This is a genomic window from Flavobacterium fragile (assembly GCF_023634865.1).
In the GTDB taxonomy this organism is placed as follows: domain Bacteria; phylum Bacteroidota; class Bacteroidia; order Flavobacteriales; family Flavobacteriaceae; genus Flavobacterium; species Flavobacterium fragile.
On record NZ_JAMLJN010000004.1, the window covers coordinates 57,672 to 115,342 of the forward strand.

A 57,671-nucleotide genomic window follows, 5' to 3' on the forward strand; every position below is an offset into this window, starting at 1 on the left:
TTACCGATTTTGTTTTTGCAAGAATGAAAATAAATTTTTCCAATCTGCAAGAACATCATTATGAAGAACTGACAAAATATATTTTAATAACTTTTGCTCAAGCACTATTTGATATTGGTAAGAATAATTTGGGTAATGATGTTATTTTTGAGAATGGTTTACTCGCAATAATAAAACAAAAAAAAGATTTTATAATAAATATTTTACATCATTTAATTGAAGGTAATTATTTTGAAGAAACATTAAAAGAACTTTCACAATTTTTTAAAGTTAGTGATGATGATAATTTAATTGAAATTATAATGAGTGTAATTTTAATTTCAATTAAAAAGGATTTTAATGAAGATAAGCTATTAATTTACGAAGATTTTTTAGTAGAACAACTAGAAACTGCAAAAATAAAAAAAGATAAGTTAAGTATATCTACTGCTCTTTATAACCTAGGAAATCATTTTAGGAGTTCAAAAAAATATGAAATATCTTTAAAATATTATTTAGAAGCAAGAAAATATAATCCAGAATATAAAAACCAAGCTTATTACTATTATGAAATGGCTGGTGTTTTATTTCTTTTAAAAAAATTTTATTTTGCTAGTAAATTCTATTCAAAATCTATTGAATTACAAACGGACTGTTTTTTGGCTAAAGCTTTATTAGCTGACTCTGTTATGTTTTTAGGAGATTATTCATCTGCGGTAAACATAATTGATGAATTCCTTACTGAGAACGTTAATAATATACATATTGATGAATGGGTATTAAAATATTCATGTTTAAAGTCTCTTTTAGACAGTGGTTACCCATCTTTACAAAAACGTGATGAAGAAAATGCAATTAAATTCACTAAAAAAGGTGAATTTGAAAAGGCTCTTGAATATGATTTTTTATATGATTTAGCTTGGTTCAATCTAGGTGTTCAAGAATCAAAAAAAGACAATGTCGAAAATGCATTTATTGCTTTTTCATTTTCGGCTTTACTTCGCAATGGTGATCTTGAAGCATGGAAAAATGCTACATTATGTGGTCTGAATGAGAAAATAGGTTTAAATCTTTTGGTTACGGTCATAAGAACCGCTTATTTTTATAACGGCCAAAATTATATTACCTCTGTATTTAATGATTTAAAAATATATTATCCTAATAGTTTGGATTTTATTATGGAGTTAATTGATAATACAATTGAAGATAATACAGAAGAAACAACTACTATTAGATATTTTGAGAATGAAAATAAGTACACAAAAATTGATTTAAAACCCAATTCTTAAAAATCTTGACCAATAAAAATATAAATCAAAAGCCTAGTCTACAACTAGGCTTTCATTTTGTTTAACCCAAAGGTCACCACAACTAGGGCTAAACTTATTTTTTGTGCTTCTTATTTAGGCTTTTAAGCAGTAACGAAATCGTAAAACTGACAACAGCTCCAACAGTTGCTAAGATAACCGTTTTGGCAATATCATCAGAAGAAAGATTAGGTACAATACTTAAAAATGTGCCTCCAGCAGTTCCCATCAAAGTGGGATTATTTGCTGTCATCAGTTGTAGTAAGCTGACTTGCAGCTGACAAAACTCCACCAGCTACTGCAACATAACCACCAATGGTAGTTACAATCGCGGGTAAAGCAATTGGAGCTGCTAAAATAGTTCCTCCAACGGCAGCTAATGCCAACCCAACAGTTCGAAGCACTTTGAAAAACTTTGGTGTGGGAGCTTTTGCTCTATTAATGATTTTTTTCATAATCTATTTTTAAGATTGGATAATTAATTCAACACTTTCTTTATTGTCCAAAGCTTTGTAAACAAAGTCTTTTAGCTTCGTAAAAGCTTTTCTCGATATTAAACCTAAACCAGGTCCAGAAAGTTTAGTAACAGGAGCAATACAACCTTGCAATTCTTTTTGAGCATTATTAGCAGGATGAAAAAGAATAAACTTTCTATTCGGCACATCCACTAATTCTAAATGCCATTTGTATTTTGCACTGTATCGCTTTCTAATAAAATATTTCCCTTCTGGAACACAGGAAACCTTCGTTTCGTTCATCTTCCACGGCAATTCGATTGTATTGCAAATCAATTTGCCTTCGCATTCGAGTTTACCATTCGTTCCTTCAGGGAAATAAGTTCTAGTTAACCAAATAACCATTACACACCACTATCAACTTTAGCAATCGATAATGGGTTAAAAGCACCATTTTTCAATGGATACATTTGCCCATTAATCTCTTGGTAGAACTCAACACCTAAAGCCAAAAACAATGGCTTAGTTGAGTTAGCTGTAACCGCATTCACTTGGTTAATTGGAGCAGTAGCAGTTCCATCCCAAGGCAAAATTGCCGTTTCAGAAGTAGCTACCACATACGTTTCAGCTTCAAAATCAATTTCAGCTCCACCAGAAATGATTTTGTAGTGAGTAGTTCCACTTGGAGCAGCAATCATATTCGCAGGAATAAATGATGCCAAATCCACAGTAATTTCACCAGCCACACGGTCAATAGTTGCCACAAACGGAGCAAACAAAGTGGTTCCTAGCTTACCACGAATATTAAATTCAAAACCAAATAACAATTCAGCTTCTCCATCAATAACGTTACGCAAACCTCTATCACTAGTTGTATCTGCTTGGATAACTTTAACCATTGCTTGTGTCAAACGACTAACCATTCTACCATCAGCAGAATTTAAAAGCAATGGTCTTAAAGCTGTTCTAAGCATTTTTCCTGCTTTTCCAGCTCTACCAAACTCGGAACCATTCTCACGAGTTCTTTGAAACGCAGGATCACTCGCAATTCTACTCGCGTCAATTCCACCTTTTTCTCTTGCTAAGTGTCCATCTTGCGTTTTGTAAAAAGTAATATCTCCGATAGTACCTTTCAATTTAATTATGCCTTTCTGTCTAGCCATAACTTCAAAATTTTGTTAAACATTCATCTAAAATCTCCTTCATTCTTTCAATCAGTTGCAACCACATTTTGAATGATTAAAGCAAAGTTTACAAAGCATTTCACTAAAGAAAAAGCAACATGTGTACCATATGTCCAAAATTGACATAAGTGTCTTAAATGAACAAAAAAAACGAATTAATTAGTATGAAAAATTATAATTAAATTGCAAAAGAATTTCTGCACGTCAGAAGTAAGTCAAAGCCTAATCAAAGGTATAGATAAAGTATGAAATTGAATAATCAGAGGGTATGCATCTATCCAAAGGACATACAACGAATAACAGGCAAGAGTTATCGTCAAAGTACTAGATTAATGCAAAAGATAAAAAAAGACCTCAACAAGCTCGAAAATGAGTTTCTAACGATTGAAGAGTTCTGTACATATAGTGGCATAAAATATGAACAAGTAACTCACTTGATTTTTGGTTAAAATAGAAGAAATGCTAAAACAAATTTTAATCAAGAAAAGCACCTATAAACACTTAAATAACCAGTTCATTTTTTAGTATCATTTAGTAATGAATTAATTTGCAGAAGATTATAAAAATTATTAAATTTACAGTATTAAGATTTAGTGATGTTTGTTTCTATATGAAGGAGCAAAATCGAGACCTTTGATTTTTAGACTTATATAATTTATTATATATGAGCGTATTATGAGGAAAGTTCGAACCCCTCATCGCCCACCAAATTTAAATCCTACTTTTAGTAGGATTTTTTATTTTATATAATTCCCAAAAGTTTTCAAACAAAGCACATCAATAGAACTTCTCCATTTCTTATATTTGTGTAAAATTTAAAAATCATGCAACACATTATAGACCGCTTCATTAGCTACGTTGTTATAGACACCGAATCTGATCCAAATTCAGATACTACTCCAAGCACAAAAAAACAATTCGATTTAGCTAATCTTCTTGTTGAAGAACTAAAAACGATGGGAATGACCGATGTAACTATCGATGAAAATGGTTACGTAATGGCTACTTTAGAAAGTAATATGGAACACGAAGTTCCAACTATTGGCTTTGTATCACATTATGATACTACTCCTGATTTCACAGGTGCTAATGTTAAACCTCAAATCATTGAAAATTATGATGGTAGTGATATTATTTTAAATAAAGAACAGAACATTGTACTGTCTCCTAGTTATTTTAAAGATTTACTTTTATATAAAGGTCAAACTTTAATTACTACAGATGGAACTACCTTACTTGGTGCTGATGACAAAGCTGGAATTACTGAAATCATGTCGGCAATGGAATACTTAATTCAACATCCTGAAATTAAGCATGGGAAAATTCGTGTAGGTTTTACGCCTGATGAAGAAATTGGTCGTGGCGCCCATAAGTTTGATGTAGAAAAATTCGGATGCGATTGGGCTTATACGATGGATGGAAGTCAAATTGGAGAATTAGAATACGAAAATTTCAATGCGGCTGGAGCTAAAATTACGTTCAAAGGAAAAAGTGTTCACCCAGGATATGCTAAAGGAAAAATGATCAACTCGATGCTTTTAGCTTCAAAATTCATTTCAAAATTACCTAAGAAAGAAATTCCAGAAAAAACAAAAGGGTACGAAGGCTTCTTTCACGTAGTGGGAATTAACGGAAGTATTGAAGAAACTGTGGTGGAATTAATCATCAGAGATCATTCCGCTAAAAAATTTATGAAAAGAAAAGAATTCATACACAAATTGGCGAATAAATTCAACAAAAAATGGAAAGACCAATTTGGTGATGAAATTGTAATTGCTGAGGTTAAAGACCAATACTATAACATGAAAGAAAAGGTAGAACCTGTTTTCCATATTGTGGAAATTGCCGAAAAAGCCATGAAAGAATTAGGTATAAAACCAATCATTAAACCCATACGTGGTGGAACGGATGGTTGTCAATTATCTTATAAAGGTCTACCTTGTCCAAATATATTCGCCGGCGGTCATAACTTCCATGGAAAATACGAATATGTTCCGGTTGAAAGTATGGTAAAAGCCACTGAAGTAATTGTAAAAATTGCTGAAATTACAGCTACAAGAAAAAATTAAATCTATTCCTACATAGAAAACTATTATAAAGACAAGCGTTTTTAAGCTTGTCTTTTTTTGTATATTCGTAATTGTTTTAACAAAATTTGATAAAAAACTATGATTCCAAAAATAAATCTTAAGAAAGGAATAGTTACTATAATTATTTCTTCATTTTCGTTATTTTCTTTAGCACAAGAGAAACATCTTAAAAATATCAAACAATTGACTTTCGGTGGTGACAATGCAGAGGCCTATTTTAGTCCGAAAGGCGATAAATTAACGCTTCAAGTTACCAATAAAGCCTTTGGTGTTTCTTGTGACCAAATCTTCATGTTAGATTTACAAGCAGAAGAATTCAATGAAAAAAGTTTACAATTAGTTTCAACCGGAAAAGGAAGAACCACTTGTTCGTTTTATATGCCTGATGGTAAACATATAATCTATGCTTCCACTCACGCTGCTGATCATGCTTGTCCAGCTCCACCAAAACCGATTGATGGAAAATATTTATGGGCCATTTATCCAGAATTTGACATTTACATTGCTGATTTAAACGGAAAAATTGTAAAACAAGTTACAGATACCCCGGGTTATGATGCCGAAGCAGTTGTTTCTCCTGACGGAATGAAAATTGCTTTTACGAGTATTAGAAGTGGTGATTTAGAAATCTATGTAATGGATATCGATGGAAGCAATTTAAAACAAATCACGTCCGGATTAGGATATGACGGTGGTTGTTTCTTTTCGCATGATAGTAAAAAAATCGTATTTCGTTCGTCTCGTCCAAAAACTCCTGAAGCTATAAAAGAATACAAAGATTTATTAGCGCAAAACTTGGTAGCTCCATCGGAAATGGAAATCTACACTTGCAACATCGATGGTTCTGATTTAAAACAAATTACAAATCTTGGAAAAGCCAATTGGGCACCTTACTTCCACCCTTCTGATAAAAAAATCATTTTCTCTTCGAATCATCATTCGACTCGAGGTTACGATTTCCAATTATACATGATTGATACCAATGGTGAGAACTTACAACAAATTACATGGGAAAGCGAATTTAATGCGTTTCCAATGTTTTCTCCAGATGGAAAAAAATTGGTTTTCTCAAGTAACAGAATGCAAAGCAAGCCAAGAGAAACCAATGTTTTCATCGCGGATTGGGTTGAAGGTGATGCTGCCGAAATTGCACAACCAAAATCACTAAAAAAACACATAACTTATTTAGCTTCAGACGAATTACAAGGACGTTTAACAGGTTCTGTAGGAGAGAAAAAAGCAGCAGACTACATTGCAAAAGAATTTAAAGCATTGGGATTAAAACCTTATGCTAATAATAGTTACTTTCAAAAATTCAATTACAAAGTAAAATTAAATCCACATGCTAAGGATGGTTCGGGTGATAAAACTAATCATGGCACTAATGTTATTGCCTTTTTAGACAACCAAGCTTCTAAAACTATTGTGATTGGTGCACATTATGATCATTTAGGTTTAAACGAACATAATCAATCTACAAAACCAAATTCTCATGGTGAAATTCATAACGGAGCAGATGATAATTCTTCAGGTGTAGCAGGAGTTTTAGAATTAGCTCATATGTTATCGAAAAATAAAACGAAAGAAAATGCGAATTATATTTTTGCCTTATTCTCAGGTGAAGAAGATGGATTAATTGGTTCTAAACACATGACGGAAACTCTTAAATCTTTGTATCCAAATGTAGTGACAATGATCAACATGGATATGATAGGTCGTTTAGATAAAGACAAAAGTTTAACAGTTGGAGGTGTAGGAACTTCTCCAGAATTTTCAAAAATTGTAACTAAAAATAAACCAGCAGGTTTCAACGTCACTTTAGATAATTCAGGACACGGTCCTTCTGATCATACTTCATTTTATTTGAAAGATATTCCAGTGTTGTTTTTCTTTACAGGAACTCATATGGATTATCACAAACCAAGTGATGACGAAGATAAAATCAATTATTACGGAGTAAGAAATATTACGGATTATGTATTCCGAGTATGCTCAGAAATTGAAAAATTAGACAAAATTGAGTTCACTAAAACAGCTATGAATTCAGAAAAAGTGGTTCCAAAATACAAAGTAACTTTAGGAATCATGCCAGATTATACAGACCATGGTGATGGTTTACATATTGATGGTGTTACTGATAATCGTCCAGCTCATGCAGCAGGAATTTTGGCAGGTGATATTTTGGTAAAAATTGGAGATTGCGAAATTAAAGAAGTATATACTTATATGGATTGTTTAGCCAAGTTAAATGTAGGCGATGAAAAAGATGTAACTGTAATGCGAAACGGTAAACCAATTACAGTAAAAGTAAAATTCTAAAATAAAATTAAAGAGGACATTGTTCCTCTTTTTTTATGAAGATTTTTTATATTTGATAAACACAAAAACCAATATTTTGGAAAAAGAAAACAAATGGAATAAAACCAATCAATGGGAATACGAAATAGAGCAATTACATGCTATCATTCGAAAAACACCTTTAATTGAAACTACTAAATGGGGCGGCCCTGTTTATACTTATAAAAACAAGAATGTATTGGGAATTGGTGGTTTTAAATCCTATTTTGGAATTTGGTTTTACAACGGTGTTTTTCTGAAAGATGAAAAGAAATTGCTCATAAATGCGAATGAAGAAAATACAAAATCATTACGTCAAATGCGATTTAATTCAGCAAATGAAATTGATGAAAAATTAATTTTAGCCTATATTAAAGAAGCTATTGAAATTGAAGAAAAAGGAGTGGCTATTCCAAAAGAAAAAAAGGAAACCATAATTCCAGAAATTTTACAAAACGAATTGGATAAAAATTCGGAACTTAAAAACAAATTCAATGCATTTTCTCCTTATAAACAAAGAGAATTTATTGAACACATAACTTCTGCAAAACAAGAAAAAACACAATTGGTTCGTTTAGAAAAAATTATTCTAATGATATTAGAAGAAAAAGGTTTAAACGATAAATACAGATAAAAAAAGCCGAATTTCTGAATTGAAATTCGGCTTTAATATTTATTGAAAAATCTATTTAGATGCTAATTTAGCACTTAATTCCATTGAAATAGCAGATTTTTCCATTTTAATTTTACCTGCCATAGTTTCAACTACGATAGTGTCATCATTCATTTCAGCAATTTTACCGTGAATACCTGCTTTAGTGATAATTCTATCTCCTACTTTTAATCCGCCTTCAAAGGCTTTTTCTTTTTTTACTCTTTGTTGTTGCGGTCTTATTAGTAAGAAATAAAAAACTGCAATCATTAATACTAGTTGAATTCCTAATTCTGGAGTCATAATTTATGTATTTAAATAATAATTTATTTTTTTGATGGGGTTACATTAGCTTTAATTTTGAACATTTCGTGTCCATTAGCTGTATTGGTTACAATAGTAACAGACTTTTCTTGAAGTCCTGGCTTGCCTTTTGAATCAAAGGAAACTTTAATAGGTGCTGAATCACCCGGCTTAATTGGTTCTTTAGGTGGAAGCGGAACAGTACATCCACAACTACCTTTTGCGTCATGAATTAATAAATCTGAATCTCCAACATTCTTAACAATAAATTCAGTTTCAACAATATCACCCTCATTAATAGTTCCAAAATCATGAACTTCTTTATCTAATTCAACCTTTGCTAATTTTCCGGCGATGGCATTTTGCTCTTGAAGAGCTTTCATATCCGAATCTGTAATCTTATCTGCTGCGCTCTCTTTTTTACAAGAAGCTACTACAAAAACAAATGAAATAGCTAATAAACTAAGTGATTTTCTTATCATAATATATAATTTTATAATAAACCTCTACCTGACTTTTTTAATTTTCCGTTTTGTGTAAATTCTTTAACTAAATTGTCTAGAATTCCGTTTATAAAAATACTACTTTTTGGTGTAGAATACTCTTTTGCAATCTCTAAATATTCGTTAATTGTTACTTTTGTTGGAATAGATGGAAATTTCAATAACTCACAAATCGCCATTTTTAGAATTATAGTATCAATTTCAGCTATTCGTTCTACATCCCAATTTGGGGTTTTATCGATATATTCTTTTGATAATTCCAATTCATTTAAAACGGTTTTTCTGAATAAATTTTTGACGAATTCTTTATCATCTTCGTCCTTATAAACTCTCGGAATTATCAATGTATCATTTGCATTTTTAAGTTGCTTGATTTGCTTCACAATTAAAGTATTTATTGAAGGTAAATCATCTAACCAGGTTAATTTATGATCTTCTAAATAATCATATAAACGTTCACTTGGAGCAATTACTTCTGTATATAAATCAACAATAAAGTTTTTATCTTCTTCAAAACTTGAACTTGATTTTTCCATGTATTGATGATACAATTTGCTTTCTTTAATAGTATCAATCAAAGACAAAATTATATCATCATTTAATTTCCAATTATTGATGTTGTTTTCATCTAAAGCTGTGTCTAACGCATCAGATTCTGCCAACAAGACCAATACTTTATTGTTAACAAATTTTAAGTTAGGATTGCGTTCTTCTTTAGTTGCTAAATATTTCTTTGAAGCTAATTCCAAATAATTTTCTTCTTTCTTTTTGATTTCTATGAGAGCTGAAAGCAATAAAAGATATAAGTTTTGGGTATTTTCTATACTTTGAAAAAGGAATTTTTCTTCTTTATCCAAATTATCAGATTGGTGTTGGTGCATCGCATAAATACTTTGCATTACTTTTACTCGGATATGTCTTCTGTTTAACATACTAATTAAGAACTTTATAAAATTAAGAGAGCGAAAAAGTTTCCTCTTTCGCTCTGCAAAAATACAATTTTATTTAAAACGAATTACTTGTTTTGTTCGTTTTTTGCATCATCAATTCGTTTTTGAGCCATAGAAAAGGCTGCTTGATGCGTTGTAATATTGTTATCGTCTGCATATTTGAATATTTCCAACGCAGTATTATAGATGTTTTCTGTTTTTTCCATCACCTGAGCATTCGTCCATTTTACTAATTCAGAATACACATTGATTACGCCACCTGCATTGATTAAAAAATCAGGAGCATATAAAACACCTTTATCTTTTAGGATTTTTCCATGAACCGCTTCGTTCGCTAATTGGTTATTAGCTGCACCTGCAATTACAGAAGCCTTAATTTTATTGATAGTTTCATCATTAATAGTAGCTCCTAATGCACATGGTGCGTAAATATCAACATCAGCGCTGTATAAATCAGCACCAGTGAAAATTTTAGCTCCATACTTCGCTCCTACCTGATTCACTCTTTCTTCATTAATATCTGTAATAGTTACTAATGCACCACTTTCTGTTAAGTGTTTCACTAGTGATTCTCCAACATGACCAATACCTTGAACTAAAACACTTTTTCCTTCTAAATTATCAGAACCAAATTTGTATTTAGCAGCCGCTTTCATTCCCATAAAAACTCCGTAAGCTGTAACAGGAGAAGGATTTCCAGAACCACCTCTTTCAACAGAAATACCAGCTACGTGTTTCGTAACTTCGTTTACTGTATCCATATCTTTAGTTTCCATTCCTACGTCTTCAGCCGTAATATATTTTCCTGATAATGAATCTACAAATTGTCCAAAACGACGCATTAATTCAGGAGTTTTCTGAGTTTTAGCATCGCCAATAATTACTGCTTTTCCTCCACCTAAATTTAATCCGGAAATTGAGTTTTTGAAAGTCATTCCACGAGATAAACGTAAAACGTCGTTCAACGCTTCCCATTCGTTTGTATAATTCCACATTCTAGTACCACCTAATGCAGGACCTAAAACTGTGTTATGAATTCCAATAATTGCTTTTAAACCTGTATCTTTGTCGTGACAAAATACAACTTGTTCATGACCATCAAAAGAAACCTGACCGAAAACTGGGTCTACTTTATGAAGCTCATTTGCTTTTAATAATTCTGCTGTCATGTAAATTGAGTTGATTTGAAAATTATTCAATATTTAATTACAATATTACGAATTATTTTAAATTGATTCAAAAAATTATATTTATTTTAATAATTTAGCAATGAAATGCTAAAAAAACAGATAATCATTAATTATCAATTCACTAACTTTTTAATGAAATTGATAAATTAATGGTGTCAAACTAAAAAGAATTATGAAAGAATTACAATATTTAAACAAATACTTTGTAAAATATAAATATCGATTCTTGCTTGGAATCGTCATAACAGTTGTAGCGCAAATCTTCTCTTTATTTACTCCTGAATTGATTGGAAACTCAATAAAGGTTATTGAAGATTACGTAAAAAACTCTAATGGAGATGTTTTGAGTTTTCAAAAGTCGTTATTTCACAATATTTTATTAATATTAGGTACAACCATAATAGCAGGTTTCTTTACTTTTTTGATGAGACAAACCTTAATTGTTATGTCTCGCCATGTAGAATTTGATTTGAAAAATGAAATTTTTAATCATTATCAAGCACTTAGTCAAAGTTTTTACAAACGAAATCGTACAGGTGATTTAATGAACCGAATTAGTGAAGATGTAGGTAAAGTAAGAATGTATGTTGGTCCAGCTGTTATGTACACGCTCAACACGATAATGCGATTCACAATTGTGGTAATTTACATGTACAATATTTCACCTAAACTTACTATTTACTCGTTACTTCCTCTACCACTTTTATCGTATAGCATATTCAAAATCAGTTCAATGATACATAAAAAAAGTGGTGATTTTCAACAAAATTTATCTACTCTTTCCTCATTTACACAAGAAATTTTTTCTGGAATTCGTGTCATAAAAGCATATGCCATTGAAGGTAAAAAACAAGAAGATTTTACAAAATTAAGTGATGAAAGTAAAACAAAAGCTTTGGATTTAGCACGAGTAAACTCGCTATTTGGTCCTTTAATGATTTTGCTTATTGGATTAAGTAACTTGGTTGTGGTTTATGTGGGTGGTTCAATGTACATTAATAATGATCCAGAGATTGAAAGTATTGGAGTTATTGCCCAATTCATTTTATATATCAACATGTTGACTTGGCCTGTTGCGTCTTTAGGTTGGGTTTCTTCATTGGTTCAAGAAGCAGAAGCTTCCCAAAAACGTATTAATGAATTTCTGAAAGAGGAACCTGAGATTAAAAATACAGTTAGTGGACCTACAAAAATTGAAGGTTCAATCAAATTTGACAATGTTTCGTTTGAGTACGAGGACACAAAAATTAAAGCTCTTAACCAAATTACATTTGAAGTTAAAAAAGGAAAAACTTTAGCCATTTTGGGGAAAACAGGTTCGGGAAAATCTACACTTTTAACTTTAATTAGTCGTTTGTACGATACTACTTCCGGAACTGTTTTCATAGACAATAAAAACATCAAAGACTTAAATTTGTTTGATTTACGTAATCAGATTAGTGTGGTACCGCAAGATGCTTTCTTATTTTCAGATAGTATTAAAAATAATATCAAATTTGGTAATGAAAATGCTACTGATGAAGAAGTTATGGAAGCTGCAAAAAAAGCAGTTGTTCATGATAATATCATGAATTTTAATCAACAATATGAAACCGTTTTAGGAGAACGAGGTATTACTTTATCTGGTGGACAAAAACAACGAGTTTCCATAGCACGCGCATTGATAAAAAATGCTCCAATACTTCTTTTAGACGATTGTTTAAGCGCTGTAGATACAGAAACCGAAGAAACTATTTTAAATAATTTACTAGAATATTGTAAAGATAAAACTACGATAATTGTAAGTCATCGTGTTTCTTCTGCTAAAAATGCAGATTGGATCATCATTTTAGACGAAGGTAAGATTTTAGAGCAAGGTACTCATTCTCAATTATTAGAACTTGATGGTTACTACAAAGAACTCTATTTAAAACAACTTTCAGAAAAAGAAATTCAATAAACTTTTGCTTAATCCATTTTTTTTTTAGATTTTTGAGACGCTATAACACTAATTAATTGAAAGTAGGATTATGAGAGAAAATGAAATGTTAGAAAAAGAAGATATTTTTTCTAAAGTATTGCGTGCAGGAAGAAGAACGTATTTCTTTGATGTAAGAGCAACAAAAGCAGACGATTACTACATTACTATTACAGAAAGTAAAAAATTTACAGAAGAAGATGGTTCTTTTCATTTTAAAAAACACAAAATTTACTTATACAAAGAAGACTTTGCTGCTTTTAAAGAAATTCTTGACGAAATGACGGATTTTGTATTGGATCAAAAAGGAGAAGAAGTAATTTCGGAAAGACACCAGAAAGATTTTAAAAGAGAAAGTTTTACTGAATCTTCTGATGAAGTAAAATCTGCAGAAAGTTTTACCAATATTGATTTTGACGATATTTAATCTTCCGATTTAAAATATTAATCCCAAACTCTTAATTGAATTTGGGATTTTTTTATCGCATTTGTGAATCGTTTTGAACTGATAAAATACAATTATTTAACAACTGGCTTATTTTCACTTTTCCAATTGGTAATTCCACCTTCTAAGTCGGAAATAGTTTTGAAACCTAATTCTTTTAATCTCGCAGAAGCTTTTGCACTTCTTCCACCCGATTTGCAATACACCATAACGGGTTTTTCTTTATCCAAACCAGCTACTTTAGCATCAAAATCTTCTGCCGTAACGTCAATGTTAATCGCATTTTCTAAATGACCTTCTGAAAATTCTTCAGGTGTACGAACATCTAACAATTGTACATTTGGTTGTTTCAATTTCGTTTCGTATTTGGAAACTTCTAAAACTTGAACTCCTTCAGTTTGTGTTTTCATACACGATGTCATTCCAAACATAAGTACGACTAAACTTAATACTTTTAATTTCATTATTTTTACTTTTTAGATTTATAAACTTACGAAAACTAATTCAAATGTTGGTTCACAATTGAGGTTAAATCTCTTGCACTTAAAACACCAGATTGTCTCCACAGCATCTTACCCGTTTTAAAAAGCATCAAAGTAGGAACACCACGAACCATAAAATGACTCGCTAAATCTTGATGCTGGTCTACATTTACTTTAATTATTTTAACAGAATCTTTCAAATCCGCTTTTACTTCTTGTAAAATTGGAGACATCATTTTACATGGTCCACACCAATCTGCATAAAAATCAACTAATACCAAAACATTTCCGTTGATAATATCATTAAATTTTGCATTCATAACATTTAATTTACTACGCAAAGATAAAATACAACTGTAACGTTTACTGTAATATTTGTTACATAATTCTGATATGATAATTATCATTTTTTATAATGGTGAAGCCTCTTAAGTTTGTAGAGTGCAAAAATTATATCATCATGTCGGTTTCTTTAGTTCAAAAGTATAACGTTCCAGGCCCAAGATACACTAGTTATCCCACTGTTCCTTATTGGGAAGAAGACAAATTCCACTTAGAAGATTGGAAACAAACCTTATTACAATCCTTCAAAGAATCGAATGCTAAAGAAGGAATTAGCTTGTATATTCACCTGCCATTTTGTGAGAGCTTGTGTACTTTTTGTGGTTGTAACAAAAGAATTACAAAACGACATGAAGTAGAAGACCCTTACATCACAGCCGTAATCAAAGAATGGAAATTATATTGCGATTTATTTCCAAGAAAACCTATAATTAAAGAAATTCACTTAGGTGGTGGAACTCCTACTTTTTTCTCTACGGAAAACTTGGAACGTTTGATCAATGGAATATTTCAATACGCAACGAAAGCTGAGGAACATGAATTCAGTTTTGAAGGACATCCAAACAATACTACAAAACACCATTTACAAAAATTATATGATTTGGGCTTTAGAAGAGTAAGTTTTGGGGTGCAAGATTATTCGCCTAAAGTTCAAGAAGCTATTCATAGAGTCCAACCTTTTCACAATGTTGCAAAAGTTACCTTTTGGGCAAAAGAAATTGGATATACTTCCATTGGTCACGATTTAATTTTTGGGCTTCCATTCCAAACTTTAGCAGACGTAAAAGACACGATTGATAAAACAAAATCATTACAACCAGACCGATTAGCCTTCTATAGCTATGCTCATGTGCCTTGGATTAAAGGAAATGGACAACGTGGTTTTAAAGATGAAGATTTACCTAAAGACGATGAAAAACGAATGCTATATGAAGAAGGTAAAAAACAATTAGCCCAAAATGGGTATCATGAAATCGGAATGGACCACTTTGCTTTAGAAAATGATAGCATGTACAATTCTTTTAAAAACGGAACTTTGCATCGCAATTTCATGGGTTACACGGCTTCAAAAACGAAATTGATGATAGGTTTAGGCGTTTCTTCAATTAGTGATAGTTGGTACAGTTTTGCTCAAAACGAAAAAACTATTGAAGATTACTACACCCATTTAGAAGAAGACCAATTGCCAATTTTCAGAGGTCATGTCTTAAATTCTGAAGACTTAATAATTAGAAAACACATCTTAAATTTGATGTGCCAATTCACTACTTCTTGGAAAGACGAAGCATTGGATTTTCCTGAATTACCTTCAGTATTAGCTAGTTTAGAAGAAATGCAAGACGATGGCTTATTGACTATTAAAGATAAAACGATTACCGTAACCGAAAAAGGAAAACCTTTCGTTAGAAATATTTGTATGGCATTCGATTTACGTTTAATCAGAAAAGCACCAGAGACAAAATTGTTTTCAATGACAATCTAAAATCGCTATTTTTTCTTGATTACTCATACTTTACATAAGCAGGTTTAGATAATTGGAAATCATAGAGTGTTAAACTGGTATTTTCAAAAGAATTAAATTTCATAATATTATCGCCTTCAAATGGAATTGTTGGATAATACGAAAATGAAATCTGAAAGCTGTTAAAAACCAAGAAGTCATTGTTAATTAAAGCTCCAATGCTAAATTTGGGATAAACCTTGCTTGAAAACAAAGCCTTTTCATCAGCTAAAGAACCTAAAGTAATATTGAAATACGGACTAAATCGAAATCCGTACCAATTTCCTGGAATGTAGGATTGTGTTTGAAAAGATAAGGTCCACTTTTGTGTACCATTCAATCGGTTATTAAAACCAGACAAACCTTCTTCTTCTAAAAGTGTTAATCTGTCTTTGAAAGAAACATCGCGATTGTTCCCCCAAACATAAGTAGGTTTAAAAAATTGTCTAAATCGCCAGGAACCTAAAGAAAATAAGGGACTGAAATAATTAAAGCCTAACTTAAAAGTTGTTTGCTCAGTAAATTTAGAATCATAAAAACTTCCCCACTCTGCAAAACCACTTGCATATCCAAAAGTGAATTTTTTCCCGTAAGAAAGGGTCAAACCAGTATACAGTCTAGAGTTATTATTTTTATCTTGATGTCCAATTATCAAAGCAATATTTTCTCCGTAAGGAATGTCTTCAACGATATCATAATTGAAAATAAATTTATCTTGATAGAATTTTTGTCTCGAAATACCTAACATTCCGATCCAATTCTTTTCGTTAGAAAAATAATTTGATGGATCTAAAATAACATCTGGTGATCGACCAAATCGCTTTTCATTATAAGTCAGAGCAACAATTAAATTCCTGTAATACCGCTCAGAATTAGATTTTGAATTAATTTTGATAGCTCTTCCATACCAATATTCTTGAAAATCAAAGGAAAAACTAGATGATTGAATTGTATCATTTACTGGAAAAATTTCTGTCAATAATTGATTTTCAAAATAAAATCCACCAGCATTTTGAGTAATAACAGAATAAAAAGGTCGATTAATATTGATACTTCTTCTGCTATCATTATCAAACTCTTTCGCATAATTCAAATCCAATCTCGTGAAAGTATTTTTTATATTATTTATTGTATACTGACCATAAACGGCTTTTTCCTTGGTGTCAAATCGTCTTTTAAAATTTCCACTTATCAAATGTCCGTATCCTAAGATATTTCGTTCCGTTAATTTTATACTTCCATCTGTAGATGACAGACTTCCAGTAGGAATTAAAGACCAAGAGTCTAAAACCCTTACTTTTAAATCTATAGAATCTTTATTATTAGATATTTCTACAGGAACAATTGCTACTTCTCTAATGTAGCGCTGACTTCTAATTAAACGTTCAGATTCATACAATAACTTTGCATCCAAACTATCATGTTTTTTCAATAGCATGATATTGCGAATCGTAATTTCTTTTGTTTTTATGTGTGCTGAATTTCCGATTTTCTCATATTTTTTCTTAGGAATCTTTTTCTCATCTGAAACCGAAAATCCAAAAGGATCAAGAGTTTCTATGGTTATATTCCGAATTATTTTTCCTTCCTGATGTTTTTTTACCACTTTAAGTTCTTTCTTAGGCTTAAAGGGTATTAATTCATCAACTTTAAGTGCAGATTCCCTGAAAATTAATTTGTAAACAAAACGAGAAAATTTATTTTTTTTTGAAAAATCATTAATTCCTTGATAAACCGATATACTATCGCCTTTTCTGTCGATAGTCTGTGCATTTCCTTTCGAGGAAATTACAAGTACCAGAAAAAGAAGTGCGTAATATTTAAACATTACAATGATAAACTAGTCTTTTACAAAAATATTGTACAAAAGTCTAAAGTACTAATAAATTAACCAAAAACTAGCAATTTGGTGTTAGATAAGGTAGCAAATACGATTCAAAAAACTTTCCTTACCTTTGCGAACAATTTTATTTACACATATGAAAACTTTCTTAGAATTCGATTTACCAAAATCATTACAAAAAGCATTAGACGAATTAGGTTTTGTGCACGCTACACCTATTCAAGAAAAATCGCATGCTGTAATTCTATCAGGAAGAGACGTAATGGGAATTGCACAAACGGGAACAGGCAAAACTTTCGCCTACTTATTACCTATTTTAAAACAATGGAAATTTCAAAATAATGAATCACCAAGAGTGGTTATCTTGGTTCCAACACGTGAATTAGTAGTGCAAGTTGCAGAAGAAGTGGAAAAACTAACCAAATACATGAGTGTGCGAACACTTGGAATTTATGGTGGTGTAAACATTAATACACAACGAAAAGCACTAGCTGAAGGAGTGGATATTTTAGTAGGAACGCCAGGTCGTGTAATGGATTTAGCGCTTGACGGTGTTTTACGTTTTGATGCCTTGCAAAAATTAGTCATTGACGAGTTTGACGAAATCTTAAACTTAGGGTTCCGTGCTCAATTAACGTCAATATTGACCATGATGCGTGGCAAAAAACAAAACATATTATTCTCGGCAACCATGACCGAAGAAGTAGATGAAATGTTAGACGAATATTTCGATTTTCCAGAAGAAGTTTCCTTAGCTCCAAGTGGAACTCCGTTAGAACAAATCGAACAAATTGTATACCAAGTTCCGAATTTCTTAACCAAATTAAATTTACTAAAACACCTAATTCGCGAAACTGAGGGAATGGACCGTGTGTTGATTTTCGTAAACAACAAACGTATTGTAGAATTGGTTTCCGAAACCTTAGAAAGCGAATTTCCAGAGCAATTTGGAGTTATTCACTCGAATAAATCACAAAACTATCGTTTGAATACGATGGCAGCTTTTCAAGCGGGCGAATTAAGAGGTTTAGTAACTACCGATATTATGGCGCGAGGTTTAGATATTTCCGATATCACCCATGTTATTAACTTACAATTTACCGAAGAACCTGAAAAATACATGCACCGTATCGGTAGAACAGGTCGAGCTGATAAAACCGGTGTTGCCATAAGTTTGATTTCGCCAAGTGAAGTAGAACCAAAAATTGAGGTAGAATTATTAATGAATACCGAAATCAAAGAACTTCCTATTCCAGAAGATTTAAAAATAGAAGAACGCTATTTAGACTTCGAAAAGGAAAAGAAAAAAATGAAGTTCTTACTAAAAACCCCTAAAAAAGAAGGTGGCGATGCTTTCCATCAAAAGAAAGACAAAAACAAAAAAGTCAACCTAGGCGGTCCAGGAAAACGTACTCCAAGAAAAACAGAATCCAGAAACCGAGCTGTGGAAAGAAAACGCGCGGAGAAGAAAAAGAAAAGGTAATATTTTAATGGTCAGTAGTCAGTTTTAGGTTGTCAGCAAAAATCCGCATAAATTTCACAAATCCTTGTCATCCGCGTTCCAAAAAACCACCACCCTACATTTTCTGAATTCTAAATTCTAAATTCTAAATTGAATTTCGTACTTTTGACAAATTCTAATTATAAATGCAGTTCAAACATCCAGAAATTCTCTATTTCCTTTTTCTGTTGGTTATACCAATTTTGGTGCATTTATTTCAATTACGACGTTTTAAGAAAGAATATTTTACCAACGTAAAGCTGCTTAAAGAACTTCAAATTCAAACTAGAAAAAGTTCTAAAATCAAGAAATGGTTGTTGTTAGCTACTCGCCTATTGTTGTTAACTTGTTTAATTTTAGCGTTTGCCCAACCTTTTTTTGACGCCAAAGACACTACAAACAAAGGAAATGAACTTATCATTTTATTAGACAACTCGTTTTCGATGCAAGCCAAAGGGGCTAAAGGCGAATTGCTAAAAAGAAGCATTCAAGATTTATTAGAAGAATTACCCGAAAACCAACAATTCTCATTACTTACGAATTCCGAAGTTTTTTGGGACATCGATATCAAATCGATTCAAAAAGAATTACAGAATTTAAAATATTCCGCAATGCCGTTTCAATTGGATTATTTGATTAATCAAGTCGAAACCAAAAAGAAAAATACCAAGAAAGACTACGTTATCATTACTGATGCCATTCAATCCGAAAGTAAAAAAGCATTGGATTTAGCAGAAAATAATGTAGTGTATTTCATCCAACCCGAAGCACAAAACAAAACCAACTTCAGTATTGATAAAGTTGCCATTTCACAAGTTTTGGATCAGTTTTACGAATTGAAAATCACGCTTCAAGCTTTTGGTAAAACCGAAAATGAAGTGCCTCTTTCTGTATTCAGCAATAACAAAGCGATTGCAAAAACCATTGCAAAATTTGAAAATCAAAAAACAGAAATTGCAATCACCATTCCAAAAAACGACTTCCACGGAAATATCAGTATCGAAGATAATAGCTTAAGCTACGACAACGATTACTATTTGAGCATTTCAAAACCAGAAAAAGCAAATGTAATTGCTATCGGAAATTCAGATAAAAACAATTTCTTAAGTCGCATTTTCACGGCTGACGAATTCAATTTCCAAAGCACGGAATTGACTACCTTAGATTATAATCAAATTGAAAATCAAGATGCGATTGTATTGAACGAATTAGAAGATTTGCCAGTGGCTTTAGTAACGACACTAAAATCCTTCTACGAAAAAGGCGGTAATATTGTTTTGATTCCGAATGCGAAAAACACGCCAAGTCTATTAAATGCTTTCGCAAAAAACTTTGGTGGATTGAGTTATTCCCAACTTTCTACTTCTAGAAAACAAATCACTAAAATCAACTTTAATCATCCGTTATATCAAACGGTTTTTGAGAAAAAAGTGAGTAATTTCCAATATCCAAATGTAAAAGAAAGTTTCACTTTATCAGGAATTACGAATATTTTACAATACGAAGACAACTCGGTTTTTGTAGGTTCAACTACCAATCGATTAGGATCATTTTACGCTTTTTCGGCTCCGATTAATAAACAGAATAGCAACTTCCAAAATGCGCCATTGATTGTTCCTACCTTTTACAACATGGGACAAAATCAAGGAAAAACGGGAATTAACGCTTATACTATTGGTGAAAACGAAAACCTAATTTTAGAAACAATTTTAGCAAAAGACGAAGTGGTTTCAATACAAAAAGATGGTTATAGTTTCATTCCAATGCAACAAATTTTAAATACCAAATGTAAATTATCGTTTGGTGACTATCCAGAAGAAGCAGGAAATTTTGATGTTATCAAAACCAACAATCCGTTAAAGAAAATCAGCTTTAACTATCCAAGAACTGAAAGCGATTTAACTCAAGTTTCGACTGCCAATTTTGAAAATTTCACCAAAGTTAACAACATAGCCACCGTTCTAAATGACATTGCTTCGGAACGCACAAGCAACGAAATTTGGAAATGGTTTATCATCGCAACACTACTATTTTTAATAACAGAACTACTAATCCAAAAATTTGTAAAATGACGCAAGTTATTCTAAAACAAGCTAAAATTATCGACGCTTCAAGTCCGTTTCACAACCAAGTAATGGACATTAAAATTGAAAACGGAACGATAACTCAAATAGAAAAAGAAATCACAACTACTTCAGGCTTTGAAGTAATAAATATTCCAAATTTACATGTTTCTAAAGGTTGGATGGACAGTTCGGTTTCTTTTGGAGAGCCAGGCTACGAAGACCGCGAAACTATTGAAAACGGATTAAAAGTCGCAGCCAAAAGCGGATTTACTGCTGTAGCGTTACAACCCAATTCTAATCCAACCATCGATAATCAAGCGCAAGTGCGATTTGTGTTAGACAGAGCTAAAAATCAAGCGACAACTTTATATCCCATCGGAGCCTTAACCAAAGGAAGCGAAGGAACGGATTTAGCGGAATTATTCGATATGAAAAACGCTGGCGCAATCGCTTTTGGCGATTATAATAAAGCGTTACAAAATGCTAACTTGCAAAAAATCGCTTTACAATATGTACAAGATTTCGATGGCATGCTGATTGCTTTTTGTCAAGATAGCACTTTAAAAGGAATTGGAATTGCAAATGAAGGAGTTATTAGTACGAAGCTAGGTATGAAAGGAATTCCCGCTTTAGCCGAAGAATTACAAGTCGCTCGTAACTTATTTTTACTAGAATACACAGGAGGAAAATTACACATCCCAACGATTTCTACTAAAGGAAGTATTAAATTAATTAAAGAAGCAAAAGCAAAAGGATTACAAGTAACTTGTAGCGTTGCCGTTCACAATTTAGTTTTAAATGACGAAGTGTTAATGGGATTTGATACCCGATACAAAGTATTACCTCCATTACGCGAAGAAGCAACCAGAAAAGCATTAGTTGAAGCGGTTTTAGATGGTACAATCGATTGCATCACTTCTGACCATAATCCGTTAGATATTGAACATAAGAAATTAGAATTCGATTTAGCTAAAGATGGAACCATTGGTTTAGAAAGTGCTTTTGGTGCTTTACTAACCATTTTACCACTTGAAGTTGTAGTTGAAAAATTAAATGCTAATAAACTGGTTTTCAATGTGGAAAATTCATCAATAATAAGTAACAACAAAGCCGATATTTCACTATTCACAACAGAAGAAAATTGGACATTTGGAAAAGAAAACATCTTATCAAAATCTAAAAATTCGGCTTTCTTAGGACAAAAAATGAAAGGAAAAGCTATTGGAATTTTTAATAATGGTCAACTTATTTTAAACTCATAATAATAAAAAATGAACGAAATTGAACAAGGAAAACAAACCGCTTGGATAAGCTACATAACTATTATTGGAACCATAATAGCTATTTTCATGAATAGCGAAAATAAAAATGTATTTGCTAGTTTTCATATTCGGCAAGCATTAGGAATTTTTCTAACTTTCTTTTTATTAGGTTATCCAGTAGGTTTTTTTGACAGTTGGATGATAACGGCTTCTTTTTGGACGTTTATTTTTATTTTATGGCTATTTGGTTTTATGAGTGCTTTAAATGGTGAACAAAAACCTGTACCTTTTTTAGGTGAATTCTATCAAAACATTTTCAAAAACTTTTAATAAAATAAATATGAACTTACATTATTTGATTCAAGAACCTAAAATTAAACACGATAAAAATCCACTAATACTATTACTACATGGTTATGGAAGTAATGAAGAAGATTTATTTTCTTTTGCTTCCGAATTATCGGATGATTGTTACATTATTTCAGTTAGAGCGCCTTATAATTTACAACCTTACGGATACGCTTGGTATGCGATTCATTTTGATGCAGATGAAAATAAGTTTTCGGATAATGTTCAAGCCAAACAATCGGTAGAACTAATTGCTGGTTTTATTGAGGAAGTAGTTAAACAATATCCAATTGATACTAAAAATGTAACTTTGATTGGTTTTAGTCAAGGTGCTATTTTAAGTTATGCTACTGCCCTAACCTATCCTGAAAAAGTGGCTAAAGTAGTCGCTTTGAGCGGTTATTTCAATCAAGAAATTATGCCAGAAGTTATCGATACAAAAGTAATTTCTCATTTAAAATTCTTCATTTCTCATGGTTCGGTTGACCAAGTTATCCCAGTAGAATGGGCTCGAAAAGCAAAACCAGCTTTAGAAAATTTAGGGTTAGAAGTGGAATATCAGGAATATCCTGTGGGACATGGTGTAGCGCCTCAGAATTTCTTTGATTTTAAGAATTGGCTGCAACGATAAAATAAAAAAGCTCTGAACTAAAATTCAGAGCTTTTCTTTTAACAAACTAAACTAAACATTTTAAGCATTATGATTTAGGTGTTACCACAGTATCCACTACATGAATTACACCATTTTTTTGGTTTACATCGGCAATAGTAACTTTCGCACTATTCCCGTTTTCATCGGTAATATATAAGTCTTTACCTTTCATCCAAGCTGTTAATGTACCACCGCTAACTGTTTTTAAAGTAGCTTTTCCATTTCCTTTTTTGATTGCTGCATCAATGTCTTTAGCATTCATTTTTCCAGCTACAACATGATACGTCAAAATCGTTTGTAACATTTTTAAATTTTCTGGTTTTAATAGTGTTTCAACTGTTTCAGCAGGTAATTTAGCAAACGCTGCATTTGTTGGGGCAAAAACAGTGAATGGTCCTTCTAACATTAAAACATCAACTAATCCAGCAGCTTTAACAGCAGCAACTAATGTAGTGTGATCTTTAGAATTAACCGCATTTTCTACAATATTTTTACTTGGATACATGGGTGCACCTCCTACTTCAACCGTTTTTTCTTTCATTTGAGCAAAAGAAGTTGTTCCAACTAAAAATCCGAAAGCTACAACTGCTGTAGCAAAAAATTTGTTCGTTTTCATATTTTATTTTTTAAAGTTTTATAATTGCATTTACGCTAAAAATAAAATCTTAGTTTTAAAAATAAAAAAAATAATCTTAAGTAAAGGATAAGTATAACTTTAACCAATTATTCTTTACTTTTGTTATTCAAAAAAAAAAAATAGGTATGGCATCAATTACATTAGGAGGAAATCCTGTACACACAAATGGCGATTTGCCAGCAGTAGGTTCTAAAGCTATTGATTTTAATTTAGTAAAAACCGATTTAGGAACAGCAACTTTATCTGATTTTGCTGGTTCTAAAGTAGTATTAAACATTTTTCCAAGTGTTGATACAGGAACTTGTGCAGCTTCGGTTAGAAAGTTTAATGAAAAAGCAAGTGCTTTAGCAAATACGAAAGTATTGTGTATTTCTAGAGATTTACCTTTTGCTCAAAAACGTTTTTGCGGCTCAGAGGGATTAGAAAACGTTATCAACCTATCTGATTTTAAAGACGGAAGTTTTGGAAAAAACTTCGGTTTAGAAATTACTGATGGTCCTTTAGCAGGGTTACATTCTCGTGTAGTAATAGTTTTAGATGAAAACGGAACAATTTTACACACAGAACAAGTACAAGAGATTGCTGACGAGCCAAATTATGATGCAGCTTTGGCTGTATTGTAAGATTTTAACAGTCTTAAATTGATTATTTTAGGACTGTTTTAAACATTTAAATAATAAAAATGAAATTCGAAAAAGACGAAACCCTTTTTACAGGAAGATTAAAAAGCATTGGATTTGCGTTTAAAGGCGCAATAAAATTGATAACAACAGAGCATAGTGTAATGGTGCAATCATCTTTGGCCGTCATAATGACATTTGCTGGGCTTTATTTTGGCATAAATCGCTTTGAATGGATGATGCAAATATTAGTTTTCGGATTAGTTCTTGGAATTGAAGGTTTAAACACAGCCGTAGAAAAAATAGCCGATTTCGTACATCCAGACTTTCATGAACGTATTGGTTTTATTAAAGATATTGCTGCTGGAGCTGTTTTTTTTGCTGCCTTGACTGCTATTGCTATCGGATGCATTATTTATTTTCCGTATTTGTTTTAATTTAGCTACTTTTGTAAAAATTGTTCCGTTTACATGGCCAAAAAAACAAGTAAAGATTCCGTAAATTCTCCCACTGAAACCAAAGAAAAATTCTCTTGGCGAATTAGTCGTAAGCAGAAATTTATTTTCGGTATTTTGTTGATTTTCTTTTCTATAGCTTTGTTGCTATCTTTTATTTCTTACTTCATAACAGGAAATAACGATCAAAACATCGTATCTGAATTAGCCAATAGAAGTGCTAAAGCTGAAAACTGGTTGGGTAAATTTGGAGCCTATTTAGCTGACTTCTTCCTTTATAAAGGTTTTGGAGTAGCGTCTTTCATTTTTGTGAGAATCCTTTTCTTAATGGGAGCTTACTTGGTATTAGATATGGCTTTATCAAAACTAAAAAGAAGTTTCTTTTGGGATTTTTATCTCATCATTTTCATTTCTATCATTCTAGGTTTTTTCTGGGAATATATACCACAATTAGGAGGAACTGTTGGATTCGAAATGAATTTATATATTCAAGATTATATTGGAAAAACAGGTGCCTTCTTAGTGCTTTTATTTGGAATTATTTTATTTTTAGTTTTCAAAATTAAATTATCACCAGACAATTTTACTAAAGTTTTTGAAAAACCACAAGCCGAATTAAATGATGATATTGCTGCTGCAAATACAATAGTTCCAGTAACAGAAGAAGCAAACGAGGAAATAGAAGATGAAATCAATACCGATCTACCTTTAACCTCTCCTTCTAATTCTAAAGACGATTTTATCTTAACAGAAGACGAAGAGGAAATGGGGAATTTCGAATTGAAAACCTATCCTTCGAATTTCGAAATCAACAAAGAGGCTTTAAAACCAACAATTGCTTCGGCATCGGAATTAACTTTAGATCCAAAACCAAAAGTTGAAACTCCAGAAGTAACTAATTTTTCAATCGAAGACAGAAGCATTCCGAAAGAAGATTTCGTAAACGAAGACGCTTTTGTAATTGAAAAAGTGGCGGAAGAGGAAGTGGTTGAAGAAAACTTAGCCGCTAAATTGGTTCAAGATTTTGGATTATTCGACCCAACATTAGAATTATCCAATTACCAATTCCCTCCTATTGATTTATTAAAAGAATATTCTTCTGGCGGAATTACCATTAACCAAGCCGAATTAGAAGAAAACAAAAATAAAATTGTTGATACGCTTAAAAATTACAGTATCGGAATTTCACAAATCAAAGCTACGGTTGGACCAACGGTAACCTTGTACGAAATTGTGCCTGATGCCGGTATTCGTATCTCTAAAATCAAAAACTTAGAGGACGATATTGCCTTGTCTTTGGCGGCATTAGGAATTCGTATTATTGCGCCAATTCCAGGTAAAGGAACTATTGGTATTGAAGTGCCTAACAACAATCCAACAATGGTTTCAATGAAGAGTGTTATTGCTTCACCGAAATTCCAAACTGCTGAAATGGAATTACCTATCGCTTTGGGAAAAACCATTTCTAATGAAACCTTTGTGGTGGATTTAGCCAAAATGCCACACTTATTGATGGCGGGTGCTACGGGTCAAGGAAAATCGGTAGGATTGAATGCTGTGTTGACTTCTCTACTTTACAAAAAGCATCCAGCGGAAGTAAAATTCGTATTGGTTGACCCGAAAAAGGTAGAATTAACATTATTCAATAAAATTGAACGTCATTATTTAGCTAAACTTCCAGATGGTGGTGATGCTATTATTACTGATAACACCAAAGTAATCAACACGTTGAACTCGTTGTGTATTGAAATGGACAATCGTTATTCTTTATTAAAAGATGCGATGGTTCGTAACATTAAAGAATATAATGAAAAATTCAGAAACCGCAAATTAAATCCAGAAAACGGACACCGTTTTTTACCTTATATTGTATTAGTAGTAGACGAGTTTGCTGATTTAATTATGACTGCTGGTAAAGAAGTTGAAACACCTATTGCTCGTTTAGCTCAATTAGCTCGTGCTATTGGAATCCACTTAATTATAGCTACGCAACGTCCTTCGGTAAACGTAATTACGGGTATTATTAAAGCCAATTTCCCTGCTAGAATTGCGTTTCGTGTAACTTCAAAAATTGACTCCAGAACTATATTAGACAGTCAAGGGGCAGATCAGTTGATTGGTCGAGGTGATTTACTATATACACAAGGAAATGATATTACTCGTGTTCAATGTGCCTTTGTAGACACACCAGAGGTTGATAAGATTTGTGATTTCATCGGTTCGCAAAAAGCATATCCAGAAGCTTATTTACTTCCAGAGTATGTGGGAGAAGAAAGTGGCATAAAACTTGATATAGATATTTCGGAAAGAGACTCTTTGTTTAGAGAAGCAGCAGAAGTTATTGTTACAGCTCAACAAGGAAGTGCTTCTTTAATCCAACGAAAATTAAAATTAGGTTACAATAGAGCGGGTCGTTTAATTGATCAATTAGAAGCCGCTGGTATTGTTGGACCTTTTGAAGGTAGTAAAGCCCGTTCCGTTTTAATACCTGATTTAATAGCTTTGGAACACTTTTTAAATAATGAACACAACAAATAATTTTAAAATGAGACGTTTTTTACAAGTTGCAATCACATTACTTATTGGTTTTTTTGTACAAGCTCAAGATGCTAAAAAGGCAAAAGAATTGTTAGATGAAGTTTCGGCTAAAGTAAAATCGTACAACAACATTGTGATTGACTTTAAATATACTTTAAATAATCCAAAAGAAAATATCAACCAAGAAAGTAAAGGAAATGTTGCTTTACAAGGCAATTTATACAACCTAAATTTTATGGGTGTAACCAAAATTTTCGATGGAAAAAAAGTCTACACAATTGTACCAGAAGATGAGGAAATTACCATCGCTGACTTTGATGCGAATGATGAAAATGCCATAACGCCTAATAAGATGTTGACTTTCTTTAATACAGGGTACAAATACAGTTGGGATATACCTCAAAATTTAAAAGGAAGAAAAATTCAGTACGTTAAATTAACTCCAAACAATAGTAAGGATCAAAGAAAAGAAATCTTAGTCGGTATTGATGTTCAAACTAAACACATCTACACTGTAATTGAAGTTGGAAAAAATGGAACAAAAACAACTTTGACTGTTAATTCTTTTAAAACAAATCAGCCATTATCGAAAAATCATTTTACCTTTACCAAATCAAAATATCCTAATTATTACATCAATAAATTAGACTAATTTCGTACGGGTGAAAATCTTAGATAAATACATTATTAAATCCTTCATGATTACATTTACTTCGGTATTTGTAATCTTGTTTTTTATATTCGTTTTACAAGGAATTTGGTTATTCATTGCTGAATTGGCGGGTAAAGATTTAGATTTCTTTACTATCATCAAATTCTTATCTTTTTATGCTCCTACGATTGTTCCGCTAGTGTTACCACTTTCAGTGCTATTAGCTTCTATCATGACCTTTGGAAGTTTTGCCGAAAATTATGAGTTTGCCGCAATGAAATCGTCAGGTATTTCATTACAACGCGCTATGAAAATGTTAACCATTACCATTGGGATTTTAGCTTTTGTATCGTTCTTTTTTGCCAATAATGTAATTCCAGATGCCCAATTTCGATTTATAAACCTTCGCAAAAATATTGTACAACAAAAACCCGCAATGGCTATTGCTGAGGGACAATTTAATACCATTGGTACATCAAATATTAAAGTAGATAAAAAATCAGGTGACAATGGTGAATTTTTGGAAGGTGTTACTATGCATATTAAAAATACCAATATGGGCTTAGGTGCCAACACCATAATTAAAGCAAAAAAGGGAGTACTTACTAGTGAAGATGATTCTAATTATTTACAATTAGAACTTTACGATGGTTACTATTACGAAGACATTCATCCTAAAAAGTTTGAAGAACGTAATCGTGTTCCTTTTGCCAAAAGTAGTTTTAAAAAATATACCATCAATATCGATTTAACAAAACTCAATCAAACTGAGATTGATGAAGGTGATATTACCTCTGAAAAAATGTTAACATCTTTAGAACTGAAATACACAATTGATTCTCTCGAAAGTAGTTATGTAAAAGATATTAAATCATATGCTAATAACATTGTATCTCGTAACGATAATATCTTCAACAATTCTAAAGTATCACCTAATTCTGTTAATAAAACATCTTCAGAAAAAGACAAAACGAGTCAAAATTTACTTTCAGTTCTAAAACCAAATGAAGTAAATATGATTTTAGAATTTGCAAAAAACAATGTAACAAGCACTGAGTTTTATATACAAAGCAATAAAACCGACTTAGAAAATAAATCCAAGAATATTAACAATCATTGGTTAGCTATTCACGAAAAATTTGTAATTGCCTATTCTTGTTTGCTTATGTTTTTCATAGGTGCACCTTTAGGAGCAATCATTCGTAAAGGTGGATTAGGATTACCTATTGTATTTGCTGTTTTAATTTTTATCACTTTTCATTTTATTAATACGTTTGGACGAAAAGTAGCACAACAAGATAGTATTCCTCCCTTTTTAGGAGCTTGGATGGCTTCGATACTCATGACTCCATTTGCTATAATTTTAACTTATCGAGCTACTAATGACATTGGTATCATGATCAATTTTGATTGGATAACTGATCCTTTCAAAAAACTTTTTAATAAAATAACCCAAAATAACGACAACAACAACTAACGAAATGTCAAATAACATACAACTTAACACAATTGAAGAAGCTATAGAAGACATCCGCCAAGGAAAAGTAATTATAGTAGTAGATGATGAAGATAGAGAAAATGAAGGTGATTTTCTTGCTGCCGCTGAAAAAGTAACACCTGAAATGATTAATTTCATGGCTACTCACGGAAGAGGTCTAATTTGTGCTCCACTAACAGAATCTAGATGCAAAGAATTAGAACTTCATGCTATGGTTAGAAATAATACCGATCATATGGAAACTGCTTTTACAGTTTCTGTTGATTTAAAGGGAAATGGTGTTACAACTGGTATTTCTGCTTCAGATAGAGCTAAAACAATACAAGCTTTAATAGACACTGAAACTAAACCTTTTGACTTAGCACGACCAGGACATATTTTTCCTTTAATAGCAAAACAAGGTGGAGTCTTAAGAAGAACTGGACATACTGAAGCAGCCATAGATTTTGCTAGACTAGCTGGTTTTAAACCTGCAGGAGTTATTGTAGAAATCATGAATGAAGATGGAACAATGGCACGCTTACCCGAACTAATAGAAGTAGCAAAGAAATTTAATCTGAAGTTAGTTTCTATTGAAGCTTTGGTAGCCTATCGAATGCAACATGATAGTTTAATTCAAAAGAAAGAAGACTTTGATGTTCAAACCCGCTTTGGAACCTTTAGAATGCGTGCTTATTTACAAACAACAAACAAACAAGTACATATAGCACTGACAAAAGGTACCTGGAATGCTGGCGATCCAGTATTAACTCGTATAAACACAACACAAGTCAACAATGACATATTAGGAACTCTAACCGATACTAATGATAAAAAACTAGACGATATTTTCCGTAAAATAAACGAAGTTGAAAAAGGAGCTATAGTTTTTATAAATCAAGAAGTAAAATCTTTAGAATTACTTGATCGTATTACAGAACTTAGAGTTTTACAAAGCCAAGGTGAATTAAAGGCTCCACAAATTAAAATGGATTCAAAAGACTTTGGAATTGGTGCACAAATTTTACACGATTTAGATATTACAAAAATTGATTTATTATCTAATAGTAATGCACCAACAAAAAGAGTGGGAATGATAGGTTATGGTTTAGAGATTAATAGCTATGTAAATTATTAATACTATTAAACAAAAAATGGCAAGCGACCTACATCGCACCGCTACAACCACATACCTTTGCTGTGTTCCCACCCTGGAGGAGTCTGCAGGAGCTGGTCGTGTAGGACTTGCCGGTGCAAATATACAACCTTTTTATATTTTTGCAAGTCTATTAGAGGTATAAAAATAACATACATTTGATTTATCTAAATATTTTAAACATGTTCAAAGTTAAACTACTTGCTTTCATCTCTTTAGGGATACTATCAACTTCATGTAAAGAAGACGAAAATGCATTAAAAAATTTATTTTCTCTAGAAAATTCTGGTATTAAACCTATTCTAAAATTAGAAAATAGTATTGATCTAATTGTACAGAACAAAGAAAACAAAGTAATAGATTCTGTAGTATATTATTTAAACGATACTAAAATTGGTTCTGTAAAAGGGAACGAAAAATTACCTTTTGCATTGAACAATCAAAAATTAGGTAATCAAATCATAAAAGCATTAGTCTATTTTGAAGGAAAAAATATCGATATAACTTCAGGTTTTTCAATTTATGCAAGTTCGGAAGCTAAGATTTTAAATTATAAAATCGTGAATACATATCCACATGATATCAATGCTTATACACAAGGTTTTGAATTTTACAATGGTGTTTTATTAGAAGGAACTGGACAATACAAAGAATCTACTTTACGAAAAACCGATTATAAAACTGGTAAAGTCACTGAACAAATTAAATTAGAAGACAAATATTTTGGTGAAGGAATAACAGTTTTAAAAGATAAAATCTACCAATTAACGTGGCAAGAAAAAACAGGTTTTGTGTACGATGCTAAATCACTTAAATTAGAAAAAACATTTTCATTTGAAACCGAAGGTTGGGGAATCACCAACGATGGTGAGAAATTATATATGAGTGATGGATCTGAAAAAATCTACATTTTAAATCCAGAAACTTTAAAAGTTGAAGATTATATAGGTGTTTATACCAATAGTTCTAAAATTGAACAAGTAAATGAATTAGAATGGGTTAATGGAAAAATTTGGGCAAACATTTATCAGAAAGATGCTATTGCTATTATTAATCCTAAAAATGGTTCCATAGAAGCAATTATCAATCTAAGCGAGTTAAAAACAAAAGTTACAAAACACGCCGAACTTGATGTATTAAATGGAATTGCATACAACCCAGCTACAAAAACATATTTTGTTACTGGTAAAAATTGGGATAAAACTTTTGAAATAGCAATCGAATAAACTAACTAAAAGGAAATTGGTTTCATAATTATGAAACCAATTTCTTTACTATATCCTTAACAGGTAAAATTGCTTTCGTATCTTCTATACTTGGTCCAGCTACCCAAACCGTTTTATATGTCACTTGTGTAGCCGCTTTTTCAGTAGCCTTCATTCCAATGTAAAAACGAATCATTTTGACCCATTTTTTCAGACTTTTGTTTTTATTTAATAAAGTTTCTAACCAAGTCTGTTTAGTTCCTACTTTTTGAACATAAGGTGTATTAATAACTGTACAAGGCGTTCCTGAAATTCGTTCTGTCATAACAATATCTTTTGCACCATAATCCACACAAGCTTGTTTATATTCTTCAGAAACGCCTGATTCATTTGATGCAATAAACGGACTACCTACTGAAACTCCAACCGCTCCATAACTCAACATTTTATCTAAATCAGCCTTACTTCCTACTCCACCAGCAGAAATAACTGGTAAAGAAGTATTTTCATTCAATAACTCAATCAAAGTTTTAGGATCAATATTTCCTCTGTGTCCACCCGCCTGATTGTTAACTGCAATTAAAGCATCTGCTCCTAAACTTTCAACCTTTTTTGCAAAAGCTAAATCGGTAACGTCACAAAACACTTTAATTCCAACTTTATGAGCCTCTCTAATGGTTTCCTCGGGAGATCCAAGAGAAGTCAAAATGAAGTCAACACCTTCCTCACATAAAACTCTTAATTGCTCCTTATATTTTACGTTTGACTTATTTACTATTAAATTAAAACCGAAACTACCTCCAGAAACTTTCGCAGCTTTCAATTCATGAATAGCCGCTTTTAATTCATCTAAAGTTCTGTAATTTAAAGCTGGAATACATCCTGCAACACCACTTTTCATTCCTTCAATAACCATTTTTGTATTGGAAACTAAAAACATAGGTGCCATAATAACAGGGTAAGTTATATTTAATAGCGAAGTCAAAGATTGTTTTCCCATAAAATAAAAATTTAAGTCAAATATAAGAAATTAAAATATTATGCACGCATATAAAAAACAATTCTTTACATACTATCAAAAAGAAAACAAATGTTAAAATTCTTAATAAAAACATAATATGAAAGGTAAAATATTAAGATTAGAATAAATTTGAAAACTAAAACTTATCAAAATGAATAAAAAACTAACACTTTTAGGTTGTCTTTTCATTTTCTTTCTATCGGCTGAAACTTTTGCCCAAAAGAAAAAAGACAAAAAAAAACCTACTACTGAAACGGTTGCACCCGATTTAAAAAAAACAGATGCAAAAAAAGAACCTAAACCTTACAAAAAAGTAATTGATTCTACTGCAGTTACTCAAAAAGGATTAATTGATGTCCATAAAGTTGGAGATAAATATCTTTTTGAAGTAGCTGATTCCTTAATAGGAAAAGAAATCATGACCATTACAAGATATTCAAAAACACCTGCTGGTGGTGGAATTTTTGGTGGTGAAGAAGTAAACAGACAAGTGATTAAGTTTGAAAAAGGACTGAGCCATAATATTTTGGTACGTTCTATAACTTATGTGATTTCAACACCAGATGAAGACAAACCAATAACAAAGGCAGTAAAAAATTCAAGTGCTGACCCAATTATTGGAAATTATGAAATATTAGCATACAAAAAAGATGCTAAAGGGAAAGAAAATATTGGTTATGTTATTGACATGACAGCTGCTTTTGATTCTGATTTACAGACTTTTTCTTTAAGTCCTATGAACAAACAAATGCTAAAAATTCAAGCTTTTCAAAAGGATCGCTCTTTCATTCAAAGCATTAAAAGTTTTCCCATTAACACTGAAATTAGAACTGTTAAAACCTTCACAACTGTTCCTAGACAAATTTCTATGACACCTGCTCCAAGAATTGGGACCGACTTACCAGCAGCATTAGACGCAGGAGTTTTAACGTTTGAGTTTAACACTTCTATGATTTTGTTACCGCAAAAGCCTATGCGCAAAAGAGCTTTTGATAAGCGTGTAGGATATTTCGCAAATGACTATGATGTATTTGAAGAAGATTCTCAAAAAGCGGATAAAGAAATTTTTGCGGTGAGATGGAGATTAGAACCTAAAAACGAAGAAGACGCAGAAAGACAAAAAAGAGGTGAATTAATTGAACCTAAAAAACCTATTGTTTATTACTTAGATCCTGCTACACCAGACAAATGGAAACCATATATCAAGCAAGGTATTGATGATTGGCAAGAAGCATTCGAATTTGCTGGTTGGAAAAACGCTATTCGTGGTGAATACTGGCCAGAAAACAATTCCGATATGAGTTTAGAGGATGCTCGTTTTTCTGTGTTACGTTATTTTGCTGCTGATATTCAAAATGCTTATGGCCCTAATGTACATGATCCTAGAACAGGAGAGATTTTGGAAAGTCACATTGGTTGGTATCATAACATTATGAGTTTATTACGTGATTGGTATTTAATCCAAACAGCCGCTGTTGATCCTGCTGCAAGAAACATTAAATATGATGATAAATTAATGGGGGAATTAATCCGTTTCGTTTCAGCTCATGAAGTGGGGCATACTTTAGGATTACGTCACAATATGGGAGCCAGTTTTGCTACTCCAGTAGAAATGTTAAGAGATCCTGAATTCCAAAAGAAAAATGGTCACACCTCCTCTATCATGGATTATGCTCGTTTCAACTACGTGGCACAACCAGAAGATGGTGTAAAAGATTTATTCCCAAGAATTGGTGACTACGACAAATGGGCAATTAAATGGGGTTATTCTTATTTCAAAGACGCTAAAGACGAAGATGCTGAAAAAGCACTATTAAATGAAATGACTAAAGATGCTTATAAAAATCGTCGTTTGTGGTTTGGTACTGAAACAAATCCTTATGACCCGCGTTATCAAACAGAAGATTTGGGTGATAATGCCATGAAAGCTTCTGAATATGGAATCAAAAACTTAAAAAGAATTTTACCAAATTTAATTGAGTGGAGTAAAGAAAATGGTGAAGATTATGATGAATTAAACGGATTGTACAACTCATTAACAGGCCAGTACAGACGTTATATGGGTCATGTTACTAAAAATGTTGGTGGTATTTATGAAACTCCAAAAACCTATGACATGGAAGGAAACAAATATGAAGTAGTTCCTTCATCAATTCAAAACGAAGCGGTTGCTTTCTTAAATGAGCAATTATTTAAAACTCCAAAATGGTTATTAGATCAAAATGTATTATCTAAAATTAAACCTGAAAACGGAGTTGAAGCGATTAAATCTATTCAAGATGGTACATTATCAAGTTTATTAGCTGGAGATCGATTAGTGCGCTTATTAGAAACATCTTCTCAAAGTAAGGCAAATTACTCTGTAGATGAATTAATGAGTGATTTAAGAAGAGGAATCTTCTCTGAATTAAGAACAAAGGCTCCAATTGATATCTACAGAAGAAATCTTCAAAAATTGTATGTTTCCAAATTAATTGAAACCATGTCTAGCGATAAAACTAATGTGGCTTTCTTCAACGGAAGAAGAATTGTTTTAGCAGATACTGATATTCCATCAATTGCTCGTGGTCAATTAAACGAATTGAAAAATCAATTAAAAGCAGCAGCAGCTGTTTCTACTGATCGATTAACTAAATTCCATTTGAATGATTTAGTAGCAAGAATTGAAAATGCAATGAAACCAAAATAAGAAATAATTGGTTTTCAAAATAAAGGGGAAAGTGAAACAACTCTCCCCTTTTTTTATTTCTACATGAATCAAAAAAAATTTAATTCTTGAATCACAAAGATGTGTAATTGATTGCCAATTCTTTTGAGCCAAATATTCTATCAAAAAAAAAAAGGATATTTTGTGATGTTTATTTTGGTTTTCCCAATATAAAAAAAATCAACTGCAACTTTAATAAAATAAAAAACCGAATCATTTCTGATTCGGTTTTATATCTATTTTCGATTAGAAAATTATTTTACTTCTTCAAAATCTACGTCTTGAGTTTGATCTCCAGAAGCATTTGCTTGAGGTTCTGCTTGTGCAGCACCACCTTCAGCTTGTGCTTTGTACATTTCTTCAGATGCATTTTTCCAAGCTTCATTGATTTTATCTAAAGCTGGAGTAATAGTAGCTACATCTTTAGTTTCGTAAGCTGCTTTTAATTCTGTTAATGCACTTTCGATAGCCGTTTTGTTAGCTTCTGATAATTTATCACCAAACTCACCTAATTGTTTTTCTGTTTGGAAAATCATTGAATCTGCCTCGTTTAATTTATCTGCTTTTTCTTTTGCTAAACGGTCAGCTTCTGCATTCATTTCAGCATCTTTTTTCATTCTTTCGATTTCTTCTGGAGTTAATCCTGAAGAAGCTTCGATACGAATATCATGCGATTTTCCTGTTCCTTTATCTGTAGCTGAAACTTTGATGATACCATTTGCATCGATGTCGAAAGTTACTTCAATTTGAGGAACTCCTCTTGGTGCTGGTGGAATACCATCCAAGTGGAAACGACCGATTGTTTTATTATCACTAGCCATTGGTCTTTCTCCCTGTAATACATGGATTTCTACCGATGGTTGATTATCTGCTGCTGTAGAGAAAACTTGAGATTTTCTTGTTGGGATAGTTGTATTTGCTTCAATTAATTTTGTCATTACACTTCCCATAGTTTCGATACCTAACGAAAGTGGTGTAACATCTAATAATAATACATCTTTAACATCTCCCGTTAAAACTCCACCTTGAATAGCAGCTCCAATAGCTACCACTTCATCAGGATTAACTCCTTTTGATGGTTTTTTACCAAAAAATTTCTCTACTTGCTCTTGAATAACTGGGATACGAGTAGAACCTCCTACTAAGATTACCTCATCAATATCAGAAACTGATAAACCAGCATCTTTTAAAGCTTTAGCAACTGGCTCCATAGAACGTTTTACTAAAGATTCTGCTAATTGCTCAAATTTAGCTCTTGTTAATGTTTGAACTAAGTGTTTTGGCCCTGTAGCTGTAGCTGTAACGTAAGGTAAGTTAATTTCAGTTTGAGTAGAGGCTGATAATTCAATTTTAGCTTTCTCAGCTGCTTCTTTTAAACGTTGTAATGCCATTGGATCTTTACGTAAATCAACACCTTCTGCAGTGTTAAAATCGTTAGCTAACCAATCGATAATTACTTGGTCGAAATCATCTCCACCCAAGTGTGTATCTCCGTTTGTAGATAATACCTCGAAAACTCCATCTCCTAATTCTAGGATCGAAATATCAAAAGTACCTCCACCTAAATCGTAAACTGCGATTTTTTGGTCTTTTCCTTGTTTGTCTAATCCATAAGCTAAAGCTGCTGCTGTAGGCTCATTGATGATACGCATTACTTTTAAACCTGCAATTTCACCCGCTTCTTTTGTAGCTTGACGTTGCGCATCGTTAAAGTAAGCTGGAACAGTAATAACTGCTTCAGAAACTGAATGACCTAAATAATCTTCAGCTGTTTTTTTCATTTTTTGAAGAGTCATTGCAGACAATTCTTGTGGTGTGTATAAACGACCATCGATATCAACACGTGGTGTATCGTTATCACCTTTAACCACTTTGTAAGCTACAGTAGAAGCTTCTTTTGTACTTTCAGAATACTTATTCCCCATGAAACGTTTTACAGATGCAATCGTTTTTGTAGGGTTAGTTACTGCTTGTCTTTTTGCCGGATCTCCAACTTTAATTTCGCCACCTTCTACAAAAGCAATTACAGATGGTGTTGTTCTTTTACCTTCAGCATTTGCAATTACAACAGGTTCTCCACCTTCCATAACAGCCACACATGAGTTGGTTGTTCCTAAGTCGATTCCAATAATTTTACTCATTTTTATAATTGTTAAATTTTAAATTCAATTTTAAACTCGATTTGGTTATTTCAATGATTGTGCCATTACAAAAAAATAGGAAAATTGACAGAAAACAGCTTTTGTCAGCCTAAATGAACTGACAAATTGTCGTTTATTGGTAATTATTTCACTCTATTCTGTTTTAGATTTTTAAAAGTCGTCAGGTTAAAAACTACAATCGAGATTACAATTAAAGCATATGAAATGATTTGGGCCACTGAAACTGTTTCATTAAAATAAAAAATCGCCAAAAAGAAATGAATTAGAGGATTGGTATACATCAAAATTCCAACAGTAGAGGAATTTAGGCCTTTTAAAGCAAATAAATTCAAAAACAATGGAAGAATCGTGAAAACTATTACAATGATTAAAAGTAGAAAATAAAACTGAAATTCAGTTGGCAAAACACCGCCATAGAGAGGATAAAATGGTAATAATATTAGCGAAGAAATAACCATTTGGATTGTTAAAATCAAGAATTTGTCAAAATAACTATTCTTTCTTTGAGAAACTAAATAAAAACCAAAACTCAATGCAATAATAACACTGTAAATTAAATCTTGTAAATTTCCATAAGATAAAATTCCACAACTTACAGCACATAATCCAACGGCTATCCATTGCCAAACATCAATTTTTTCTTTTAATAACACAAATCCTAAAACTGTTGTTAAAATAGGACAAATGATATAAGCAAAAGAAGCAGATTGTAAACTGACATGATTAACGGCATAAATAAATAAAAACCAATTTAATACCAGTAAAAGACCACCAACAACAGTCATTATAACAGCGGATTTTTGTTTTTTCTTTGAAAGTTGATTAAAGGTTTTCTGCGCATTCACAACAACTGATTTTCTGAAAAACAAATTGATGACTAATAAAAATGCAGTAGCAATGAAAACTCGGAAAAATAGAATATCTAGTGAAGGATAATCCACTAATGGCTTCAGAGCTAAACTAAAAAATCCCCAGATGATGAAGGCGCTTAAAGCAGCCAAAAAATATTTGTTTATTAGCATTTGTTTTTTGTGCAAAAGAACAAAAAAATGAAATATGAAAATCAAATTTTATGTCATCAATTTAAGTAAAATATAACAGTTGAACACGTTTATATATTGGATAATTCAAATTTTAAAAAGTATATTTGCCATAACAAACTAAAAAATTTATGGAGTGTATTTCTGTTTTTGATATGTTAAAAATTGGTGTAGGACCTTCAAGTTCTCACACTCTTGGACCATGGCGAGCTGCTGAACAATTTTTAAAAGAATTGCGTGAACGCAATCTAATTGACAATGTAATAAGCGTTAAAGTTGATTTATATGGTTCATTATCATTAACAGGAAAAGGTCATGCTACAGATTTAGCAGTTATGCTAGGATTAAGTGGTGCTGACCCAGAATATATTCCAGTAGAAAGTATTGATGTGATCATTTCTGCCATCAAAAACAAAAAGGAGATATTCTTAGGAAATGAAATTATTATACCATTTTGTTTTGAAACTGATATCATTTTTAATCGAAACTTTTTACCATTCCATGCCAATGGGCTAAGTTTCACTGCCAAAACAGATACCGAAACTTATTCGGAAACTTACTATTCCATTGGTGGTGGATTTGTAGTAAAAGAAAAAGAAGACAATCATAAAGACGAAATTTTACACACTTTCCCTTTTCCAATTGAAAAAGCAGATGAACTTTTGGCTTATTGTGAAAAGGAAAATAAAAAGATCTCAGAAATCGTTTACGAAAACGAAAAAACCATGAGAAGTGAAGAAGAAATTCACAACGAATTACTTCGAATTTGGGATACGATGTTGGAATGTATGTACATAGGCTGTCATTCCGAAGGGATTCTTCCCGGTGGTTTGAATGTAAAGAGAAGAGCTTATGATATGCACAAAAACTTAATAGGAGTTTTACCTTATGATAATCCGTATTCTTGGTTGCAAATCATTAGACAAACCGAAGTTAAATTCCGTCAGATTTTAAAATGGGTAAGTTGTTTTGCTTTAGCAGTAAATGAAGTTAATGCCTCATTAGGTCGTGTGGTAACTGCACCTACTAATGGAAGTGCTGGTGTTATTCCTGCAGTTTTAATGTATTATTTGGTAATAGAAAATCACAACGCTGGCGAAAAAGAAATAAAGCAATTTTTAATGGTCGCAGGTGAAATTGGTTCTATCTTCAAAAAAGGAGCAACGATTTCAGCCGCTATGGGTGGATGTCAGGCAGAAATTGGAGTATCTAGTGCTATGGCCGCAGCCGCCTTATGTGAATTAATGGGCGGTACTCCAGCTCAAGTTACAATGGCAGCCGAAATTGCAATGGAACATCACTTAGGTTTAACATGTGACCCGATTGGTGGTTTAGTTCAAATTCCTTGCATTGAAAGAAATACTATGGGAGCAATTAAAGCAATAAATGCAGCCGAATTAGCATTAGAGACAGATGCAAAAAATGCTAAAGTTCCATTAGACAAAGTAGTAAATACCATGTGGCAGACTGCTAAAGACATGAATTCTAAATACAAAGAAACTTCAGAAGGTGGCTTAGCAGTAGCCGTTAATATGGCAGATTGCTAAGATTTAGTGATTCTTGATATGTAATTTTCTTTTCAGAACTAAATCAGTAACTGGATTAAAAATTAGTGGAATTTCTTCTACAACAACATCACTTTTATCTAAACCAAAGGCTTTTTCATCAGAAACTCCTAATCCTTTTAAATTAAAGTAAGCGTTTAGTAAGAAACCTTCTTTAAAAGAAAACTCATTCTCAAAAGAAATAAATTTCTCTAAAACCACAAATTTGAAATCAGGTTCTGCATTGTACTTAGAAGATCCATCAGGTCTAATGTGTAAATCTAGCTCTTTATTATCAACCAATTCTTTGATAATATGTTTGAAATACAATTCCACCTTAGGTTGTATTCTGAAGCCTGCATTGATATTTACTTTGATTACTTTATCATTTATCAACTCAATCACTTCATAATCTAAAGTAAATGGTTCCTCAGTTCTATTAATGTGTAAAAACCAATATACATCCGCTCGTTTTGGTTTTTTTGCAAAAATAGACTTCATAATCTTTTCTTCAATTTCAGAAGTTTTATCCGCTTTTGTTAAATAAACTAAATGTGTTGCATATTTGGTGTAGGTATTATCAGATGATAATTCGACTAATAAATCTCTGTAATTACTTAAAGGAACATATTTAGTAAACTTATTATTTAATCGTCTACCAAAAAATATAATATACATTACAGCAAAAAAGATTCCAGATATAACGATTGTTACAAATCCTCCTTCAGGAAATTTCTTCATATTCGCTATGAAAAAGGAAACTTCGATAAATGAAAAAAGTAAAAAAATAATTAGGATTATATACTTTTTAAAACGCAAACGATAATGTAAGTAATACATCAATAACAAAGTAGTCATCATCATAGCCATCGTAATAGCTAATCCGTAAGCAGCCTCCATGTGTTCTGAACTTTTAAAGTATAAAATCATAGCCACACAACCTGCCCAAAGAATTAAATTGATCGATGGAATGTAAATTTGCCCTTTATTATTAGTTGGATTTTTTAAGGTAACTCTTGGCCAAAAGTTTAAGGAAATAGCCTCATTAATCAATGTAAATGATCCACTTATCAAGGCTTGTGACGCAATAATGGCTGCCATCGTAGCTATAGCAATACCAAAGAGTAAAAACCAATCGGGCATGATTTTAAAAAATGGATTTCTACCGCTTAAAAAATTATTCTGTTCAGACATCAACCAAGCCCCTTGTCCTAAGTAATTAGTTACCAAACATATTTTTACAAATGCCCAAGTAATTCGAATATTGTTTTTCCCACAATGTCCTAAATCTGAATACAATGCTTCTGCTCCAGTTGTACATAGGAAAACAGCCCCTAACAACCAAAATCCATGAGGATACTCAACTAACAAACGATAAGCATACATTGGATTTAAACATTTTAATATTTCAGGATGCTCAATTATTTGTGAAAACCCCAAAATAAACAACATAGAAAACCACACCACCATAGCAGGTCCAAAAAAGTAACCTACTTTTTGAGTACCAAATCGTTGAAATAAAAATATTCCAGATAGGATAGCAATGACAATTGGAATTGTTGGAATATCTGGAATTATAACTTGAAGTCCTTCAACGGCTGACGCAACAGAAATTGGTGGTGTAATAATACCATCTGCTAACAATGTTGCTGCACCTAAAATAGTAGGTATTACAAGTCGACCTTTTCCAAATCGTTTCACTAATGCATATAAAGAAAAAACGCCTCCTTCTCCATGATTGTCAGCGTTCAATGTTAATATAATATACTTAAAAGTAGTTTGAAAAGTTAAGGTCCAAAAAACACAAGAAATTCCACCATAAACTAATAATTCGGATATTGGTCTTTTATCTACAATGGCTTTCATTACGTACAATGGACTAGTACCTATGTCTCCATAAATAATACCGAAAGCAACTAGTAATGTAGCTGCTGTAACTTTTTGTTTAGTTGAATGTCCCATAAAATTGGAAAATAATTAGCTAACTTTTCTATCAAGAATAAAAATTGTAAAAGTTCATAAAATAAATTAGTAAGGAAACTGTTTTTTAATATTTTTATGGAACTAGCACTACTATTTATATTCATAATTAGATTGCAAATATACTCAGAGTTGGTTTATTAACACTTTTTTTTGATTATTTTTTTCTTCGAGTATCAATTAAATGAATTATGTACCACTGACCATTTTCATTGTATAAGGTAAAAGAATTTACTCCTATATGACTCAGATTATCATTTAGATAAAATTCATAAGGTGTCCATACATGGGCTAAATTTCCATCTATTTCGATTTTATAATCTAACAACTTTTCAAAAAAGTTCATGTCATTTGGTATAGTAGCAATAGATTTTAAAAAATCAGAAAATAATTCTGTTTTCAATATATTACCTTCTTTAGTGTTAGCAACAGTTTGCATAACAATTTCGGGATGACCTATTTTCTTTAACGTGGTCGTATCTTTTGAATGAAATGCTATAAAAAAATCATCAATTGTTTTTTTAGGCTGAAAATCTTGTGCATTCATAATCGAAAAAAATAAAAATGTCACTACAAATAGTAATTTATTCAAAATATAGTTTTATTATAAATTTATTAAAGTTAATTTTGTTTAATCAAATATAGCAGAAAAATGTCAGTAGCAAAAAAAGATTACAAGAGAATTACAACTAGAACTCTTATTGATATGAAAGAAAATGGAGAAAAAATCTCTATGTTGACAGCATATGATTTCACTATGGCTAAAATTGTAGATAGTGCTGGAGTTGACGTAATTTTAGTTGGTGATTCTGCTAGTAATGTTATGGCCGGACACGAAACTACACTACCTATAACACTTGACCAAATGATTTATCATGCATCAAGTGTGGTGAGAGCATGTGAAAGAGCTTTAGTTGTTGTTGATTTGCCTTTTGGAAGTTACCAATCTGACTCAAAAGAAGCCTTACGTTCTGCCATACGAATAATGAAAGAAAGTGGTGGTCATGCTGTGAAATTAGAAGGCGGAAGCGAAATAAAAGATTCGATCAAGAAAATTTTAAATGCAGGAATACCTGTCATGGGACATTTAGGATTAACTCCTCAGTCAATTTATAAATTTGGAACCTATACTGTTAGAGCAAAAGAAGATGCAGAAGCTGAAAAATTAATTGAAGATGCAAAAATGTTAGAAAGAATAGGATGTTTCGCATTAGTTTTAGAAAAAATCCCTGCAAAACTTGCTGAAAAAGTAGCAAAAAGTATTTCTATTCCTGTAATCGGAATAGGTGCTGGTGGTGGTGTTGATGGACAAGTTTTAGTCATTCATGATATGTTAGGAATGAACAATGAATTTAGCCCGAGATTTTTAAGACGCTATTTAAACTTATACGAACAAATGACACAAGCTATTGGACAATATGTGACCGATGTTAAATCCAAAGATTTTCCAAACTCAAGCGAGCAATATTAATTTTGAATTCATTATTCGATTTTAAGATACTCAAAAATATGGCTGAAAAAGTTATTTCTACCAAAGACAACTTGCAAATCCTCCATGAAGACAATCACATTATTGTAATCAATAAGCGTGTAGGAGATATAGTTCAAGGTGATAAAACAGGTGACAAAGCTTTATCGGAAGTCGTAAAAGAATACCTCAAAGAAAAATACAACAAACCTGGTGATGTTTTTCTAGGTGTAGTTCACCGTTTAGATAGACCAACATCGGGAATTATTGTTTTTGCTAAAACTTCAAAAGCACTATCACGATTGAACGAAACTTTCAAAAATAGAGAAACTCAAAAAACCTATTGGGCAGTAATTAAAAATTGTCCTCCAAAAGAAAAAGACACTTTAGTCCATTTTCTAAAACGAAATTCTAAAAATAATACCTCAAAAGCTTATCTGAAAGAAATTCCTGAAAGCAAAAAAGCTAGCTTAACATATCAAATAATAAAAAAATTAGATAATTATTTTGTTTTAGAAATAGATTTACACACCGGAAGACATCATCAAATTAGAGCACAACTACAAGCTATCGGTTGTCCAATAAAAGGAGATTTAAAATATGGTTTTGATAGAAGTAATTCAGATGGAGGTATTCATTTACATGCCCGAAAAATAATATTACTTCACCCTGTAACTAAAAAAGAACTTTCTTTTACTGCTAATCCTCCCAACGATGTTATTTGGAATTCATTAATTTAACATAATTTGTATAATAATTGAGATTTTTTATTAAATTTATTATATAAATCACTTTGTAATGAAAAAAATAAAAAAATCTTCTCTCAATTCTCAAAAAAAAATAGCACAATTAGAACAGGAATTAGAAAATTACAAAAGTAAGGTTGCTCTTTATGAAAATTTTGAATATTTTTTTAATGAAACCACTGATTTAATCTGTATTGCCAATTTAGAAGGTTTTTTTCTTAAAATTAATAAGGCATTCACAAATACATTAGGTTATTCTGAATCAGAATTACTATCAAAAAAATTCATCAATTATGTTTATCCGGATGACGTTGAAAAAACTCTCATTGAAATAAACAATCTGAAAGAAGGCAATAATTCAATTAATTTTAGTAATCGCTACATGCTAAAAAATGGTAGTTGTATTTGGTTACAATGGATTTCTACATTGAACCTTAAAACCAAAACAGTTTTTGCTATTGCCAGAGATATATCTGAAATAAAAAACACACAAGAAAAATTAATTATCAGTGAAAAATTACTGAATGAATCCCAAAAAATGGCAAAAATCGGAAGTTGGGAATTCAATTTACTTACCAATAAATTATATTGGTCTGATGAACTTTATAATATTTTTGAAATTAAAAAAAATGATAAAGACAATTTAATTGAAACATACAGAAGTAAAATTTCTCCAGATGTTAAAAATCTTTTAGATCAACTTGCAGATAGAGCAGTTAATGAAAAAAAATCATATGAAGTTGAACACCCCTTTTATGTTTCAGAAAATAGAACTAAATGGCTTTTAGGTTCAGGTGAACCTGTATTAAATGAAATTGGTGAAGTTGTAAAAATAAGAGGAATTGCTAGAGATATTACAGCTCAAAAAGAGCGAGATATTGCCGTAAAAGAAAAAGAGTTTGCAGAACTTGCAAATCGAGCTAAATCGGATTTTCTTGCTAATATGAGCCATGAAATAAGAACGCCATTAAATGGTGTTATTGGGTTTTCTGATTTACTTCTTAGGACAGATTTAGACGAAAATCAGAAAGTTTACATGAATAACATCAATAATTCAGCAAATTTACTTCTTGAAATTATAAACGATATTTTAGATTTCTCCAAAATTGAATCAGGCAAATTTGAATTGCATTATGAACCATTAAACATAAGAAAATTATCCCAGCAAGTAATTGATTTATTCAAAAGTCAAGCAATTAAAAAGAAAATTGCATTAAACCTCATAGTGGATTCAAAAATTCCAGAATATGTGTTAGCCGATATTGTAAGGTTAAAACAAGTATTGGTTAATTTGTTGGGAAATGCTATAAAGTTTACTGACTTTGGAGAAATAGTTTTACTAATAGAAGAAGTGAAAATTAAAAAAGAAGTAAAAAGTCAATTTTCTACAATTCGCTTTTCAGTGATTGATACAGGGATTGGAGTTAAAAAAGAAAACTTAGAGAAAATCTTCAAATCCTTCGTTCAAGAGGATGCATCAACAACAAAACGATATGGTGGTACTGGATTAGGATTATCCATTGCTAATAAAATATTAGAAAAATCAAAAAGTAAAATTAATGTAACTAGTGTACCCGGTGAAGGTAGTAACTTCAATTTTACAATTACTTTTAAAATTGGAGTTAATCCAAATCAAGACAAAAAACTAAAAGATACTCAAAACGAAAAAAAATTAAAAAATCTAAAAAAACTCAACAAAGAAATGAAAATTTTAATTGTTGAAGATAATAAAATAAATATGTTACTTTGCAAAAAAATGATTCATTCTATTATTCCTCAAGGAGTTATTCTTGAAGCTTACGATGGTCAAGCAGCTTTAGAAATTTTAGCAATAGAAGATGTAAATATAATTCTCATGGATATTCAAATGCCTGTTAAAAATGGCTACGAAACAACAGTTGAAATTAGGAAAAATACTAAAAACAAAAAAATTCCAATAATTGCACTAACCGCTGGAATAATGATTGGAGAAAAAGAAAAATGCTTTGAATGTGGAATGAATGATTTCATCTCAAAACCCTTCAAATTAAATGAATTACAAACTATTATTAACAATCATATCTAATTAAATGAAATTTTCAAACATTTTTGTTGCAGTTGGTCTAATAAGTACCTCAATGTTTTCACAAGAACATTTTAGTGGAATTTCCACATCAAAACGTGTAGGAGTACTGAATGCTACTAATAATCCTGCAGAATTAGCCAATCTTAGTTCAAAATTTGAAGCCAATTTATTTAACTTTTCAATGGGTATTGCTAACGATAAACTCACATTTAGCGATCTTGTAAAAGGAGATAATCTTGAAAATAAAATTTTTGAAGGCAACGATGCAGTAAATTTAAGAATAGACGCCCAAATATTTGGTCCTTCATTTGCATTTAAATACAACAAATGGGGATTTGGAATATTTTCGTTAGCAAACGTGAAAGCAAATGTGATGAATTTAAATTCAGAACTCGCAGATGCTTTTCAAAATGGAAGTTTGAGCAATTTAATTTCTCAAACTACGATAGCATCAAATGAAAATCAAAGATTAAATGCCACCACATGGGGAGAACTTGGTTTTACAATTGCCAGAAATATCATTGATCTACCAAAACATAAACTTAACGTGGGAACAAATCTAAGATTATTATTTCCTGGGGCTTATGCTAATTTTTCAGCAGATAAATTTAATGGTACAATTGTTAATAACATGGGAAATTTATCACTTGTTAACGCCTCTGCTAATATTAATATTGCTTATGCAGGCGTTCTAGCAAATGACTATAACGATCAAGGAAATTACAACGAATTTTTCTCTCAAGGAATAAATGGATTTGCAGCTGACATAGCAGTTAATTATCGTTTAAAAGATGAAAATGATGCTAGTAGTTACAAATTAAATACTGGATTATCATTAAAAAATATAGGTTCAATGACATTTAAATCAGACAACAATCTTAACAAAACCTATACGTTAAATGTTGAAAATTTTGAAAATTTAGATTTAAATCAATTTGAAAACGCTCAAAGTTTATCAGAGATTGAGGCTATTCTTAATGACCCTGCTAATGCAAATTATTTTCAATCAACATCAAGCACAGCAGACTATTCAGTAAAACTACCTACTGTTATTAATGCTTACGCTGATGTAAGATTAGCAAAAAAATGGTTTGTTACCGCAAGTATTAATCAAAAAATTAGTGATGATAACAAAAATGATTTTGTAACGACTCAAAATTCTTATACGCTTATTCCACGATTTACAACGAAATGGTTCGAAACTTTTGTTCCCTTAGCATCAAATGAAATTTCTGGATTTACAAGTGGAATCGGATTTAGAATAGGTGGATTTTTCTTAGGATCAAATAGTGTTTTTTCTGCGCTTGCTGATAACGGGAAACAAGCTGATTTGTATTTAGGTATCCGTTTTGGAATTAAATAAAAGTTTACTTTCATCTAGAGATAATTTATCAAATATTTTTTAAACATTTTATAAAATTATCGAAAGAATTGACGTTAATGTACAATTCCTATTTTATTTTTTGTAATTTTGTTTAATATTTTTAAACTTATGTTAAACATAATTTTTTTTAAATTTTAAAACAAAGACATAAAATCAATAAAAAATGAAAAATAAAATTCCAGATAATGTTGTTTTTAATGAAGAGGAAGGTTACAATGCTAGTATGCTTGCCTATCCCACAAATGTTGGAGCTCCCGTAATCAAAATAGATAATATTTTGGATTGGAAAAGTGTCGGAATTAGAAAAGTTAACAAAGAATTTGAAAGTAAATTTAATGAACTTAAAGCCGAATACGAAAAGTTAATGCAAGAATATGAATGGAACGAAATTATTTACAATTCCAAATACTCTTTTGAACCTATAATTGGTGAAACGTATCATTTATATCAATCTAATGATGGTACTCATTTCCTATCTTTGATTGATCCATCTCAATGGAATAAAGAGTATATCGGTTCTTTCAATTTGAATAGTGATAAAAAATGGATTCAAATTAATTCCAAAAAAGACAATTTTTAAAAAAAGAATTCTTCTTAAAATAAGAAGAATTCTTTTTTTTATCCTAACCAACCTTCCCTATCCAAACTTCTATATTGAATCGCTTCCGCAATATGATGCGATTGAATATTCTCAGAAGCATCTAAATCAGCAATTGTTCTCGAAACTTTTAAAATTCTATCGTAAGCTCTTGCAGATAAATTTAATCGTTCCATCGCTGTTTTTAGTAATTGTAACGAAACCTCATCTAAAACACAAAATTCACGAATTAATTTGCTACTCATTTGCGCATTATAATGAATGTGTTCAAAATTTTCAAAGCGTTGCGATTGAATCTGTCTGGCTTTTGTAACTCGCTCTCTAATTGCTACACTACTTTCTGCTTTTCGAGTTTCAGTTAGTTTTTCAAACGGGACAGGTGTTACTTCAATATGGATATCAATTCGATCTAATAATGGTCCTGAAATCTTGCTCAAATAGCGCTGCATTTCTTGAGGAGTAGAACTCACAGGTGCATTAGGGTCATTAAAATAACCTCCCGGGCTCGGATTCATACTAGCTACCAACATAAATGATGACGGATAGGTAATCGTAAATTTCGCCCTAGAAATAGTCACTTCCCTATCTTCCAAAGGTTGACGCATAACTTCTAAAACTTCTCTCTTGAATTCGGGTAATTCATCTAAAAATAAAACACCGTTGTGTGCCAATGAAATTTCGCCTGGTTGCGGATAACTTCCGCCACCAACTAGAGAAACTGAACTAGCTGTATGATGCGGACTTCTGAAAGGACGTTGTACCATCAAACCTACATCTTTTGTCTTTCCTGCAACAGAATGAATTTTCGTAGTTTCTAACGCTTCACGCATCGTCATTGGTGGTAAGATACTAGGTAATCGCTTGGCTAACATCGTTTTTCCTGAACCTGGCGGACCAATTAAAATAATATTATGTCCACCAGCTGCCGCAATTTCCATACAACGTTTAATTCCTTCTTGACCTTTGACATCAGCAAAATCGTGCTCTGGAAAATTTAAGGTTTTTGAAAATTCTTCGGTTGTGTCAATTTTTGTGGGTTCTAAATTTCCTTTTCCTTCAAAAAACTCAATTACCTCTGTTACATTAGAAATTCCATAAACATCAATATTTTCAACTATTGCCGCTTCTTTAACGTTTTGAATGGGAATCATTATCCCTTTAAAACCTTCTTCTTTGGCTTTAATTGCAATAGATAATGCTCCTTTAATGGGTTGCAAAGTTCCATCAAGCGATAATTCGCCCATAATGATGTAATTTTCGATTTCTTTAGAGGTAATTTGAGAGGAAGCAGCTAAAATTCCGACTGCAATCGTTAAATCGTAAGCAGAACCTTCTTTTCGTAAATCGGCAGGTGCCATATTTACAATGATTTTTTTGCCAGGAAATTGATAGGAATTGTTTTTAAGTGCTGCAGCAATACGAAAACTGCTTTCTTTTATGGCCGAATCGGGAAGACCTACTAAATGATAACCGATTCCTTTTTCTGTGTTTACTTCTACCGTAATGGTAGTTGCTTCTACGCCAAATACGGCGCTTCCGAATACTTTTACTAACATGGCTTATACTATTTTAATGGCTTATATAGATGCAAATATAGAAAAGTTTTTGAAATAAAAAATGTAAAACAAAATAATCTTTTTGTAAATTTTATTTGTCTATATGTAAAATATACTTTACATTTGAATTAAATTTTAAATCACAATTCATATGAAAACACATTTTCTTTTTCCTAATCAGTTTAAAATTATTGGATGGTTTTTATTTGTACCATCAGTAATTATTACAATTTTAATCTCCTCATTTGCAGTAAATATTGACGAATATCTAAATGTTACTGTTTTTGCAGTTTATGCAAATGAATTTATAAGTGATGGTGTATTTTTGAAATTTATAAAAAACGGCATTGTTGATGAATTACTTACACTAAGCATGATTATTGGTGGAATTCTAATAGGATTCTCAAAATTAAAAGTAGAAGATGAAATGATTTCTAAAATTAGATACGAAAGTTTGGTTTGGGCAACCTATTTAAACTATGGAATTATATTATTATTCACCATATTTATTTATGGAACTTCTTATTTAAATGTATTGTATCATAATATGTTTACATTACTTCTATTCTTTATTATCCGATTTCATTACATGATCTATAAACTTAATAAAACAAATCAAGATGACTAATAATTTGAAAGTTTTAAGAGCTATCAAAAATATTTCACAAGAAGAATTGGCAAAACACATAGAAGTTAGTAGACAGACTATTAATGCTATGGAAAAGGGAAAATATGTTCCATCTACTGTTCTTGCTCTGAAATTAGCTCGTTTTTTTGAAAAACCCGTTGAAGAAATATTTAGTTTAGAGGCTACAGATTAAAAAAAATCCCAATCGTTTGATTGGGATTTTTATTTCATAAACTATTTTTTAAAAGCGGCTACACCATCCTCTAACCATTTTTTATATTCTTCAACATCAGGTGTGTAGCCTACTGGTTGATTTAAGTTAGTTTCATCATGTGCCATTAATATATAATAAGGTTGAATGTTAGCTTTATATTTTGTTATAGCCAAATCGCTCCATTTTTTACCGTAAGTGGTTATTTCTTTCCCAGATTTTGTTGTGTAAACTTCTTCTTTAGGCAATTCTTTTCTATCATCAACATATAAAGAAACAAGCACAACATCATTTTTTAGAATATTTAAAATTTCAGGTTTTGCCCAAACTAATTCTTCCATACGTCTACAGTTTACACAAGTAACTCCTGTAAAATCAATTAAAACAGGTTTGTTAACTTTTTTTGCATATGCTAAACCTGCATCATAATCATGAAAAGCTATAATTTTATGAGGACCATAATAAGCATGTTCTGGTAATTTTTCACCTGAATTACTATTAGTTTCGATACTAATTTTTGCTCCAACTCCGTTTGGACTTTCACTATATGACATTGGTGGTGGAAAACCACTAATTACATTTAATGGAGCTCCCCATAAACCTGGGATTAAATAAACCGCAAAGGTTAAAGACAATAAGCCTAACAATAATCTTCCGACAGAAATATGTGAAAGTGGACTATCGTGAGGTAAAGTTATTTTTCCAAAAAGATACAAAGCTAAACCTATAAATAAGGCTACCCAGATGGCAATAAAAGTTTCTCTTTCTAAAATATGCCAATCCATTACTAAGTCAGCCATTGAGAAAAATTTAAAAGCTAAAGCCAATTCAATAAAACCAAATACAATTTTAACAGTATTAAGCCAACCACCCGATTTTGGTAAATTCCCCATCATACTTGGAAATAAAGCAAAAATCATAAATGGAAAAGCCAAACCTACACCAAATCCTAACATGGCAATGGTTAATAAAGTAGCGCCTCCATCAGTTGAAAGTGCACCACCAATAACTAGTCCAAGAGCTGGCCCAGTACATGAAAATGAAACAATGATTAAAGTTAATGCCATAAAGAAGATTCCTATCAAACCTCCTTTATTAGATGCATTATCAACTTTATTGGCTAAACTAGATGGGATTGTAATTTCAAAAGCACCTAAAAATGAAATCGCAAATATTGTAAATACAGCAAAAAAGAATAAATTCAAATATGGATTAGTTGATACTTCATAAAAAATATCCTCACTTATTCCCTCAAAAATATGAAACGGCAAAGAAATTAAAACATAAATTAAAACAATAAAAAATCCATACATTAATGCATTAAATCTTCCTTTCTTTTTATCACCATGAGCACTTTGTTTTAAGAAAAAACTTACCGTCATTGGAATCATTGGAAAAACACAAGGTGTAAATGTTACTAATATTCCGGCTAATAACGTTGCCAAAAATAACAACCAACCATTCTTTTTTTCTTCATTCGGGGCCGAAGTTGCTGTAACTTCCTTTGTTGGTTTTTCTGTAACTGATGTAGCAACTGCTGTGGTATCAGAATTGACGGTTGTTGTATCTGTTGTAATTACATTTGTTGACGCTACATCTTCTACCTTAATTTCAGGCAATTTAAACGTAAACGTTGCATCTTGCTGAATACATTGCTCTTTACAAACTTGGTATTCTACATATACTTTAACTTCTTTTACTTTTGGATTGGTAACTTTTATGATTTGCTTAAACTGAGCCGTTTTTGCAAAATAATATTCGTCTACTTCAAAAATATCATTATATACTTTTTTATATGGACTTTCTTTGGTTTTCCCAACTAAATCGAAATTTCCTTTTGCATTTTTATAATCAAAAACCGTTGGAAGTGGTCCGTTTTCTGGTGTAAATTGCGAATACATATGCCACTCTTTTTCGATAGTAGCATCCATAACCAATTCAAATTCGGTAGCTGATTTTTGAACTACTTTAGTTTTCCATTGTACCGGATTTAAAATTTGTGCATTTCCAAAAAATCCAAAAATTAAGGCGATTAAGACAAAATATTTTCTCATTCTTCTAATACGATTTTTATATTGTTTTGTGTTGTTTCTTTACTTGTAAATCGGTTATCTGCTCGTTTTCCAATTACCCAAACAATTTGGTCCTCCGAACATAATAACCATTGATTTTCTTTATCTAAAAGCGAGTATTTTTCATCTTTGAAATACTTACTCAATTTCTTTTTTCCATTCATTCCTGATGGATAAAAATAATCTCCTTCTTGCCATTTTCTGATGGTTAATGGAAATTTGAGTTTATTTTCATCTACAAATATACAATTCGAATGTGTTTCAAAAATGTTAACTCCTTTAGAAAACCTAAGTTTTAAGGGAATATTAACTTTACTATCTAAAGATTCGATAATATAAACTGCTGAATTATCTGATGCCTTTCTTTCGGAAAGGATTAATTTCTCTCGATCTTTCAATAAAACATGAGTTTCAGAAAAAACTTGTTTTCCTGATTGTGCTTCAACCAAATCATAAATGTCATTCCAAGCCGAAAATCCGTAATCTTTCAGCCATTGGTACAAATACGCTTTATAATTTTGGAATTCAAGCAACGGTTTTAGATGAATTTCTAATTGATTTTCTTTTACTTCAACTACTTTTTCATAAACCAATTTAGAAGCGTCATTGACCAAAGATTCCGCTTGTTGCAAATGATGTAAAGTATTTTGAAACGAATCTAAAAATCCTGTATTCAATTCTTTTAAAATGGGAACAATATTGTGACGTAATTTATTTCTAAAATACTTGTCTGAAGCATTACTCAAATCTTCTCGCCATTGAATTTTATTTTCATTGGCATAATTTTCAATTTCTTCTCTTGAAAACGGCAACAACGGACGAATAATGTTTCCATTTTGAGCTGGAATTCCGGTTAAACCTTCTAAACCCGTTCCTCTTGTAAAATTGATTAAAAACGTTTCTACATTGTCATCCAAATGATGCGCCGTTAAAACATAATCAAATCCAAGTGAAATAATTTCTTGAAACCAATCGTAACGCAACTTTCGAGCGGCTAATTGAATGGAAAGTTTGTTTTCTTTAGCAAATTCGAGCGTATCAAACTTCTCAATAAAATATGGAATATACCTATCTTGACAAATTTCCTTTACTAACATTTCATCTCCATCACTCTCTTTTCCACGCAGTTGAAAATTGCAATGTGCTACGCAAATATCAAACCTCAACTTATAAAACAAATCCAACAAAACCATACTATCAATGCCACCACTTACCGCTAAAAGTAATTTCTTGTCTTTTAGTTGAGGAAATTTTGTAGTAATATGGTTTTGAAATTTTATTAGCATGACCAAAAATAAGGAATTATTTGGATTGCAGCACTTCAAACATTGCTTTTGCCTTTAACAAACATTCTTCGTACTCATTTTCAGGAATAGCCTGAGAAGTTATAGCACTTCCGACAGAAAAAGATAAATATTGATTTTTTGAATTGTGCAAAATACTTCGAATGACCACATTAAAATCGAAATCGCCATTTGGAGTAAAATAACCCACTGCTCCACTATATAATCCGCGCTTGGTTTCTTCTAATTCTTCAATGATTTGCATGGCGGAAATCTTTGGTGCTCCCGTCATGCTTCCCATTGGAAAAGTGGTTCTAAGTATTTCAATTGGTGAAGTTGTATTTTCAACTTCCGAAACAATTGTTGAAATCATTTGGTGAACTTGCTTAAAAGTGTAAATCTGACACAATTCTTCCACTTGAACGCTTCCTTTTGTGGCGGTGTGCGATAAATCATTTCGAACTAAATCAACAATCATGATGTTTTCTGAACGCTCTTTTTCGTTTTGAGCTAAATCTGATTTTAATTGTTCGTCTTGTTTTACATCAAAACTTCTTCTTGCCGTGCCTTTTATGGGTTGGGAAATAACTTTTAAACCTTCTTTTCGCAAATATCGTTCTGGGGATGCAGAAAGCAAATACTGAAAATTATTCTTGAAATACACCGCAAATGGTGGTTCCGAAATAGCATTCAGTTTTTGATAGATTTCCAAAGGTTCAATTTGAGCATTTTCGGCATAAAATTCCATACAGAAATTGGCTTCGTAAATGTCGCCACGATGAATATGTTCAAGCATTTTGGAAACTTTGGAAAGATAATTTTCTTTTGAGATTCTTTGTTGAATATTGATGGATGATGGGTGATGGATGATGGATGCAATGGATTCGATTTCTTCGAAATCGGTTTCTATTTCGTCATCACACATTCGTAAATATTGAATTTCTACTTGATTTTCCTTGATTAAAAACAACTTTTTAGGTTGGAAGAAAAACAAATCTGGAAAATCTAAACCATCGAAATTGTTGGAATGTAAATCTTCGGTATCGTTTTTTAAATCGTAGGACAAATAACCAAACAACCAATCTTTCGTTTGGCTTTGGTACTGATACAAATCTTGAAACGCATTTTCGTAATCGGTTTTAATCGAAGTAAAAGCATCCACCGCCAAAACCGCATCGTAACTCGAATACTTTTGATGATATTGATTCGAATCTAAAAAAACAACTTCTCTATGTTGGTTGGCCCAATGCAAAAGTTGGTTTTTAAAGTCGGGAAACTGCGAAATATATTTTGTAATTACTGTTCTCAAATTGGAAAATTTACTTCGTAAAAGTACAACAAAAAAATAGTTGTTGGAAAATGGTTCAAATGTTAAAATTTGGCACGGTTTTTATTCTTGCCTTATTAACTAACCCATTAAAAATTCATTTGTATTGATTCTAAAACTACACGTATTAAAAACAATTAATCAATAACTTAAAAAATGAATTTTTATGAACAAAAACACCAAAATCGTACTGACTTTGCTTGCACTTGGCTTAGTCTTGTCTTGTAAAGAAAGAGTTGCAGAAGAATCAGCAGATTATTCAGAAAATGTTGCAACCGATAGCACAAGTGTTGTTTCTTCTTCCGCAGCCGTTGAAAACAAAAACAGCAATCGGAAATTTGTTCGAACGGCTGATGTAAAATTTAAAGTCAAGAATGTCGCCAAATCGACTTATGCTATTGAAGATGCAACTACGAAATTTGGTGGATTTGTAACCTATACCAATCTTCAAAGCAACATTCACAGCGAAGACCGAACCAAAGTGAGTCAGGATAGTACTTTAGTGACAACAAAATATAAAGTAGATAACAACATCACGATTCGCGTTCCGAATACGAAAATGGATACAGTGATTAAAACCATTGCAAAACAAATTCATTTTTTGGATTATCGAATCATTAAAGCAGATGATGTTACCTTACAAATGTTATCCAATGAATTAGCACAAAAAAGAAGTAATTCTTCTGAAAAACGATTGGAAAATGCAATTGATTCGAAAGGAAAGAAACTAAATCAAGTTGTTGATGCCGAATCAACCTTAGATGCAAAAAAAGAGCAAAATGACGCTTCAAAATTGCAGAATTTATCGTTACAAGACCAAGTGAACTTTAGTACTTTAACGCTAAACATTTACCAAGACGAAAGCATCAAACAAGAAATGGTGGCTAATGAAAAAAGCATCAACGCTTACCGCCCTAATATTGGCTTACAAATTTGGGATAGTGTAAAAACGGGTTGGTTTATGTTAGAGAATATTATTTCGTTTGTAGTGGTGCTCTGGCCTTTTGCCTTAGTTGGGTTTTTAGGATTTTTGGGATATAAAAAGTTTTTGAAAAAGTAAACAATAAGCCATCGGGAAACCGGTGGTTTTTTGTTTAAAAGATTGTATTAATACTAATATTGTGTTTGATTTTTTTATTATTTTTGAAAAAGACAAAATAGACATCTATCTGACATATACACCCAAAATTGGGTAGCTAAGTATGATTTTGTCAGACATATAAACAAGTTATAAGCAAGCCGTCGGCAATACGTTAAAATAGAACATATGAATACAATAGACTACAATTCTATATCTGAAGCCATAACCGAATTATCAAAGATTGGACAAAAAGAAATTGTTACCAAGCTTGAAAATATTTTGGAGAATAATGAACTTGAAAAGCCAGAGTTTCATAACAGAAAGGACGATAAAACAACAAGTTATTACAGATTAAATTTAACAGAAGAAGATTTGGAAGTGATTACAGATCTTTTTTTAGATTTAGAAGTTGGAAGCTTAACTGAAGACGGAGAAGCTGGACACTCAACAGAAAGATATGTAGCGCTATTAAATAATTGGTCAAATATTAGTGGAGAAACGGCCAGCTTATAACAGCGGTTTCGCGCAATTGTTGGTTTCTATTTTTACGTGTTCACGAAAAACGTTTATCTTTAACAGAAAATAATTCGTTCGCTGGCTTCACAACTGCCGCGAAGCCGCGGAACGTTATGTGTAACCGTAATCTGCTTTTCAATAGAACCATTAATGAATAAAACTTTATACATATTTATCATCGTCATTGCATTTT

52 protein-coding genes and 1 other RNA gene (2 of these 53 cut by a window edge) are annotated in these 57,671 nt (G+C 31.7%); 31 read left to right on the forward strand and 22 right to left on the reverse strand.

What is annotated here, in order from left to right; genetic code table 11:
- A protein-coding gene (locus NAT47_RS06045; RefSeq protein WP_250581450.1) for a DUF4365 domain-containing protein crosses the window boundary here: on the forward strand, positions 1-1,268 show its 3' portion. 646 nt of this gene lie to the left of the window's left edge; only the last 1,268 of its 1,914 coding nucleotides appear in the window; its start codon lies off the left edge, out of view; the stop codon is at positions 1,266-1,268.
- Between the two features lie 94 nt (positions 1,269-1,362).
- On the opposite strand, the gene NAT47_RS06050 is transcribed toward NAT47_RS06045, so the two are convergent.
- From NAT47_RS06050 to NAT47_RS06065, 4 genes are read right to left on the reverse strand one after another with little or no spacing between them, the layout of a single operon-like run.
- Positions 1,363-1,539: a hypothetical protein gene (locus NAT47_RS06050; protein WP_160169123.1), complete on the reverse strand. Its 177-nt coding sequence runs from the start codon at positions 1,537-1,539 to the stop codon at positions 1,363-1,365.
- Positions 1,526-1,741: a hypothetical protein gene (locus tag NAT47_RS06055; RefSeq protein WP_026725702.1), complete on the reverse strand. Its 216-nt coding sequence runs from the start codon at positions 1,739-1,741 to the stop codon at positions 1,526-1,528. Before NAT47_RS06055 ends, NAT47_RS06050 begins: the two co-directional genes overlap by 14 nt.
- Positions 1,742-1,750: 9 nt before the next feature.
- Entirely contained in the window at positions 1,751-2,146 is a 396-nt protein-coding gene (locus NAT47_RS06060) for a DUF5675 family protein (RefSeq protein ID WP_250581451.1), read from the reverse strand.
- Entirely contained in the window at positions 2,146-2,904 is a 759-nt protein-coding gene (locus NAT47_RS06065) for a hypothetical protein (protein WP_250581452.1), read from the reverse strand. The genes NAT47_RS06060 and NAT47_RS06065 overlap by 1 nt, the downstream gene beginning before the upstream one ends.
- A gap of 845 nt (positions 2,905-3,749) precedes the next feature.
- On the opposite strand from NAT47_RS06065, the gene pepT reads away from it, so the two are divergent.
- The 3 genes from pepT (at position 3,750) to NAT47_RS06085 (ending at position 7,986) form a co-directional block, all read left to right on the forward strand.
- The gene (pepT, locus tag NAT47_RS06075; protein ID WP_250581453.1) at positions 3,750-4,994 is read left to right on the forward strand and encodes a peptidase T; all 1,245 of its coding nucleotides are present in this window, start codon (positions 3,750-3,752) and stop codon (positions 4,992-4,994) included.
- Positions 4,995-5,093: 99 nt separating this feature from the next.
- A complete protein-coding gene (locus tag NAT47_RS06080; RefSeq protein WP_250581454.1) occupies positions 5,094-7,334 on the forward strand; it encodes a M20/M25/M40 family metallo-hydrolase in 2,241 nt (746 codons plus the stop codon).
- A 76-nt stretch (positions 7,335-7,410) separates the two neighbouring features.
- Positions 7,411-7,986 (forward strand): YdeI/OmpD-associated family protein, encoded by a 576-nt coding sequence (locus NAT47_RS06085; protein WP_262918734.1) that lies wholly within the window; start codon positions 7,411-7,413, stop codon positions 7,984-7,986.
- A 51-nt stretch (positions 7,987-8,037) separates the two neighbouring features.
- Here NAT47_RS06085 and yajC read toward each other — a convergent pair whose 3' ends face one another.
- The 4 genes from yajC to NAT47_RS06105 all read right to left on the reverse strand — a co-directional run bounded on the left by yajC (position 8,038) and on the right by NAT47_RS06105 (position 10,929).
- The gene (gene yajC / locus NAT47_RS06090; protein ID WP_250581455.1) at positions 8,038-8,307 is read right to left on the reverse strand and encodes a preprotein translocase subunit YajC; all 270 of its coding nucleotides are present in this window, start codon (positions 8,305-8,307) and stop codon (positions 8,038-8,040) included.
- Positions 8,308-8,330: 23 nt separating this feature from the next.
- Entirely contained in the window at positions 8,331-8,789 is a 459-nt protein-coding gene (locus tag NAT47_RS06095; RefSeq protein ID WP_250581456.1) for a DUF1573 domain-containing protein, read from the reverse strand.
- Between the two features lie 11 nt (positions 8,790-8,800).
- Positions 8,801-9,742 (reverse strand): transcription antitermination factor NusB, encoded by a 942-nt coding sequence (nusB, locus tag NAT47_RS06100; RefSeq protein ID WP_250581457.1) that lies wholly within the window; start codon positions 9,740-9,742, stop codon positions 8,801-8,803.
- Positions 9,743-9,825: 83 nt separating this feature from the next.
- A complete protein-coding gene (locus tag NAT47_RS06105; protein ID WP_250581458.1) occupies positions 9,826-10,929 on the reverse strand; it encodes a Glu/Leu/Phe/Val dehydrogenase dimerization domain-containing protein in 1,104 nt (367 codons plus the stop codon).
- Between the two features lie 193 nt (positions 10,930-11,122).
- On the opposite strand from NAT47_RS06105, the gene NAT47_RS06110 reads away from it, so the two are divergent.
- Positions 11,123-12,889, forward strand: a complete 1,767-nt coding sequence (locus tag NAT47_RS06110) for an ABC transporter ATP-binding protein (RefSeq protein WP_250581459.1) — start codon at positions 11,123-11,125, stop codon at positions 12,887-12,889.
- Positions 12,890-12,959: 70 nt separating this feature from the next.
- Positions 12,960-13,334, forward strand: coding sequence for a PUR family DNA/RNA-binding protein (locus tag NAT47_RS06115; RefSeq protein WP_250581460.1), 375 nt, complete (start codon positions 12,960-12,962; stop codon positions 13,332-13,334).
- A 92-nt stretch (positions 13,335-13,426) separates the two neighbouring features.
- Here the strand turns inward: NAT47_RS06115 and NAT47_RS06120 are convergent, their stop codons facing one another.
- Together NAT47_RS06120 and trxA are read right to left on the reverse strand one after the other, a co-directional pair.
- On the reverse strand, positions 13,427-13,816 hold the full coding sequence (locus tag NAT47_RS06120; RefSeq protein WP_250581461.1) for a rhodanese-like domain-containing protein: 390 nt from the start codon (positions 13,814-13,816) through the stop codon (positions 13,427-13,429).
- Positions 13,817-13,851: 35 nt separating this feature from the next.
- The gene (trxA, locus tag NAT47_RS06125; RefSeq protein WP_408610595.1) at positions 13,852-14,241 is read right to left on the reverse strand and encodes a thioredoxin; all 390 of its coding nucleotides are present in this window, start codon (positions 14,239-14,241) and stop codon (positions 13,852-13,854) included.
- Between the two features lie 53 nt (positions 14,242-14,294).
- Between trxA and hemN the strand changes: the two genes are divergently transcribed.
- Positions 14,295-15,659, forward strand: a complete 1,365-nt coding sequence (gene hemN / locus NAT47_RS06130; RefSeq protein ID WP_250581462.1) for an oxygen-independent coproporphyrinogen III oxidase — start codon at positions 14,295-14,297, stop codon at positions 15,657-15,659.
- A 19-nt stretch (positions 15,660-15,678) separates the two neighbouring features.
- On the opposite strand, the gene NAT47_RS06135 is transcribed toward hemN, so the two are convergent.
- Positions 15,679-17,505 carry a BamA/TamA family outer membrane protein gene (locus tag NAT47_RS06135; RefSeq protein ID WP_250581463.1) on the reverse strand — a complete coding sequence of 609 codons (1,827 nt, stop codon included), beginning with the start codon at positions 17,503-17,505 and terminating at the stop codon, positions 15,679-15,681.
- Between the two features lie 151 nt (positions 17,506-17,656).
- Here NAT47_RS06135 and NAT47_RS06140 point away from each other — a divergent pair, with 151 nt between their 5' ends.
- From NAT47_RS06140 to NAT47_RS06160, 5 genes are all read left to right on the forward strand, one after another.
- The gene (locus NAT47_RS06140; protein ID WP_250581464.1) at positions 17,657-19,003 is read left to right on the forward strand and encodes a DEAD/DEAH box helicase; all 1,347 of its coding nucleotides are present in this window, start codon (positions 17,657-17,659) and stop codon (positions 19,001-19,003) included.
- A gap of 164 nt (positions 19,004-19,167) precedes the next feature.
- Positions 19,168-21,093, forward strand: coding sequence for a vWA domain-containing protein (locus NAT47_RS06145; RefSeq protein WP_250581465.1), 1,926 nt, complete (start codon positions 19,168-19,170; stop codon positions 21,091-21,093).
- A complete protein-coding gene (locus NAT47_RS06150) occupies positions 21,090-22,349 on the forward strand; it encodes a dihydroorotase (RefSeq protein WP_250581466.1) in 1,260 nt (419 codons plus the stop codon). The genes NAT47_RS06145 and NAT47_RS06150 overlap by 4 nt, the downstream gene beginning before the upstream one ends.
- Before the next feature lie 9 nt (positions 22,350-22,358).
- Positions 22,359-22,679, forward strand: coding sequence for a hypothetical protein (locus tag NAT47_RS06155; RefSeq protein WP_250581467.1), 321 nt, complete (start codon positions 22,359-22,361; stop codon positions 22,677-22,679).
- 10 nt (positions 22,680-22,689) lie between these two features.
- Complete coding sequence (locus NAT47_RS06160; RefSeq protein WP_250581468.1) at positions 22,690-23,328, forward strand: alpha/beta hydrolase; 639 nt, start codon at positions 22,690-22,692, stop codon at positions 23,326-23,328.
- Between the two features lie 67 nt (positions 23,329-23,395).
- Here NAT47_RS06160 and NAT47_RS06165 read toward each other — a convergent pair whose 3' ends face one another.
- Positions 23,396-23,965, reverse strand: a complete 570-nt coding sequence (locus tag NAT47_RS06165; protein WP_250581469.1) for a fasciclin domain-containing protein — start codon at positions 23,963-23,965, stop codon at positions 23,396-23,398.
- Positions 23,966-24,111: 146 nt separating this feature from the next.
- Here NAT47_RS06165 and tpx point away from each other — a divergent pair, with 146 nt between their 5' ends.
- The 6 genes from tpx to ribB are packed head-to-tail and all read left to right on the forward strand — an operon-like array spanning position 24,112 to position 30,866.
- Positions 24,112-24,609, forward strand: coding sequence for a thiol peroxidase (tpx, locus tag NAT47_RS06170; protein WP_250581470.1), 498 nt, complete (start codon positions 24,112-24,114; stop codon positions 24,607-24,609).
- A 59-nt stretch (positions 24,610-24,668) separates the two neighbouring features.
- Positions 24,669-25,043, forward strand: a complete 375-nt coding sequence (locus NAT47_RS06175) for a diacylglycerol kinase (protein WP_250581471.1) — start codon at positions 24,669-24,671, stop codon at positions 25,041-25,043.
- Between the two features lie 33 nt (positions 25,044-25,076).
- Positions 25,077-27,599: a DNA translocase FtsK gene (locus NAT47_RS06180; RefSeq protein WP_250581472.1), complete on the forward strand. Its 2,523-nt coding sequence runs from the start codon at positions 25,077-25,079 to the stop codon at positions 27,597-27,599.
- A 7-nt stretch (positions 27,600-27,606) separates the two neighbouring features.
- Positions 27,607-28,251, forward strand: a complete 645-nt coding sequence (locus NAT47_RS06185; RefSeq protein ID WP_250581473.1) for a LolA family protein — start codon at positions 27,607-27,609, stop codon at positions 28,249-28,251.
- A gap of 46 nt (positions 28,252-28,297) precedes the next feature.
- On the forward strand, positions 28,298-29,728 hold the full coding sequence (locus NAT47_RS06190) for an LptF/LptG family permease (protein WP_250581474.1): 1,431 nt from the start codon (positions 28,298-28,300) through the stop codon (positions 29,726-29,728).
- A gap of 4 nt (positions 29,729-29,732) precedes the next feature.
- Positions 29,733-30,866: a 3,4-dihydroxy-2-butanone-4-phosphate synthase gene (ribB, locus tag NAT47_RS06195; RefSeq protein ID WP_250581475.1), complete on the forward strand. Its 1,134-nt coding sequence runs from the start codon at positions 29,733-29,735 to the stop codon at positions 30,864-30,866.
- Between the two features lie 15 nt (positions 30,867-30,881).
- On the opposite strand, the gene ffs is transcribed toward ribB, so the two are convergent.
- An RNA gene (gene ffs, locus NAT47_RS06200) (signal recognition particle sRNA small type) lies at positions 30,882-30,979 on the reverse strand.
- An 87-nt stretch (positions 30,980-31,066) separates the two neighbouring features.
- On the opposite strand from ffs, the gene NAT47_RS06205 reads away from it, so the two are divergent.
- Positions 31,067-32,110 (forward strand): glutaminyl-peptide cyclotransferase, encoded by a 1,044-nt coding sequence (locus tag NAT47_RS06205; RefSeq protein WP_250581476.1) that lies wholly within the window; start codon positions 31,067-31,069, stop codon positions 32,108-32,110.
- 28 nt (positions 32,111-32,138) lie between these two features.
- On the opposite strand, the gene NAT47_RS06210 is transcribed toward NAT47_RS06205, so the two are convergent.
- Positions 32,139-33,089, reverse strand: coding sequence for an NAD(P)H-dependent flavin oxidoreductase (locus NAT47_RS06210; RefSeq protein WP_250581477.1), 951 nt, complete (start codon positions 33,087-33,089; stop codon positions 32,139-32,141).
- A 172-nt stretch (positions 33,090-33,261) separates the two neighbouring features.
- On the opposite strand from NAT47_RS06210, the gene NAT47_RS06215 reads away from it, so the two are divergent.
- Complete coding sequence (locus tag NAT47_RS06215) at positions 33,262-35,799, forward strand: zinc-dependent metalloprotease (RefSeq protein WP_250581478.1); 2,538 nt, start codon at positions 33,262-33,264, stop codon at positions 35,797-35,799.
- A 272-nt stretch (positions 35,800-36,071) separates the two neighbouring features.
- On the opposite strand, the gene dnaK is transcribed toward NAT47_RS06215, so the two are convergent.
- Both dnaK and NAT47_RS06225 read right to left on the reverse strand, forming a co-directional pair.
- Positions 36,072-37,958 (reverse strand): molecular chaperone DnaK, encoded by a 1,887-nt coding sequence (gene dnaK, locus NAT47_RS06220; protein ID WP_250581479.1) that lies wholly within the window; start codon positions 37,956-37,958, stop codon positions 36,072-36,074.
- Positions 37,959-38,101: 143 nt separating this feature from the next.
- Complete coding sequence (locus NAT47_RS06225) at positions 38,102-39,001, reverse strand: EamA family transporter (protein WP_250581480.1); 900 nt, start codon at positions 38,999-39,001, stop codon at positions 38,102-38,104.
- 149 nt (positions 39,002-39,150) lie between these two features.
- Between NAT47_RS06225 and NAT47_RS06230 the strand changes: the two genes are divergently transcribed.
- Positions 39,151-40,566: an L-serine ammonia-lyase gene (locus NAT47_RS06230; protein WP_250581481.1), complete on the forward strand. Its 1,416-nt coding sequence runs from the start codon at positions 39,151-39,153 to the stop codon at positions 40,564-40,566.
- Positions 40,567-40,569: 3 nt separating this feature from the next.
- Here the strand turns inward: NAT47_RS06230 and NAT47_RS06235 are convergent, their stop codons facing one another.
- Entirely contained in the window at positions 40,570-42,525 is a 1,956-nt protein-coding gene (locus NAT47_RS06235) for a KUP/HAK/KT family potassium transporter (protein WP_250581482.1), read from the reverse strand.
- Positions 42,526-42,700: 175 nt separating this feature from the next.
- Positions 42,701-43,114 (reverse strand): nuclear transport factor 2 family protein, encoded by a 414-nt coding sequence (locus tag NAT47_RS06240; RefSeq protein WP_250581483.1) that lies wholly within the window; start codon positions 43,112-43,114, stop codon positions 42,701-42,703.
- 81 nt (positions 43,115-43,195) lie between these two features.
- Here NAT47_RS06240 and panB point away from each other — a divergent pair, with 81 nt between their 5' ends.
- The 5 genes from panB (at position 43,196) to NAT47_RS06265 (ending at position 48,786) form a co-directional block, all read left to right on the forward strand.
- Positions 43,196-44,014: a 3-methyl-2-oxobutanoate hydroxymethyltransferase gene (panB, locus tag NAT47_RS06245; protein WP_250581484.1), complete on the forward strand. Its 819-nt coding sequence runs from the start codon at positions 43,196-43,198 to the stop codon at positions 44,012-44,014.
- A gap of 38 nt (positions 44,015-44,052) precedes the next feature.
- The gene (locus tag NAT47_RS06250; protein WP_250581485.1) at positions 44,053-44,751 is read left to right on the forward strand and encodes an RluA family pseudouridine synthase; all 699 of its coding nucleotides are present in this window, start codon (positions 44,053-44,055) and stop codon (positions 44,749-44,751) included.
- 58 nt (positions 44,752-44,809) lie between these two features.
- Positions 44,810-46,822, forward strand: a complete 2,013-nt coding sequence (locus tag NAT47_RS06255) for an ATP-binding protein (protein WP_250581486.1) — start codon at positions 44,810-44,812, stop codon at positions 46,820-46,822.
- A 52-nt stretch (positions 46,823-46,874) separates the two neighbouring features.
- Positions 46,875-48,185 carry a hypothetical protein gene (locus NAT47_RS06260; RefSeq protein ID WP_250581487.1) on the forward strand — a complete coding sequence of 437 codons (1,311 nt, stop codon included), beginning with the start codon at positions 46,875-46,877 and terminating at the stop codon, positions 48,183-48,185.
- Positions 48,186-48,369: 184 nt separating this feature from the next.
- Positions 48,370-48,786, forward strand: a complete 417-nt coding sequence (locus NAT47_RS06265) for a DUF2452 domain-containing protein (RefSeq protein WP_250581488.1) — start codon at positions 48,370-48,372, stop codon at positions 48,784-48,786.
- 38 nt (positions 48,787-48,824) lie between these two features.
- On the opposite strand, the gene NAT47_RS06270 is transcribed toward NAT47_RS06265, so the two are convergent.
- Positions 48,825-50,360 (reverse strand): YifB family Mg chelatase-like AAA ATPase, encoded by a 1,536-nt coding sequence (locus NAT47_RS06270; protein ID WP_250581489.1) that lies wholly within the window; start codon positions 50,358-50,360, stop codon positions 48,825-48,827.
- A gap of 151 nt (positions 50,361-50,511) precedes the next feature.
- On the opposite strand from NAT47_RS06270, the gene NAT47_RS06275 reads away from it, so the two are divergent.
- Positions 50,512-50,988 carry a hypothetical protein gene (locus NAT47_RS06275; RefSeq protein WP_250581490.1) on the forward strand — a complete coding sequence of 159 codons (477 nt, stop codon included), beginning with the start codon at positions 50,512-50,514 and terminating at the stop codon, positions 50,986-50,988.
- Complete coding sequence (locus NAT47_RS06280) at positions 50,981-51,181, forward strand: helix-turn-helix transcriptional regulator (RefSeq protein ID WP_250581491.1); 201 nt, start codon at positions 50,981-50,983, stop codon at positions 51,179-51,181. Before NAT47_RS06275 ends, NAT47_RS06280 begins: the two co-directional genes overlap by 8 nt.
- Positions 51,182-51,222: 41 nt before the next feature.
- Here NAT47_RS06280 and NAT47_RS06285 read toward each other — a convergent pair whose 3' ends face one another.
- From NAT47_RS06285 to NAT47_RS06295, 3 genes are read right to left on the reverse strand one after another with little or no spacing between them, the layout of a single operon-like run.
- Positions 51,223-53,253, reverse strand: a complete 2,031-nt coding sequence (locus NAT47_RS06285) for a protein-disulfide reductase DsbD family protein (protein ID WP_250581492.1) — start codon at positions 53,251-53,253, stop codon at positions 51,223-51,225.
- A complete protein-coding gene (gene tilS / locus NAT47_RS06290; protein ID WP_250581493.1) occupies positions 53,250-54,557 on the reverse strand; it encodes a tRNA lysidine(34) synthetase TilS in 1,308 nt (435 codons plus the stop codon). Before tilS ends, NAT47_RS06285 begins: the two co-directional genes overlap by 4 nt.
- A 16-nt stretch (positions 54,558-54,573) precedes the next feature.
- Positions 54,574-55,863: an anthranilate synthase component I family protein gene (locus NAT47_RS06295; protein ID WP_250581494.1), complete on the reverse strand. Its 1,290-nt coding sequence runs from the start codon at positions 55,861-55,863 to the stop codon at positions 54,574-54,576.
- Between the two features lie 184 nt (positions 55,864-56,047).
- Between NAT47_RS06295 and NAT47_RS06300 the strand changes: the two genes are divergently transcribed.
- The 3 genes from NAT47_RS06300 to NAT47_RS06310 all read left to right on the forward strand — a co-directional run.
- Entirely contained in the window at positions 56,048-56,941 is an 894-nt protein-coding gene (locus NAT47_RS06300) for a DUF4349 domain-containing protein (RefSeq protein ID WP_250581495.1), read from the forward strand.
- A 207-nt stretch (positions 56,942-57,148) separates the two neighbouring features.
- On the forward strand, positions 57,149-57,475 hold the full coding sequence (locus tag NAT47_RS06305; RefSeq protein ID WP_250581496.1) for a hypothetical protein: 327 nt from the start codon (positions 57,149-57,151) through the stop codon (positions 57,473-57,475).
- A gap of 153 nt (positions 57,476-57,628) precedes the next feature.
- Positions 57,629-57,671: the 5' portion of a hypothetical protein gene (locus NAT47_RS06310; RefSeq protein ID WP_250581497.1), read on the forward strand. Its footprint extends 410 nt past the window's final position; 43 of the gene's 453 nt are visible here — the first part of the coding sequence; the start codon lies at positions 57,629-57,631; the stop codon falls past the right edge of the window.

Coding starts and splice junctions, on each gene's coding strand:
- NAT47_RS06215 (WP_250581478.1), top strand. CDS start 33,262: ATGAATAAAAAACTAACACTTTTAGGTTGTCTTTTCATTTTCTTTCTA.
- hemN (WP_250581462.1), top strand. CDS start 14,295: ATGTCGGTTTCTTTAGTTCAAAAGTATAACGTTCCAGGCCCAAGATAC.
- NAT47_RS06305 (WP_250581496.1), top strand. CDS start 57,149: ATGAATACAATAGACTACAATTCTATATCTGAAGCCATAACCGAATTA.
- NAT47_RS06255 (WP_250581486.1), top strand. CDS start 44,810: ATGAAAAAAATAAAAAAATCTTCTCTCAATTCTCAAAAAAAAATAGCA.
- NAT47_RS06270 (WP_250581489.1), bottom strand. CDS start 50,360: ATGTTAGTAAAAGTATTCGGAAGCGCCGTATTTGGCGTAGAAGCAACT.
- NAT47_RS06230 (WP_250581481.1), top strand. CDS start 39,151: ATGGAGTGTATTTCTGTTTTTGATATGTTAAAAATTGGTGTAGGACCT.
- NAT47_RS06110 (WP_250581459.1), top strand. CDS start 11,123: ATGAAAGAATTACAATATTTAAACAAATACTTTGTAAAATATAAATAT.
- tpx (WP_250581470.1), top strand. CDS start 24,112: ATGGCATCAATTACATTAGGAGGAAATCCTGTACACACAAATGGCGAT.
- NAT47_RS06175 (WP_250581471.1), top strand. CDS start 24,669: ATGAAATTCGAAAAAGACGAAACCCTTTTTACAGGAAGATTAAAAAGC.
- pepT (WP_250581453.1), top strand. CDS start 3,750: ATGCAACACATTATAGACCGCTTCATTAGCTACGTTGTTATAGACACC.
- NAT47_RS06165 (WP_250581469.1), bottom strand. CDS start 23,965: ATGAAAACGAACAAATTTTTTGCTACAGCAGTTGTAGCTTTCGGATTT.
- nusB (WP_250581457.1), bottom strand. CDS start 9,742: ATGTTAAACAGAAGACATATCCGAGTAAAAGTAATGCAAAGTATTTAT.
- NAT47_RS06285 (WP_250581492.1), bottom strand. CDS start 53,253: ATGAGAAAATATTTTGTCTTAATCGCCTTAATTTTTGGATTTTTTGGA.
- ribB (WP_250581475.1), top strand. CDS start 29,733: ATGTCAAATAACATACAACTTAACACAATTGAAGAAGCTATAGAAGAC.
- dnaK (WP_250581479.1), bottom strand. CDS start 37,958: ATGAGTAAAATTATTGGAATCGACTTAGGAACAACCAACTCATGTGTG.
- NAT47_RS06140 (WP_250581464.1), top strand. CDS start 17,657: ATGAAAACTTTCTTAGAATTCGATTTACCAAAATCATTACAAAAAGCA.
- NAT47_RS06065 (WP_250581452.1), bottom strand. CDS start 2,904: ATGGCTAGACAGAAAGGCATAATTAAATTGAAAGGTACTATCGGAGAT.
- NAT47_RS06275 (WP_250581490.1), top strand. CDS start 50,512: ATGAAAACACATTTTCTTTTTCCTAATCAGTTTAAAATTATTGGATGG.
- yajC (WP_250581455.1), bottom strand. CDS start 8,307: ATGACTCCAGAATTAGGAATTCAACTAGTATTAATGATTGCAGTTTTT.
- NAT47_RS06115 (WP_250581460.1), top strand. CDS start 12,960: ATGAGAGAAAATGAAATGTTAGAAAAAGAAGATATTTTTTCTAAAGTA.
- panB (WP_250581484.1), top strand. CDS start 43,196: ATGTCAGTAGCAAAAAAAGATTACAAGAGAATTACAACTAGAACTCTT.
- NAT47_RS06080 (WP_250581454.1), top strand. CDS start 5,094: ATGATTCCAAAAATAAATCTTAAGAAAGGAATAGTTACTATAATTATT.
- NAT47_RS06050 (WP_160169123.1), bottom strand. CDS start 1,539: ATGACAGCAAATAATCCCACTTTGATGGGAACTGCTGGAGGCACATTT.
- NAT47_RS06135 (WP_250581463.1), bottom strand. CDS start 17,505: ATGTTTAAATATTACGCACTTCTTTTTCTGGTACTTGTAATTTCCTCG.
- trxA (WP_408610595.1), bottom strand. CDS start 14,241: ATGATAATTATCATATCAGAATTATGTAACAAATATTACAGTAAACGT.
- NAT47_RS06150 (WP_250581466.1), top strand. CDS start 21,090: ATGACGCAAGTTATTCTAAAACAAGCTAAAATTATCGACGCTTCAAGT.
- NAT47_RS06185 (WP_250581473.1), top strand. CDS start 27,607: ATGAGACGTTTTTTACAAGTTGCAATCACATTACTTATTGGTTTTTTT.
- NAT47_RS06250 (WP_250581485.1), top strand. CDS start 44,053: ATGGCTGAAAAAGTTATTTCTACCAAAGACAACTTGCAAATCCTCCAT.
- NAT47_RS06060 (WP_250581451.1), bottom strand. CDS start 2,146: ATGGTTATTTGGTTAACTAGAACTTATTTCCCTGAAGGAACGAATGGT.
- NAT47_RS06190 (WP_250581474.1), top strand. CDS start 28,298: ATGATTACATTTACTTCGGTATTTGTAATCTTGTTTTTTATATTCGTT.
- NAT47_RS06280 (WP_250581491.1), top strand. CDS start 50,981: ATGACTAATAATTTGAAAGTTTTAAGAGCTATCAAAAATATTTCACAA.
- NAT47_RS06180 (WP_250581472.1), top strand. CDS start 25,077: ATGGCCAAAAAAACAAGTAAAGATTCCGTAAATTCTCCCACTGAAACC.
- NAT47_RS06120 (WP_250581461.1), bottom strand. CDS start 13,816: ATGAAATTAAAAGTATTAAGTTTAGTCGTACTTATGTTTGGAATGACA.
- NAT47_RS06055 (WP_026725702.1), bottom strand. CDS start 1,741: ATGAAAAAAATCATTAATAGAGCAAAAGCTCCCACACCAAAGTTTTTC.
- NAT47_RS06095 (WP_250581456.1), bottom strand. CDS start 8,789: ATGATAAGAAAATCACTTAGTTTATTAGCTATTTCATTTGTTTTTGTA.
- tilS (WP_250581493.1), bottom strand. CDS start 54,557: ATGCTAATAAAATTTCAAAACCATATTACTACAAAATTTCCTCAACTA.
- NAT47_RS06210 (WP_250581477.1), bottom strand. CDS start 33,089: ATGGGAAAACAATCTTTGACTTCGCTATTAAATATAACTTACCCTGTT.
- NAT47_RS06225 (WP_250581480.1), bottom strand. CDS start 39,001: ATGCTAATAAACAAATATTTTTTGGCTGCTTTAAGCGCCTTCATCATC.
- NAT47_RS06145 (WP_250581465.1), top strand. CDS start 19,168: ATGCAGTTCAAACATCCAGAAATTCTCTATTTCCTTTTTCTGTTGGTT.
- NAT47_RS06300 (WP_250581495.1), top strand. CDS start 56,048: ATGAACAAAAACACCAAAATCGTACTGACTTTGCTTGCACTTGGCTTA.
- NAT47_RS06160 (WP_250581468.1), top strand. CDS start 22,690: ATGAACTTACATTATTTGATTCAAGAACCTAAAATTAAACACGATAAA.
- NAT47_RS06265 (WP_250581488.1), top strand. CDS start 48,370: ATGAAAAATAAAATTCCAGATAATGTTGTTTTTAATGAAGAGGAAGGT.
- NAT47_RS06260 (WP_250581487.1), top strand. CDS start 46,875: ATGTTTTCACAAGAACATTTTAGTGGAATTTCCACATCAAAACGTGTA.
- NAT47_RS06235 (WP_250581482.1), bottom strand. CDS start 42,525: ATGGGACATTCAACTAAACAAAAAGTTACAGCAGCTACATTACTAGTT.
- NAT47_RS06105 (WP_250581458.1), bottom strand. CDS start 10,929: ATGACAGCAGAATTATTAAAAGCAAATGAGCTTCATAAAGTAGACCCA.
- NAT47_RS06205 (WP_250581476.1), top strand. CDS start 31,067: ATGTTCAAAGTTAAACTACTTGCTTTCATCTCTTTAGGGATACTATCA.
- NAT47_RS06155 (WP_250581467.1), top strand. CDS start 22,359: ATGAACGAAATTGAACAAGGAAAACAAACCGCTTGGATAAGCTACATA.